At 62.5% G+C, this 56,762-nt stretch carries 56 protein-coding genes (2 of these 56 only partly in view); 22 read left to right on the top strand and 34 right to left on the bottom strand.

Going from position 1 to position 56,762, the window contains the following annotated elements; all coding sequences use genetic code 11:
- Together IB267_RS19650 and IB267_RS19645 are read left to right on the top strand one after the other, a co-directional pair.
- A protein-coding gene (locus tag IB267_RS19650) for a DUF2127 domain-containing protein (RefSeq protein ID WP_246810715.1) crosses the window boundary here: on the top strand, positions 1–411 show its 3' portion. It extends 114 nt beyond the left edge of the window; the window shows 411 of its 525 coding nt (coding positions 115–525); its start codon lies off the left edge, out of view; it ends in the stop codon at positions 409–411.
- Between the two features lie 443 nt (positions 412–854).
- The gene (locus IB267_RS19645; protein ID WP_192449093.1) at positions 855–1,937 is read left to right on the top strand and encodes a fatty acid desaturase; all 1,083 of its coding nucleotides are present in this window, start codon (positions 855–857) and stop codon (positions 1,935–1,937) included.
- Positions 1,938–2,240: 303 nt separating this feature from the next.
- On the opposite strand, the gene IB267_RS19640 is transcribed toward IB267_RS19645, so the two are convergent.
- The 4 genes from IB267_RS19640 to IB267_RS19625 form a co-directional block, all read right to left on the bottom strand.
- Positions 2,241–3,128, bottom strand: coding sequence for a branched-chain amino acid ABC transporter permease (locus IB267_RS19640; RefSeq protein WP_192449092.1), 888 nt, complete (start codon positions 3,126–3,128; stop codon positions 2,241–2,243).
- A gap of 24 nt (positions 3,129–3,152) precedes the next feature.
- Positions 3,153–3,890 carry an ABC transporter ATP-binding protein gene (locus IB267_RS19635; protein WP_246810714.1) on the bottom strand — a complete coding sequence of 246 codons (738 nt, stop codon included), beginning with the start codon at positions 3,888–3,890 and terminating at the stop codon, positions 3,153–3,155.
- A 90-nt stretch (positions 3,891–3,980) separates the two neighbouring features.
- Positions 3,981–5,144 (bottom strand): ABC transporter substrate-binding protein, encoded by a 1,164-nt coding sequence (locus tag IB267_RS19630; RefSeq protein ID WP_192449091.1) that lies wholly within the window; start codon positions 5,142–5,144, stop codon positions 3,981–3,983.
- Between the two features lie 22 nt (positions 5,145–5,166).
- Positions 5,167–7,047 (bottom strand): ATP-binding cassette domain-containing protein, encoded by a 1,881-nt coding sequence (locus IB267_RS19625; RefSeq protein ID WP_192449090.1) that lies wholly within the window; start codon positions 7,045–7,047, stop codon positions 5,167–5,169.
- Positions 7,048–7,226: 179 nt separating this feature from the next.
- Here IB267_RS19625 and IB267_RS19620 point away from each other — a divergent pair, with 179 nt between their 5' ends.
- From IB267_RS19620 to IB267_RS19600, 5 genes are read left to right on the top strand one after another with little or no spacing between them, the layout of a single operon-like run.
- On the top strand, positions 7,227–8,108 hold the full coding sequence (locus IB267_RS19620) for a MurR/RpiR family transcriptional regulator (protein WP_192449089.1): 882 nt from the start codon (positions 7,227–7,229) through the stop codon (positions 8,106–8,108).
- 47 nt (positions 8,109–8,155) lie between these two features.
- Positions 8,156–8,818 (top strand): isochorismatase family cysteine hydrolase, encoded by a 663-nt coding sequence (locus tag IB267_RS19615; RefSeq protein ID WP_192449088.1) that lies wholly within the window; start codon positions 8,156–8,158, stop codon positions 8,816–8,818.
- A gap of 32 nt (positions 8,819–8,850) precedes the next feature.
- Positions 8,851–10,191 carry a glutamine synthetase family protein gene (locus tag IB267_RS19610; RefSeq protein ID WP_192449087.1) on the top strand — a complete coding sequence of 447 codons (1,341 nt, stop codon included), beginning with the start codon at positions 8,851–8,853 and terminating at the stop codon, positions 10,189–10,191.
- Positions 10,192–10,209: 18 nt separating this feature from the next.
- On the top strand, positions 10,210–11,028 hold the full coding sequence (locus IB267_RS19605) for an N-formylglutamate amidohydrolase (protein ID WP_192449086.1): 819 nt from the start codon (positions 10,210–10,212) through the stop codon (positions 11,026–11,028).
- Complete coding sequence (locus IB267_RS19600) at positions 11,025–12,329, top strand: aspartate aminotransferase family protein (RefSeq protein ID WP_192449085.1); 1,305 nt, start codon at positions 11,025–11,027, stop codon at positions 12,327–12,329. Before IB267_RS19605 ends, IB267_RS19600 begins: the two co-directional genes overlap by 4 nt.
- A 111-nt stretch (positions 12,330–12,440) precedes the next feature.
- On the opposite strand, the gene IB267_RS19595 is transcribed toward IB267_RS19600, so the two are convergent.
- On the bottom strand, positions 12,441–12,824 hold the full coding sequence (locus IB267_RS19595; RefSeq protein WP_043621807.1) for a MerR family transcriptional regulator: 384 nt from the start codon (positions 12,822–12,824) through the stop codon (positions 12,441–12,443).
- A 76-nt stretch (positions 12,825–12,900) separates the two neighbouring features.
- Between IB267_RS19595 and IB267_RS19590 the strand changes: the two genes are divergently transcribed.
- Complete coding sequence (locus tag IB267_RS19590; RefSeq protein ID WP_192449084.1) at positions 12,901–13,689, top strand: glutaredoxin family protein; 789 nt, start codon at positions 12,901–12,903, stop codon at positions 13,687–13,689.
- A 155-nt stretch (positions 13,690–13,844) separates the two neighbouring features.
- Here the strand turns inward: IB267_RS19590 and IB267_RS19585 are convergent, their stop codons facing one another.
- The 9 genes from IB267_RS19585 to IB267_RS19545 all read right to left on the bottom strand — a co-directional run bounded on the left by IB267_RS19585 (position 13,845) and on the right by IB267_RS19545 (position 23,131).
- Entirely contained in the window at positions 13,845–14,378 is a 534-nt protein-coding gene (locus IB267_RS19585; RefSeq protein WP_192449083.1) for a 2,4'-dihydroxyacetophenone dioxygenase family protein, read from the bottom strand.
- Between the two features lie 26 nt (positions 14,379–14,404).
- Positions 14,405–16,087 carry a thiamine pyrophosphate-requiring protein gene (locus IB267_RS19580; protein WP_192449296.1) on the bottom strand — a complete coding sequence of 561 codons (1,683 nt, stop codon included), beginning with the start codon at positions 16,085–16,087 and terminating at the stop codon, positions 14,405–14,407.
- A gap of 55 nt (positions 16,088–16,142) precedes the next feature.
- Positions 16,143–16,901, bottom strand: coding sequence for an SDR family NAD(P)-dependent oxidoreductase (locus IB267_RS19575; protein ID WP_192449082.1), 759 nt, complete (start codon positions 16,899–16,901; stop codon positions 16,143–16,145).
- A gap of 92 nt (positions 16,902–16,993) precedes the next feature.
- Entirely contained in the window at positions 16,994–18,445 is a 1,452-nt protein-coding gene (locus IB267_RS19570) for an aldehyde dehydrogenase (RefSeq protein WP_192449081.1), read from the bottom strand.
- A gap of 21 nt (positions 18,446–18,466) precedes the next feature.
- Complete coding sequence (locus tag IB267_RS19565) at positions 18,467–19,180, bottom strand: ABC transporter ATP-binding protein (protein ID WP_192449080.1); 714 nt, start codon at positions 19,178–19,180, stop codon at positions 18,467–18,469.
- Positions 19,173–19,901: an ABC transporter ATP-binding protein gene (locus IB267_RS19560; protein ID WP_192449079.1), complete on the bottom strand. Its 729-nt coding sequence runs from the start codon at positions 19,899–19,901 to the stop codon at positions 19,173–19,175. The genes IB267_RS19565 and IB267_RS19560 overlap by 8 nt, the downstream gene beginning before the upstream one ends.
- Positions 19,898–20,851, bottom strand: a complete 954-nt coding sequence (locus IB267_RS19555; RefSeq protein ID WP_192449078.1) for a branched-chain amino acid ABC transporter permease — start codon at positions 20,849–20,851, stop codon at positions 19,898–19,900. The genes IB267_RS19560 and IB267_RS19555 overlap by 4 nt, the downstream gene beginning before the upstream one ends.
- Positions 20,848–21,720 (bottom strand): branched-chain amino acid ABC transporter permease, encoded by an 873-nt coding sequence (locus IB267_RS19550; RefSeq protein ID WP_192449077.1) that lies wholly within the window; start codon positions 21,718–21,720, stop codon positions 20,848–20,850. The genes IB267_RS19555 and IB267_RS19550 overlap by 4 nt, the downstream gene beginning before the upstream one ends.
- 187 nt (positions 21,721–21,907) lie before the next feature.
- Complete coding sequence (locus tag IB267_RS19545) at positions 21,908–23,131, bottom strand: amino acid ABC transporter substrate-binding protein (RefSeq protein WP_192449076.1); 1,224 nt, start codon at positions 23,129–23,131, stop codon at positions 21,908–21,910.
- A 256-nt stretch (positions 23,132–23,387) separates the two neighbouring features.
- On the opposite strand from IB267_RS19545, the gene IB267_RS19540 reads away from it, so the two are divergent.
- Positions 23,388–24,212 (top strand): helix-turn-helix domain-containing protein, encoded by an 825-nt coding sequence (locus IB267_RS19540; RefSeq protein WP_052201977.1) that lies wholly within the window; start codon positions 23,388–23,390, stop codon positions 24,210–24,212.
- Between the two features lie 57 nt (positions 24,213–24,269).
- Positions 24,270–25,445, top strand: a complete 1,176-nt coding sequence (locus tag IB267_RS19535) for an ROK family protein (RefSeq protein WP_371742570.1) — start codon at positions 24,270–24,272, stop codon at positions 25,443–25,445.
- A gap of 44 nt (positions 25,446–25,489) precedes the next feature.
- Here the strand turns inward: IB267_RS19535 and IB267_RS19530 are convergent, their stop codons facing one another.
- Genes IB267_RS19530 through IB267_RS19520 form a run of 3 tightly spaced genes read right to left on the bottom strand, consistent with a single transcriptional unit; the run spans position 25,490 to position 27,660 of the window.
- Complete coding sequence (locus tag IB267_RS19530) at positions 25,490–26,707, bottom strand: NAD(P)/FAD-dependent oxidoreductase (protein WP_371742597.1); 1,218 nt, start codon at positions 26,705–26,707, stop codon at positions 25,490–25,492.
- Between the two features lie 55 nt (positions 26,708–26,762).
- Positions 26,763–27,083 carry a 2Fe-2S iron-sulfur cluster-binding protein gene (locus IB267_RS19525; protein WP_192449073.1) on the bottom strand — a complete coding sequence of 107 codons (321 nt, stop codon included), beginning with the start codon at positions 27,081–27,083 and terminating at the stop codon, positions 26,763–26,765.
- 7 nt (positions 27,084–27,090) lie between these two features.
- Entirely contained in the window at positions 27,091–27,660 is a 570-nt protein-coding gene (locus IB267_RS19520; protein WP_246810764.1) for an MSMEG_1061 family FMN-dependent PPOX-type flavoprotein, read from the bottom strand.
- Here IB267_RS19520 and IB267_RS19515 point away from each other — a divergent pair.
- Positions 27,626–28,936, top strand: a complete 1,311-nt coding sequence (locus IB267_RS19515) for a hypothetical protein (protein ID WP_192449320.1) — start codon at positions 27,626–27,628, stop codon at positions 28,934–28,936. The two genes, IB267_RS19520 and IB267_RS19515, sit on opposite strands and share 35 nt — an antisense overlap.
- A 3-nt stretch (positions 28,937–28,939) precedes the next feature.
- On the opposite strand, the gene IB267_RS33470 is transcribed toward IB267_RS19515, so the two are convergent.
- Both IB267_RS33470 and IB267_RS19505 read right to left on the bottom strand, forming a co-directional pair.
- Positions 28,940–29,548 carry a hypothetical protein gene (locus IB267_RS33470; protein WP_246810712.1) on the bottom strand — a complete coding sequence of 203 codons (609 nt, stop codon included), beginning with the start codon at positions 29,546–29,548 and terminating at the stop codon, positions 28,940–28,942.
- A 402-nt stretch (positions 29,549–29,950) separates the two neighbouring features.
- Positions 29,951–30,088, bottom strand: coding sequence for a hypothetical protein (locus IB267_RS19505; protein WP_246810711.1), 138 nt, complete (start codon positions 30,086–30,088; stop codon positions 29,951–29,953).
- Between the two features lie 326 nt (positions 30,089–30,414).
- On the opposite strand from IB267_RS19505, the gene IB267_RS19500 reads away from it, so the two are divergent.
- The 10 genes from IB267_RS19500 (at position 30,415) to IB267_RS19455 (ending at position 39,936) form a co-directional block, all read left to right on the top strand.
- Positions 30,415–31,200 carry a L,D-transpeptidase gene (locus IB267_RS19500; protein WP_192449071.1) on the top strand — a complete coding sequence of 262 codons (786 nt, stop codon included), beginning with the start codon at positions 30,415–30,417 and terminating at the stop codon, positions 31,198–31,200.
- Between the two features lie 291 nt (positions 31,201–31,491).
- Positions 31,492–31,938 carry a GNAT family N-acetyltransferase gene (locus IB267_RS19495; RefSeq protein ID WP_246810710.1) on the top strand — a complete coding sequence of 149 codons (447 nt, stop codon included), beginning with the start codon at positions 31,492–31,494 and terminating at the stop codon, positions 31,936–31,938.
- A gap of 295 nt (positions 31,939–32,233) precedes the next feature.
- The gene (locus IB267_RS19490) at positions 32,234–33,280 is read left to right on the top strand and encodes a glutathione synthetase (RefSeq protein ID WP_192449069.1); all 1,047 of its coding nucleotides are present in this window, start codon (positions 32,234–32,236) and stop codon (positions 33,278–33,280) included.
- Between the two features lie 195 nt (positions 33,281–33,475).
- Positions 33,476–33,724: a hypothetical protein gene (locus IB267_RS19485; RefSeq protein WP_192449068.1), complete on the top strand. Its 249-nt coding sequence runs from the start codon at positions 33,476–33,478 to the stop codon at positions 33,722–33,724.
- Positions 33,725–33,884: 160 nt separating this feature from the next.
- Positions 33,885–34,382 carry a hypothetical protein gene (locus IB267_RS19480; protein WP_192449067.1) on the top strand — a complete coding sequence of 166 codons (498 nt, stop codon included), beginning with the start codon at positions 33,885–33,887 and terminating at the stop codon, positions 34,380–34,382.
- A 243-nt stretch (positions 34,383–34,625) separates the two neighbouring features.
- Complete coding sequence (locus IB267_RS19475; RefSeq protein WP_192449066.1) at positions 34,626–35,969, top strand: extracellular solute-binding protein; 1,344 nt, start codon at positions 34,626–34,628, stop codon at positions 35,967–35,969.
- Between the two features lie 75 nt (positions 35,970–36,044).
- Positions 36,045–36,935: a carbohydrate ABC transporter permease gene (locus IB267_RS19470; RefSeq protein WP_060521199.1), complete on the top strand. Its 891-nt coding sequence runs from the start codon at positions 36,045–36,047 to the stop codon at positions 36,933–36,935.
- Between the two features lie 7 nt (positions 36,936–36,942).
- Positions 36,943–37,830, top strand: coding sequence for an ABC transporter permease subunit (locus IB267_RS19465; protein ID WP_192449065.1), 888 nt, complete (start codon positions 36,943–36,945; stop codon positions 37,828–37,830).
- Positions 37,831–37,872: 42 nt separating this feature from the next.
- Positions 37,873–38,994, top strand: a complete 1,122-nt coding sequence (locus IB267_RS19460) for a sn-glycerol-3-phosphate import ATP-binding protein UgpC (RefSeq protein ID WP_192449064.1) — start codon at positions 37,873–37,875, stop codon at positions 38,992–38,994.
- A 27-nt stretch (positions 38,995–39,021) separates the two neighbouring features.
- A complete protein-coding gene (locus tag IB267_RS19455; protein WP_192449063.1) occupies positions 39,022–39,936 on the top strand; it encodes a TIM barrel protein in 915 nt (304 codons plus the stop codon).
- 322 nt (positions 39,937–40,258) lie between these two features.
- On the opposite strand, the gene IB267_RS19450 is transcribed toward IB267_RS19455, so the two are convergent.
- Both IB267_RS19450 and IB267_RS19445 read right to left on the bottom strand, forming a co-directional pair.
- Positions 40,259–40,480, bottom strand: coding sequence for a hypothetical protein (locus tag IB267_RS19450; protein WP_192449062.1), 222 nt, complete (start codon positions 40,478–40,480; stop codon positions 40,259–40,261).
- Between the two features lie 194 nt (positions 40,481–40,674).
- A complete protein-coding gene (locus tag IB267_RS19445; protein WP_192449061.1) occupies positions 40,675–41,205 on the bottom strand; it encodes an NUDIX hydrolase in 531 nt (176 codons plus the stop codon).
- A gap of 292 nt (positions 41,206–41,497) precedes the next feature.
- Between IB267_RS19445 and IB267_RS19440 the strand changes: the two genes are divergently transcribed.
- A complete protein-coding gene (locus tag IB267_RS19440) occupies positions 41,498–41,788 on the top strand; it encodes a hypothetical protein (protein WP_192449060.1) in 291 nt (96 codons plus the stop codon).
- Here the strand turns inward: IB267_RS19440 and IB267_RS19435 are convergent.
- The 13 genes from IB267_RS19435 to IB267_RS19375 form a co-directional block, all read right to left on the bottom strand.
- A complete protein-coding gene (locus IB267_RS19435; protein ID WP_192449059.1) occupies positions 41,774–43,120 on the bottom strand; it encodes an aspartate aminotransferase family protein in 1,347 nt (448 codons plus the stop codon). The two genes, IB267_RS19440 and IB267_RS19435, sit on opposite strands and share 15 nt — an antisense overlap.
- A 21-nt stretch (positions 43,121–43,141) precedes the next feature.
- Positions 43,142–43,585 (bottom strand): GNAT family N-acetyltransferase, encoded by a 444-nt coding sequence (locus IB267_RS19430; RefSeq protein WP_192449058.1) that lies wholly within the window; start codon positions 43,583–43,585, stop codon positions 43,142–43,144.
- Positions 43,586–43,639: 54 nt separating this feature from the next.
- Positions 43,640–45,595, bottom strand: a complete 1,956-nt coding sequence (locus IB267_RS19425; RefSeq protein WP_192449057.1) for a hydantoinase B/oxoprolinase family protein — start codon at positions 45,593–45,595, stop codon at positions 43,640–43,642.
- Positions 45,588–47,627, bottom strand: a complete 2,040-nt coding sequence (locus IB267_RS19420; protein WP_192449056.1) for a hydantoinase/oxoprolinase family protein — start codon at positions 47,625–47,627, stop codon at positions 45,588–45,590. The genes IB267_RS19425 and IB267_RS19420 overlap by 8 nt, the downstream gene beginning before the upstream one ends.
- A 97-nt stretch (positions 47,628–47,724) precedes the next feature.
- Positions 47,725–48,696 carry a helix-turn-helix domain-containing protein gene (locus IB267_RS19415; protein ID WP_192449055.1) on the bottom strand — a complete coding sequence of 324 codons (972 nt, stop codon included), beginning with the start codon at positions 48,694–48,696 and terminating at the stop codon, positions 47,725–47,727.
- Positions 48,697–48,991: 295 nt separating this feature from the next.
- Positions 48,992–50,359, bottom strand: a complete 1,368-nt coding sequence (locus tag IB267_RS19410) for an amidase (protein WP_192449054.1) — start codon at positions 50,357–50,359, stop codon at positions 48,992–48,994.
- A gap of 9 nt (positions 50,360–50,368) precedes the next feature.
- On the bottom strand, positions 50,369–51,589 hold the full coding sequence (locus tag IB267_RS19405; RefSeq protein ID WP_192449053.1) for a PotD/PotF family extracellular solute-binding protein: 1,221 nt from the start codon (positions 51,587–51,589) through the stop codon (positions 50,369–50,371).
- The gene (locus tag IB267_RS19400) at positions 51,586–52,665 is read right to left on the bottom strand and encodes a GTP-binding protein (RefSeq protein WP_192449052.1); all 1,080 of its coding nucleotides are present in this window, start codon (positions 52,663–52,665) and stop codon (positions 51,586–51,588) included. The genes IB267_RS19405 and IB267_RS19400 overlap by 4 nt, the downstream gene beginning before the upstream one ends.
- Entirely contained in the window at positions 52,665–52,988 is a 324-nt protein-coding gene (locus tag IB267_RS19395; RefSeq protein ID WP_192449051.1) for a hypothetical protein, read from the bottom strand. Before IB267_RS19395 ends, IB267_RS19400 begins: the two co-directional genes overlap by 1 nt.
- A gap of 52 nt (positions 52,989–53,040) precedes the next feature.
- Positions 53,041–53,922 carry a polysaccharide deacetylase gene (locus tag IB267_RS19390; protein ID WP_192449050.1) on the bottom strand — a complete coding sequence of 294 codons (882 nt, stop codon included), beginning with the start codon at positions 53,920–53,922 and terminating at the stop codon, positions 53,041–53,043.
- A gap of 34 nt (positions 53,923–53,956) precedes the next feature.
- Positions 53,957–55,063 carry an ABC transporter ATP-binding protein gene (locus tag IB267_RS19385; protein ID WP_192449049.1) on the bottom strand — a complete coding sequence of 369 codons (1,107 nt, stop codon included), beginning with the start codon at positions 55,061–55,063 and terminating at the stop codon, positions 53,957–53,959.
- 150 nt (positions 55,064–55,213) lie between these two features.
- Positions 55,214–56,446, bottom strand: a complete 1,233-nt coding sequence (locus tag IB267_RS19380; RefSeq protein ID WP_192449048.1) for a PotD/PotF family extracellular solute-binding protein — start codon at positions 56,444–56,446, stop codon at positions 55,214–55,216.
- A gap of 138 nt (positions 56,447–56,584) precedes the next feature.
- Positions 56,585–56,762, bottom strand: partial view of an SDR family NAD(P)-dependent oxidoreductase gene (locus tag IB267_RS19375; RefSeq protein WP_192449047.1) — the 3' end only. Its footprint extends 596 nt past the window's final position; 178 of the gene's 774 nt are visible here — the last part of the coding sequence; its start codon lies beyond the right edge, outside the window; its stop codon occupies positions 56,585–56,587.

Genomic DNA, 56,762 nt, shown 5'->3' with positions numbered 1-56,762 from the left:
GCAGAATGTGTCGGCGGTGTCGCGCTGTGGCTGGTCTCGAACGACGCCATCACCAGGCTTGCAAGGTCGATCACGCATCTGGAACTGATCGAGGACCCGAGGGATTTTCTCGCCACGCATCTCCTGACCTTTGCGCAGAACTTCTCGGTCGAAACGCGACATTTCTACACCTTCTACCTGGTCAGTCATGGCGTCGTGAAGCTGTTCCTTGTCGCAGCCCTCCTGCGAAACAAACTATGGGCCTACCCATCGTCACTGGTGGTAATGGCACTGTTCATTGTCTACCAGCTTTACCGCTTTAGCTACACGCACAGCTGGGGCCTGATCGCGCTGACAGTGTTTGATGTCATCGTCATTTGGCTCATCTGGCATGAGTACAAACTGGTCATGCGCCGACGTCCGGCGACTTGAGGCGTCGAGAACGGCGGAAAAGGCCGTCTTTTCCCAACGAGCGAACAACCGATTGACGCCGAACTGAAGATATCGATAGAACGCCCTATCGAATTTGCTCGCGAGCTTTGGTTATTGCGCAGTTGGCTTCGCGCTCTGAACGAACCTTCCTTTCAAAATCGCTATCGGGCCCCAAGCTTCGCGCGGAGCCTCCCAGTTTACTACGGAAGGGCTCGTCATGCCGGCACAGTCAAATGCTCCCGATAAGGGCCTGGCTTCATCCAACCTGACAACGGCGGCGCGCCTGCCCTTGTTTCCGCCAGCGAGCGCCCTGCTTTGAGCGATCTCGTCGAAGGCCGAAAGATGAACTCGAGCGAGATCTCGGCCCAAATTCCCGGTTTGCCTGATGTGTCCACAGCAATGACTCAAGGCGATCATGTCACACAACCAACTAGGAAGACGCCTTGAAGAATACCAGAGTCAGCCCGCTTTCCGACCACGGCGCCGCAGCAACCGTCGATCGTGAAAAAGCCTGGCTGAAGATCCTGTCCACCTATCGACAGCCGCATATCGGCCGCAGCACGTTCGAGCTGGCGGTGACCTTTGTGCCATTCGTTCTGCTGTGGGTAGCGGCTTGGGCCTGCATGCACTTCGGGTACTGGCTCGGCGTGGTGCTAATCGTCCCTGTTGCGGCGGGTTTCCTCCTGCGCCTGTTCATGCTTCAACATGACTGCGGCCATGGTTCGTTCTTCGGGCGCCGCCGCCTGGATGACTGGACGGGCCGAGTGATCAGCGTGCTAACACTGACACCCTATGACTACTGGCGCCGCGCCCACGCCGTCCACCACGCTTCGGCAGGCAACCTCGACGAACGGGGTGTCGGTGACATTGCCACACTCACCGTTGCCGAATACGAGGCGCTCCCGCGCAGAGGGCGGCTTGTTTACCGCCTCTACCGACATCCGCTCGTTATGTTCGGCATCGGTCCCGCATGGCTCTTTCTGTTCAAGCAGCGCTTACCGTTCGGAATGATGCGCGCAGGCCCCCGGCCGTGGATTTCCACCATGGCAACGAACGTGGCCATCGCCGCACTCGCGGGCATTCTTATCTGGGCAGTGGGTGTCGCACCGTTTCTGCTGATCCATCTGCCGATTGTGCTTCTTGCTGGCGCAGCAGGCGTTTGGCTGTTTTACGTCCAGCACCAGTTCGAAGACACGCACTGGTCGAGGCCCCCCGAATGGACGTTCCAATACGCGGCCATGCATGGCGCCTCGCACTATGATCTGCCGCAGCCATTGCGCTGGATCACCGGCAATATCGGCATGCACCATCTCCACCACCTGTCGAGCCGCGTTCCCTTCTATAGACTTCCTGAGGTCATCCGCGATCATCCCGAGCTGGGAGATATGGGCCGCATCACCATCCGGCAGAGCCTGCGCCTGGTGAAGCTCGTCCTTTGGGACGAAGCCTCGCACCGGCTGGTATCATTTCGAGAAGCAAACGCACGCCAAACTGCAGCAGGATCCGCTGTGCCGACGCCTGCCTGATAGCGCAGTCGACCAATCTGCACCACCAAGGATTGAAATGCAGCCCTACGACCACCGCGACGAAACAGGAGCGGTGGCGTCGCCCCGTGGCGCACCCCATTCCGTCGTCGCGCAAACGCCGGCATCGCGGCGCGCCGGCTTGAGCGACCGTCGATTTGGCAGCCATGACAGCCGCGGGCGCGACCCGTCATCGGCCGGGTCGCTGTTATCGAGGCTTCCGGTTCTAAGCCAAGGCCACCGGCATCGCCGGTCGCACCATGGACTGGGCCGGATCGTGCGCAGTCTCCTGTGCTGCCGCCACTCTCAAAGCTTGACGATGGTCTTTTTCGCAAGTAGCCCCTGCGGGGCGAACAGCAGCACCCCGATGACGAGCAGAATGGTGAAGGCATCACGGTAGCTGAGCAGGCTTTCCGGCAGATAGGCTTGCAAGAAGACTTCGATAAAGCCGAGCAGAAAGCCGCCGGCGACAGCGCCGGAGAGGCTGCCGAGCCCGCCGATAATCGCAGCGATGAAGGCTTTCAGCACCGGCAGGAAACCCATCAGAGGATCGACACTGCCGCGCTGGGCCACCCAGAGGATGCCGGCGACACCGGCAAGCAGGCCTGAGATCGCAAAGGCGGTGGCGACCACCGCATTGGCGCGAATGCCCATCAGCCGAACGATGGCGAAATCTTCGGAAGCCGCGCGCATGGCACGGCCGAGCACGGTCGTGCGAAGGAAGAGGTTGAGACCGACCAGCATGATGATCGTGACGAGGATCGAAGTCCCCTGGATAAGGCCGAGATGCAGGCCGCCGATCTCGATCGTGCCGGAAAAGCTCTCGGGCATCGGTACCGGCTTCGGCCGGGCGGAAATGAAGTTCTGGAAGATCACCCGCAGGATGGCGCTGACGGCGAAACTCGTCAGCAGAAGCGTCGTGCCGCTGGCGCCGCGCACGGGCCTAAACGCGATGCGCTCCATCAGCATGGCGAGCACGATCGCGATCAAAAGGGCAGCGCAGACGGCGAGCGGGAACGGCAGGCCCAGCAACAGCGCAAAGCAGAGGCCGTAGCCGGCCGCCGTCATCAGTTCGCCATGGGCGAAATTGATGAGCCCCATGATCGAGAAGACGACCGCAAGACCAAGCGCCAGAAGCGCATAGGTGCCGCCGAGGCTGAGCGCATTGACGAGCTGCTGCAGGAACATGTCCATGATTTGACCCTCCACGCACTCGGCTCAGGCGCCGAGATAGGCGCCCTGGATTTCGGTTGAATTGCGCAGTTCCGCGGCCGTGCCCGAAAGCACGATCCGGCCATTGGCCATGACGTAGCCCGCGTCGGCGATCTCGAGCGACAGCGAGACGTTCTGCTCGACTAGGAGGATCGTCAGACCCTTTTGTCTCAGCCCGGCGATCAGGTCGAAGATCAGGTCCACCACCTGCGGCGCAAGGCCGAGCGACGGTTCGTCGAGCAACAACAAGTCCGGCGACGACATCATCGAGCGAGCGATCGCCAGCATCTGCTGTTCTCCGCCGGAGAGCGAACCGGCCTTCTGGGTGAGGCGCTCTTTCAGGATCGGGAAACGCGAGAGCATGTCTTCGCGCACCTCCGATATCGCGCCGCGCGCCTTGTGCATGGCGCCGCCGAGAAGCAGGTGTTCGTCGACCGTCAGGCTCGGAAAGATCCGCCGACCCTCAGGCGTCAGCGTCATGCCGAGCCGGACGATCTGTTCAGGAGGCAGGCCCGATATATCCTGGCCATTGAACGTGACGCGTCCGGCCTTCTTTCCCGCAAGGCCGACGAGCGCGTTCAGCGTCGAACTCTTGCCGGCGCCGTTGGCGCCGAGCAGCGTCACGATCTGCCCCTTGCCGACGGTGAGGTCGACGCTCTTCAGCGCCTCGACCGCGCCATAGGCGACCTTGAGACCGCTCACTTCCAAAAGCGGCTTCGGAACGGGAATTTCACTCATCATCATCGGGCAAAGTCCTTGCCGTGGATTGCAAAGCGCCGACGGCGCAGCCAGGAGCGATCCCCGGGAAACCCGGGGACCTCCACAGGTGATTGATCAGGGGGCCGGAACGTCGGCGGCCGCCGGAACACCCTGGCTGATCAGCTGGCGATTGCCGCCTTCGATCTGTACCAGCGATACCGAGCGCATCGGCATGCCTTGCGTGCCGGCATAGCTGATCGGTCCGGTGACGCCCTGGACGTTTTCGAGCGAGGCAATCGCATTGCGGATGGCGACCGGATCGATGCTGTTTGCTTCCGTCACCGCCGCGTCGATCACCTTACCGAGGTCGTAGCCGTTGGCGATATAGACCGTGTCCGGCACCTGGCCATATTTTTCCTTGTACTTCACGTTGAAGTCAGCGAGCGGGCTGCCTTCGCTGGCAAAGCCGGCGGTGGTGAAGACGACGCCGTCGACGGTCGCACCAAGGCCGAAGGTGGTGGGCGAATCGATGCCGTCACTGCCGAGGATCGGCGTGGTCACGCCAGCGCCGCGCAGCTGACGGATGAAGGCCGGGAAATCCGGCTCGTAGGCCGCCGTCATGATAACGTCGGGCGCCGGGTTCATCGCCTTGATCTTGGTGACCTCGGCGCCGAAGTCCTGCTGGCCCATGCTGTAGGTGCCTTCGCCCAGGAGCTCGCCGCCCTTGGCCTTGAAGGCGACCCCGAAATATTCCGGCAGCTTCAGCGTATAGGCGCTGTCGGGCGACTTCAGGATATAGGCCTTCTTGTAGCCCTTCTCGGCCGCATAGGTCGCAAGCACCGAAGCCTGGACGTTGTCGGCGGGATAGTTGCCGAACATGTAGTCGCCAACCGCAAGCGGCATCGTCGGCGTCGTGGCGCAGAAGGAGAAGGCCGGGATCTGGGCGGCCTGGGTCACCTGGCCGGCGGCGATCGACGGATCGGCGTCGCACGGCGTGATCACGATCTTGACGCCTTCGTCGACCAGCTCCTGCGCCACCAGCGCGGTTTGCGCCGCATCCGAGCGCGTATCCTTGGCGACGAGCTTGATCGGGAATTTGCCGGCGGCACCACCGGCCGCGTTGATTTCCTCGACGGCCATTTCCAGGCCCTTCAGCGACGGCTGGTCATAGGGCGCAAGACCGCCGGTCTGGGCGGTCGCAAGGCCGATGACCAGATCTTCTGCAAATGCCGGCAATGCCGACAGGGCAAAACCGCCGAGCATGGTGGTGAGGCACAGGGCCGTGACGTTCTTCTTCATCCGAAAAGCTCCCTCTTTTGATTTATGCGGGTTTATGCAGGCCCGGCGCGCCGGACGGCAGAGCGGGGGTACCGACGGGCTCGCTGCGCGCCTGCGCCGCTGAGCGGCGGCGGCCGATATAGGCCTCGATGACATCGGGGTTCGCCTGGATTTCCGCCGGCGTGCCGATGGCGATCTGCTGGCCCTTGTTGAGGACGACGACGACGTCGCAGAGCCGCATGATCAGCTTCAGGTCGTGCTCGACGACGAGCAGGCCGAGGCGGTATTTCGTGCGGATGCGGTCGAGCACATGCATCAATTCCTCGGTCTCGGCCGGGTTCATGCCGGCGGCCGGCTCGTCGAGCAGCAGGTAACGCGGTTTGAGCGCCAGCGCGCGGGCGATTTCAAGCCGCCGCTGCGCGCCGTAGGAAAGCGTGCCGGCCAGCCGGTCGGCAAATTCCGCAAGGCCCACTTCCGAAAGCACCGTCAAGGCACGGGCCGCCGGATCCTCGCCGCCCGCCTTGAGGGCGCTCGCCGCGACCGTGACGTTTTCGATGACCGTCAGGTTCTTGAAGAGACGGATGTTCTGGAAGGTGCGGGCAAGGCCTGCGGTCGGAACAGCGTGAACGGCAAGCGACGCCACGTCCTGACCGTCGATGAGCACGCGTCCCGTCGACGGCGGCACGACACCGGACACGCTGTTGATCAGCGTCGACTTGCCGGCGCCGTTGGGGCCGATGAGGCCGGTGACGAGACCGGGCTTGATCTCGAAGTTGGCGTTTTCGAGCGCAACGAGCCCTGCAAATTTCTTTCCGAGATTTTCGACCCGAAGCGTGCCTTGGCCGGCCGAAGAGCTAGCGGCGGCAACCGTGCCCTTCAGCGGTAGAGCCTCCTTCGTCGTGGAGCGCTTGAACCAGCCGAAGCGCTCGTCGAGCTCGCGCACACCGAACAGCCCATCCTGCAGGCGGTACATTACGACGAGGATAGCCACGCCGATGCCGATATCGGTGAGGCCGAAGACGGTCGGCAGCTTGAGGAAACCGAGATCGACGCCACCCTCGAGCTTTCGCAGGAGCTCGACGATCAGCATGATCACGGCAGCGCCGCCAACGGCACCGGAAACCGTGGTGATGCCGCCGAGGATCAGCATGGCCAAAAGCATGAAGGTCAGGTTGAAGTAGAAGTCCTTGGGCGAAAAGGCGCCGAGGAAATGGGCCAGCAAGGCACCGGCAGCACCGGCAAGCACCGCACCGAGAACCCAGGCGAAGAAGCGGTGCAGCTTGACATTGACGCCGACGGCGGTCGAGGCGATCTCGTCCTCGCGGGACGCCCGAAGCTTCAGGCCCGCACTCGAATCCCGATAGAGACGCGCGACCACAACGGCGGCGATAGCGAAGGGCACCGCCACCCATAGATTGACCGCGCGCGGAATGCCAAAAAAGGTCTGGCTTCCGCGGGTGAAATCGGTCGAGGCGACGAGCACGACATGCACGATTACAAGGAAACCAAGGGTCGCGATCGAAGCCGATGAGCCGCCCAGGCGCGCAACGGGAATGCCGATCAGCACCGCGACGAGCGCAACCACGACAAGGGCAATCGCAAGTGCAGGAACGAAGGGCATGCCGATCCCCGCCAGCCATTCCGGCAGATGTGGCAGCGCCGTTTTCTGAATGATCGGATTGAGCGTCAACAGGCCCGACGCATAGGCGCCGATCGCCATGAAGCCGACATGGCCGAAGGAAACGATACCGGAATTGCCGGCATAAATGCCGATGCCGAGCACGGCGATCACGTTGATCATGTAGAGCGTCACCAAGCGCTCGCCGCTGCCTGGAAAGAACAACGAGGCGATGGCGGCAGCGGCCAGAAGCGGCAGCGACGTTACCAGGATACCAACGACGGTTTCTCGCCTGACGCGCACCATCCGCATTCCCCCAAATTTCGGCCCGCCTCATATTTTTTGGCTCGGGCCCGTTCCCGACATGAACGTTATCGCAGATCGACCAAATGTCAATCTTGTTTCAAACAACATTCTCTGCTAGCAATTATGTAACAAAAAGTAGAAAGAGGGAATCACGCCATCGTTTTTGGGAGGCAGAAATCGTGGCAATCCGGGACCGACTGACAGACGGCGCCATTACCTTCACGCGCTCTGAACTGAAGATCGTCAGGCAGCTTCTGTCGAATTATCCGGCAGCGGGGCTGAACACGGTTGCGCATCTTGCGGCGGCGGCCGGCGTCAGCAATCCGACCGTCGTGCGCTTTGCCAACACACTGGGCTTCGAGGGTTATCCCGAGTTCCAGAAGGCGCTGCTCAGCGAAGTCCAGGAGCGGATGAGCTCGCCGCTCTCCATGCTCGACGCGCGGCGCCCGTCACTGGAGCAGGAGAACTTCTACCAGTACTTCCTGCGCGCCAGCATCCATGCGCTGGAATCCTCGATGCAGATGCTGCCTTCGGAAGACTTCGAGGCAGCCGCGGACGCGGCCGCCGACATGAGCGCCCGCATCCACTGCCTCGGCGGCCGGTTCAGCGGTTTTCTCGCCGGCCTGCTCTGGTCGCACATGAAGCAGCTGAGGGGTGACACCCGCTGGATCAACGGCAGCCAGGCCGACCAGGTCGACCAGCTCGTCGATCTCGGCAAGCGCGACGTGCTCTTCGTCTATGACTATCGCCGCTACCAGAACGACACGATCCGCTTTGCCCGGCAGGCCGCCGCGCAAGGTGCCCGCATCGTGCTGTTCACCGACCGCTGGCTCTCGCCGATCGCCGAATTCGCGACCGTGACGCTGACCGCCCCCGTCGACACGGTCTCGCCCTACGACACGATGGTGCCGGCATTGGCGCAGACGGAAGCGGTGATCGCAGCGCTCACCGCCCGCCTTGCCACCCAGTCGCGCGGCCGCATCGAGCGCATGGAAGAGCTGCGCCGCGGCTATGCCATCACCGAGGACGCCTTCAATCCGGCCGTCGACGACGACCGCTGAGCCTTTCCGCCGCCCACGGCGAACCAGACAAACCGAGGAGATTTCGAATGAGTGCAGTCACTGTAAGGGTTGGCGACGATCTCTTGAGGCGCGACAGCGCCTATGAGGCGGACCGCACGTCCGTTCTGTTCGTCGACATGCAGCGCATCTGGTGCGAGCCCAACCTCGACCCGACCCACCCGCAGGACGCCGACAGCTATTATCACCAGCGCCTGCGCCAGACCGTGATCCCCAATCAGGTGCGCATTCTGGAGGCGGCGCGCAAGGCCGGCTGCGAAGTGCTGCACACGATCATCGAGAGCCTGACGCTCGACGGCCGCGACCGTTCGCTCGATCACAAGCTCTCCGACATGCACGTGCCGAAGGGATCACCCGAGGGGCAGGTCATTCCGGAACTCGCGCCGATCGACAACGAGATCGTGCTGCCGAAGACCTCGTCGGGCGTCTTCAACTCGACCAACATCGACTACATCCTGCGCAATCTCAACACCCGCTATCTGATCATCGCGGGCGTCATCACCGACCAATGCGTCGACATGGCCGTGCGCGATGCCGCCGACCGCGGCTACCTCGTCACCGTCGTCAGCGACGCCTGCGCCACCTACAGCGAGCAGCGCCATGACGCGGCCCTTCGCGCCTATTCGGGCTACTGCTGGACGACCGACACCGACACCGTCGTCAGCCGCCTGAACGGCCTGCGCCAGGCCTGAGCGTGCAGAAAAACAAGACTGGAGGGGAACCCATGACCGAAACCAACAACGGCAAGGCGGCAGAACTGACCGAACTCGCCACCTTCGTCACGACAGACATCGCCGGCATCACCCGCGGCCGCAGCTTTGCCGCGAGCGAGATCGACAGCTACCTGCGCAAGGGGGTCGGCTGGGTGCCGGCCAATCTGGCGCTGACGCCCTTCAACATGATTGCCGAGAACAATCCCTGGGGCTCGGCCGGCGACCTGCGGCTGATGGCGGATCCAAACAGCAAGGCGCGCGTCACCTGCCTGCCCGACGAAACGCCGCTGCATTTCTACCACTCGGATATCACCGACCTTCAAGGCAATGCCTGGGACTGCTGCGTGCGCAGCTTCCTGAAACAGACGCTGAAGGAATATGAAGAGATCGGCCTCAAGGTCATTTCGGCGGTGGAGCAGGAGTTCCAGCTCCTTGGCGTCGACTGGCCGGATGCGCCGTCCTTCGGCCTGCGCGCCCAGCGCCGTGCCGAACCCTTCGGGTCTCTGCTGATGACCGCTTTGCAGGAAGCCGGCGCCGAGCCGGAAATGTTCCTGCCGGAATACGGCAAGGACCAGTTCGAAATCACCTGCCGTCCCGCCGACACGCTGACCGCCGCCGATCGCGGCGCTACCATCCGTGCAATCACCAAGGAAGTCGCCGCCCTCTTCGGCTGGAATGCGAGTTTTGCCCCGAAGACGGTCTCGAATGGCGTCGGCAACGGCGTGCACCTGCATGTGAGCTTCACCGATCTCGACGGCAATCCGGTGACCTTCGACGCGGCGCGTCCTGGCAGGCTCTCCAAGATCGCCGGTGCCTTTGCCGCCGGCGTCATCAAGCATCTGCCGGCGCTGACCGCCTTTACCGCTCCGTCGGTGCTTTCCTACATGCGGCTCGTGCCGCACCATTGGAGCGCCGCTTACACCTGCCTTGGCGAAAAGAACCGCGAAGCGACGCTGCGGATCTGCCCGACGCTGGACCTGCCCGGCAGCAATCCGGCCAAGCAGTTCAACATGGAGTATCGGGCGGCCGACGCCTGCGCCAGCCCCCACCTTTCGCTGGCTGTCCTCTTGAAGGCCGGGCTCGAAGGCATCAGGGCCGGGCTCGAGCAGCCGCCCCTGATCAATTCGGACCCGTCCGATTTCTCGGCGGCAGAGCAGGAGAAGCTCGGCATCCGTCGCCTGCCCGCAAGCCTGCCGGAAGCGCTGGACACACTCGCCGCCGATACTGTCGTCACCGGCTGGTTCTCGCAAGACTTCCTTGCCTGCTACATGGCGATGAAGCGCAAGGAGATCGACATCGTCGACGGGCTCTCGCCGGACGAACTCTGCGCCCGCTATGCGGCGGTCTATTGATTGATGGATGGGCAGCCCATGACCTCGACAACGGCCATCAAGAGCCCCGAACAGGGCGCGCGACACGACCCAAGCGCGCCGCTGCTTTCGATCGACGAACTGCCGCCCTATGCGGTCTTCAATCCGGACGGCACCTCGCCGATCCTGCTTTTGTGCGAACACGCCTCCAACCGGATGCCGCGCGCGCTCAGCGATATGGGGCTGCCGTTGCACGAGCGCCAGCGCCACATCGCCTGGGATATCGGCGCCATGGCGCTGGCCCAGCATTTGAGCCTCAGCCTCGATGCGCCTTTGTTCTTCACCAACTATTCGCGGCTGGTGATCGACTGCAACCGGCCGCTTTCCGCCCCCTCGATGATCCCCGAAATCAGCGAGACGACGGAAGTTCCCGCCAACCGAAGCTTAAGCGACGAAGAGCGGCAGCAGCGGATAGACACGCTGTTCACGCCTTTTGCCAACGCCGTCAGCCGCCGTCTTGACCGGCTTGAAGGCGAAGGCAAGCGGCCCTTCGTCGTCGGCATCCACAGCTTCACGCCCGTCTATTTCGGCAAGCCACGCCCCTGGCAGGCGGGCATTCTCTATCGCGACGCGGTCGATTTCGCCGGCGCGCTGATCCGTGAACTGGCGAGCGAACGCGAACTGACGATCGGCGACAACGAGCCCTACAACATCCACCCGGACGAGGATTACACCGTGCCGGTCCATGCCGATGCGCGCGGGCTTCCGGGCGTTCTGGTCGAGGTGCGCCACGATCTGATCGACACGCATGCGGGCGTCGCCGCCTGGGGCGAACGCCTGACCCGCTGTCTGAAAGCCAGCATCGGGGAAGTCCGGTGACCGCACTCTACGAGAGAGACCGAGCGGCAATCGCCAACCTGCAGAAGCTGCGCTTCTTCCCGCTTGCCGTGACCGGTGGCCGCGGCGCGCGGGTGATCGAGGAAAGCGGCCGTGAACTGATCGACCTCTCCGGTGCCTGGGGCGCAGCAAGCCTTGGCTATGGCCACCCGGCGCTGGTCGAGGCAGTCTGCGGTGCTGCGGCAAATCCCGCCGGCGCCAGCGTTCTGTCTGCGGCCAACAGACCGGCAACGGCGCTTGCCGAAAAACTGCTCGCGGCCTTTCCCGGGGCGGGCGACAACAAGGTCTGGTTCGGCCATTCCGGATCCGACGCCAACGAGGCGGTCTTCCGCGCCGTCACCAAGGCGACGGGACGATCGGGCGTCATCGCCTTCGTCGGCGCCTATCATGGTTGTACCGTGGGTTCGATGGCCTTTTCCGGGCATAGCGTGCAGTCGGGCGCGGCCAAGGCAGAGGGCCTGCTGTTGCTGCCCTACCCCGATCGCTACCGCCCCTATCGCGACGACCCCACGGGTGGCGCGATCCTCGCTGAATTGCGGGAGCGGCTTGAGGCGGCGCCCGAACATTTCGCCGCCGCCTTCATCGAGCCGATCCAGTCAGATGGCGGCCTGATCGTCCCGCCGCCCGGCTTTTTCAAAACCTTTGCCGCGATCTGCCGTGAATACGGCGTGCTTGTCGTCTGCGACGAAGTGAAGGTCGGGCTTGGCCGCAGCGGTCGGCTGCACTGCTTCGAGCACGAGGAGTTCGTCCCCGACATCCTGACCATCGGCAAGGGCCTCGGCGGCGGGCTGCCGCTTTCTGCCGCGATCGGTCCGGCGCGCATCCTTGATTGCGCCAGCGCCTTTGCCATGCAGACGCTCCACGGCAACCCGATCTCCTGCGCCGCCGGACTTGCCGTTCTCGAAACCATTGAACGCGAAGAACTTGCGCAAGAAGCCGAGCGCAAGGGCAAATTGCTGCGCGACGGCCTGGCAAGGCTTGCCCAACGACATCAACTGATCGGCGATATCCGCGGTCGAGGTCTTGCCTGCGGCGTCGATCTCGTCCTCGATCGGCAAACACGGGCGCCAGCGCGAACGGAAACGGCGAAACTCATCTATCGGGCCTATGAACTCGGCCTCGTCGTCTACTGTGTCGGGATGAACGCAAACGTTCTGGAGATGACCCCGCCACTAACCATCGCGGACACCGATATCCGTCAGGCACTGGGCGTTCTGGAACAGGCTTTTGCCGAAGCAGGTGCCGTTCCCGATGACGTTGTGGCGCAGTTTGCGGGCTGGTGACCACAACAGCCTGCGCCCGCGAGGGCCAGGACCTTGAGGTGGAACCCGTCCCGACTGCCAGCATGAGCGCAACGGCGGCAAGCAGGGCGGCCACCGTCGCCCGGCTCAACGCTACAGATCGAAGGACGCAAGGATCGGGCAAGGACCCGACTTGTCAGTGGCACATTCCCCGACCAGTCGCTGCAAGGCTTTCCGCGCCTGTTGAAGCTCGGCGATCTTGGCATCCAGCGCACCAATGCGGTTTTTCGCAAGGTTTCGCGCTCTCTCCCTGTCTTCTCCAGAATCGAGATCGAGAAGCTCCTTGATCTCCTCGAGCGTGAAGCCGGCCGTTTGGGCCTGCCGGATGAACTGCAGGCGGCGGACGTCTCCATCACCGTAATGGCGGATGCCCTCAAGCCTTCGTGGCGTGTCCAGCAACCCTCGCCGCTGATAGTAGCGGATCGTCTCCACGCCGACGCCGCCGGCTGCTGCAAATTTTCCGATCGTCAGTTCCATGGGCTCTTGACTCCGTACCGTGGTACGGAACGTATGGTCGTGCCAACAGTTTCACAAGAGTAAAAGGAGACGTGAGATGTTGGACAGGACGAACCAAGGACAGGCGCGCAAGAAGGCCGTTCTCTATCGAATGGTCATGGGTGAGCATACCTGCCCCTATGGCTTGAAGGCGAAAGACCTGCTCAAGCGGTCGGGCTACGATGTCGACGACCGCCATTTGACAAGCCGCGAAGAGACCGACGCCTTCAAGGCACAGCACGGCGTGGCGACGACACCCCAGGTGTTCATCGATGAAAACAGGGTCGGAGGATACGACGACCTGAGAAGGTTTCTCGGAAAGCCGGTCACTGACCCCAAGGCGACGAGCTACCGCCCTGTCGTCGTTCTGTTCGCCTTGACCGCCTTGATGGCGATGGCCGCCAGCTACGCGGTCGACGGCAGCCCGTTCACGCTGCGCGCGGGCGAATGGTTCATCGCCTTCTCGATGGTCGTGCTTGCGCTCCTGAAGCTCCAGAACGTCGAAGGTTTTGCGACGATGTTCCTGAACTACGACTTGCTGGCGAAGCGCTGGGTTCCCTACAGCTACATCTATCCCTATGCCGAAGGCCTCGCCGGGGTCCTGATGATAGCGGGAGCGTTGAACTGGCTGTCGGTTCCGGTCGCGCTGTTCATCGGCACGGTGGGAGCCGCATCGGTTTTCAAGGCGGTCTACATCGACAAGCGGGAACTGAAGTGCGCCTGCGTCGGCGGATCCAGCAACGTTCCTCTCGGCTTCATCTCGCTCACGGAAAACCTGATGATGATTGCCATGGCCGTCTGGATGGCCGCTGCCTCGTTCGGCATAGCGGTCGGACACGCCATGTAGCGGGCCTGTTCCGATCGGCGGCAACGCGCCCAATGGGCGGTTGCACCGATCGGACATCACATTCAGCAGAAGCCTCACAGAAAGCAGGCTGGATCACAGCCAGGTTCCGGATCGCAATTACGATGCGCGCCTGCCGCCGCGGGTGAAGCGATCGTCTATCGGAACAGGCGGTCGACGTAGTCGCGACCGAGGCCGACTTTCTCGTAGTGGTCGCGACAAAGCGCGATGTAATTATGCACGTCGAAGAAGCCGTCCGGCTCGCCCTTCTCGTCGAGCCAGATCAGCGGCCCCTTGACCTGGAAGAACACCTTCATCGGCTGTTCGTGTTCATAGGCAACCAGGGTATGGCCCTCTCCCGGCGTCTCATAGACGAAATCGCCGGCCGCTGCCGTCCAGTCGTGTTCCAGGTAGCCCCACTTGCCCGAGATCGTATAGGCGAAGACTTCGTGGGGATGGTAGTGGCGGTTTACCAGCCCCGCCTTCTTCGCCATCAGGATATCGCACCACTTGTTCTGCGTCGGCGAGATCCAGAGCGGCCGTGACGATACGGTTTCGGTAAAGGGCACATAGAAGCGCTCGTCCTCCGTCGCCGCATTTTCCAGGTAGACCTCGGGCAAGGCATCCGGCTGGAACACCTTGGTGATCGGCTTCAGGTCCTTCCAGAATTCCGTTGTCGCAAGCTCAGGCATGATGTCCTCCGGGTTTGGTCCAGTGCTCAGGCGCGCACGTGCACGTTCAGCAACGCAGCGCCCCGTTTGGTATCGATGTGGCCGATGGCGCGCTTCAGCGCTGCTGCCAGTTCCTCCCCGCGGCTGACGGTTTCGGCATGGGCATTGCTGGCCTCGGCGACCTTGGCGAAGTCGGGAACCGGCGACAGCGAGGTGAGCGGCATCCGGTTTGCTTTGGCGGCATAGCCTTCGGGATAGACGCCGAGCACCGACTGGCGCACGGCACCCCACTCCGCATTGTTGAGGATGACGATGAGGATCGGCAGAGCCAGCGCCTCGGCGATCTGGTGGCAGGCGGCCGGATTGGAAAAGATGTAGGAGCCGTCGCCCATCGTCGCGACGATCAGCCTGTCGCGGTCGGCCAGCTGCATACCGAGCGCGGCCGGAAACGCCCAGCCGAGACCGCCGGAATGCGGCTCCTGATACCAGGCGCGCGGGTGATCGAGCCTGATCGGCGCAAGCGGGCAGCCAAGCTCGGAAAGCACGCTCGCCTCGCGGCCGGCAATAGCCTCCGACAGTTTCAGGCTCACCCATTCCTTGGTCATGGGATCGGCCATGCCGGCGACCGCCCTCGCCTCTGTCGCGTCGCGGGCGGCGCGATTGGTTGCGGCCACGAGCCCGCGGCGCGCCTCGACATCGGGCGACACTGGAAATTGCCGCAAGGCATCCTGCAGGGCCAAGAGCCCCGCATCGATGTCGCACGCAATCGTCACGTCGGAACGGAAATAGCGAACGGGGAACCGTTGAAACAGCGGATCCTGCCCGAGCTGGATCACCTTGCAGCCGGGTTTGAGCCGATGGATATCCGGCGACCATGGCGCCAGCGCATCGATGACGAGGATGACGTCGGCGTCCTCCACCAGCACTTTCGGATCGGCGGCGGCCGCCATCGGATGATCGGTGGCAATCGCAAGCTGCACCGCCCAGTACTGGCAGACAGGAATGCCGCGATCGAACGCAAGAGACGACAGGGCCTGAAAACCGGCTTCGGAGCCCGCCCCGCGTTGGGCGACAATGAGCGGGTTTTGAGCCCCGGCGAGCAGTTGGGCCGCGGCGGCGATCGCCTCTGCCGACGGCGCATGCACGGCCGGCTTCATCGACAGCGGCTCGGCAAGCCCGTCGCTCGGACAGGGGCGGCAGAGCACCTCGCGCGGCAGGCTCATATAGACGGGCCCGCGCGGCGTCGAGGTGGCAATGGCATAGGCCCGGTCGACCATTTGAGGCACGTGTTCGGCAAAGCGCAGCTCGTCGTCCCACTTGACCGCCTCGCGCACCAGCGCCGCCTGGTCGCGCATCTCCTGGCCCCAGCCGATCGGCACCGTGCGCGAACCGAGCTGACCGCGCTCGGTGACCGGCGTCTTGCCCGAAAACAACAGGACCGGGATGTGCTCGGTGGCTGCGTTGATCGCGCCGATCGCGCAATTGGCGAGCCCGACATTGGTGTGGGCCATGACCGCCTGCGCTCGTCCGGTCGCCAGATAGTAGCCATGCGCCATGCCCATTGCCGCGCTTTCGTGCGGCATGACGATCGCCTCGGGCAAGGCCACACCCTTGGCTTCAGCCTCAGCCAACCCCTCGATGATCGGCGGGAAGTCCGTTCCGGAATTGGCGAAGATGTAGTCGACGCCGACCGCTTTCAGGCGTGCGAGCAAGGCGCCGCCTGCCGTCATCGTTCTTGTATCGTGTTCGCCGTTCTCACTGGCCAAAGTGCGCTCCCTTGCGTTGTCAGCAGCTCATGCCGCCATCGACCATCAGCATCGTTCCGGTGACGAAGCTCGACTGATCCGAGGTGAGGTAAAGCACCGAACGGGCAATCTCGTTTGGCGTTCCATGCCGCCCGAGCGGGATCATCCGGTTGAAGAATTCGGTTCCGTCTTCGTCGATCGCAGCTCCCAGGCCCTGTTCGACCGCAAGCTGGAAACCGTTGTCGATCGGGCCGGGGTGAATGGTGTTGACCCGGATGCGCCGCGGCGCCAGTTCCTTCGCCAGGCAGCGCATCAGGCCGACCTGCGCATGTTTGGCGGTGATGTATGCGTAGACGCCGGCATCGCCCCGGGTGGCTGCCACCGACGAGGTAATGACGATGCTGCCGCCATCGCGCATTGCCGGAACCGCATGTTTTGCGGCGAGGAACGCGCCCTTCACATGTACGGCCTGGACCGCGTCGAACACATCGTCGGGATAATCGGCGATCGGCGCCACAGTGCCGAAATTTCCGGCATTGGAGACCAGTACGTCGATCGGCCCGAAGCGCGCGACGGTTTCGCCGACATAACGCTGCGTCTCGGCCCTGTCGGAAACGTCAGCCGCGATGAGCAGGATACGATCGCGCGGCAAGCCTTCCGCCGCAGTCTCCAGTGATGCCATGGAGAGATCGACGAGGGTGACGTTGGCGCCTTCGGCCAGAAACAGCCTGGCACAGGCAAGGCCAAGGCTGCCGGCCCCGCCGGTCACGATGCAGGTCTTGCGTTCAAGTGCTGGCACGTGGCGGATCTCCTTTCGAACGCATCTGTTGCCGTCCTTCCGGGAAGCCGCGTCCACCCTCAAGCGACGCGGAGCCGGCGGTCGACGTGCACTTAGATCGGGTAGTGGATCGGACCGTCCTGGATCGTGACCCATCGCAGCTCGGTGAACTCGGCGATGCCGGCCTTGCCGCCGAAGCGGCCGTAGCCGCTTTCCTTGACGCCGCCGAACGGCATCTGCGCCTCGTCGTGCACGGTCGGCCCGTTGATGTGGCAGATGCCGGACTCGATGCGACGCGCGACGGCCATCGCCCGGTTGACGTCGCGACCGAATACGGCCGAGGACAGGCCGTATTCGGTGTCGTTGGCGACCCGGACGGCTTCGTCGACCGACCCGACACGCACCACAGAAACCACCGGCCCGAAGCTTTCCTCGCCATAGATGCGCATGGACGGAACGACACGGTCGAGCAGGATGGCATCGACTATCGTGCCGTTGATGCCGCCGCCGGCAGCAAGGACGGCGCCCTTGGACACGGCGTCGCGAACGAGCGCATCGATGCGCTGCGCGGCGTGGGCGTCGACGACAGAGCCGAGCGGCGTTTCGCCCTTGCGCGGATCGCCTGCCTTGAGCGTCTTGACCTTGGCGGCCAGCGCCTCGACGAAGCGATCGGCAATCGCATCGTCGACGACGATGCGTTCGGTCGACATGCAGATCTGCCCCTGGTTCATGTAGGCGCCGAAGGCCGCCGCAGCGACCGCCTGGTTGAGGTCGGCATCATCGAGCACGACAAAGGGCGCCTTGCCACCGAGTTCGAGCAGCGCCGGCTTCAGGTGGCGCCCCGCCGTTTCGGCGATGATGCGCCCGACGCGCGTCGACCCGGTGAAGTTGACGCGCCGCACGGCCGGATGGGCGATCAGCGCCTCGACGATCGCGCCGGCGTCTTCCGGTGCGTTCGACACGGCATTGAGCACGCCATCGGGCAGGCCCGCCTCGTGCAGCGCGTCAACAATCAAACGGTGGGTTCTGGGGCAGATTTCCGATGTCTTCATCACGACGGTGTTGCCACAGGCAAGCGGCATGGCGATGGAGCGCACGCCGAGAATGACCGGCGCATTCCACGGCGCGATCGAGAGCACCACGCCGGCCGGCTGGCGGACCGCCATGGCAAGGCTGCCCGGCCGGTTGGAGGGGATGATCTCGCCGGAAATCTGGGTCGTCATCGAAGCGGCTTCGCGCAGCATGTCTGCGGCAAGGCCGACATTGAACATCGCCCAACCCGCCGTTGCGCCGGTTTCGGCGGCCATCGCAGCGACGAATTCCTCTGCCTTTGCCTGCAGGCGGTCTGCGGCGGCAAGCAGCAGCTTGCGACGCTCACGGGGACCGGTTGCCGCCCAGGCCGGGAAAGCCTTCGCCGCGGCGTTCACCGCGAGCCGCGCATCGTCGATGCTGGCGGCCGCCACCTTCGAGGCCACCTCGCCCGAGATGGGGTTCAGTCGCTCGAAGAAGCGCCCGTCCGCAGCCTCGATCACGGCGTTGTTGATCTTCAATCCCAGCATGTTCATGGGTTTCTCCTTGTCGAAATTTCAGACGGCGGCGCCGAGGAATGCGCGCTGGACAGCGGCATCGTTCATCAGCGCCTGTGCGGTGCCTTCGCCGGTGATGCGCCCGGCTTCGGCGAGGTAGCCGCGATCGGCGATCGATAGGCTCATCTTGACGTTCTGCTCGACGATCAGCAGCGCAAGCCCCGCCTCGCGGATCCGTCCGAGACTGGCGAAGAGTTCGCCGACGACGACCGGTGCGAGCCCCAGGCTCGGTTCGTCCAGCATCAGAAGGTCCGGCTTGGACATCAGCGCGCGGCCGATCGCCACCATCTGTTGCTCGCCGCCAGACATGGTGTTGACGTATTGGCGCCTTCGGTCGCGCAGTTTCGGGAACAGCTCATAGACAAAGGCCTGACGGTCGCGCGCGCCGTCTCTTGCCCGCCTTGCATAGGCGCCAAGGGCGAGGTTCTCCTCAACCGTCAGATCGCCAAAAACGCCGCGACCCTCCGGTACCAGTGCGATACCGGCTTCGACCACATCATGCGCTGAGGTACCGGTAATATTGCGGCCCTCAAAGGTGATGCGCGCACCGGCGTCCGGCCGAACCAGGCCGGCAATTGCCTTGAGCAACGACGATTTGCCGGCGCCATTGGCGCCGAGGATGACGACCGTTTCGCGTCGGCAGACCTCGAGCGACAGGTCGCGAAGCGCAACATGGCGTCCGTAGTGCAGGCAGAGATTGCTGACTTCAAGCATGGCCATCTCCAAGATAGGCTTTGACGACCTCGGGATCGGTCAGCGTCTCGGCCGTCGGCCCATCGGCGATCTTTCGCCCGGCATTCATGACGACGCAACGGCCGCAAAGGGCCCGGATGGCATCCATCACGTGCTCGACGAGCAGGATGGTGATGCCGCGATCGGCAAGTCCCTGGATCAGGTCGATGCCGGTGCGAAGCTCCGTCGGGTTGAGGCCTGCGAGCCATTCGTCGAGCAGCAACAGTTCGGGCTCGGCCGCCAGCGCGCGGGCAAGCTCCATGCGCTTCTGGTCGATGTAGGTCAATTCCTGCGCGCTCTGGTCGGCCCTTTGCGCAAGGCCGACCTCCGCAAGCCGGGCAAGCGCCTCGCTGCGGGCCTCATCCCCCCAAAGCTTCCGCCGGCCGAAGGCGAGTGCGGCGATAACGTTCTCGGCGACGGTCAGCGATGGCAGTCCACGAACCAGCTGGAAAGTCCGGGCAACCCCCTTCAAGGCGATCCGGTTGGGCGCCAGACCGGAAATGGTCTTACCGTTGAGCGCAATTGTTCCGCCTGACGGCGCGAGGTGCCCCGAAATCATGTTGAGCACGGTGGTCTTGCCGGAGCCATTCGGCCCGAGCAGCCCGACGATTTCGCCTTTGGTCAGTGAGAACGACGCGGCGTTGACCGCGGTCAGCCCGCCAAAACGCTTCGTCAGGCCGGAAATGGTCAGGATCTCGCTCATTGTGCCCCTCCTGCGGCCGGCTTGATGGCCGGTCGGCGCCAGCGGCCCCAATGTTCTTCGGCAAAGGCGAGCACACCGCGCGGCAAGACGAAGACGATGGCGATAAAGAGAAGGCCGAGGATGATCGAATAGTGGTTCGGGAAATTGGCCGAGAGCCACTCGAACAACAGGAAGAGCGGCACCGCCCCGAAGATCGGGCCATAAAGCCGGTTGGCACCACCGAGCAAGGCCATGATCAGCGTCAGGAACGACACCGTCGGGTTGAACGCGATGGAGGGTTCGACATAGGTCCATCGCGGCGCCTGGATCGCTCCGACCAGCGTGATGATCACCGAGCTCAAGGCAAAGAGCGCAAGCTTCAGCCGGGCAATATCGATGCCGCAATGGCGCGCCACGACTTCGTCGTCGCCGATGACCTTCAGCGCCAGCCCGAAGCGGCTGCGGCCGATCGCAAAGGACAAGAGAAAGGTGACGGTGGCAAGCGCCAGCAGCTGCCAGTAGATGCCCTCGGGCGTCACCGGCAGGAAGATGTAGCGGCCGAGCGTTCCCGTCATGTTGACCTCGTACCAAGTGACCAGCTGGCGGACCAGTTCGGCAAGACCGAAGGTGAAGATGACGAAATAGACCCCGGCAAGTCGCAACGTCGACAGACCGACGACGACCGCAACGACAAGGCCGATCGCGGCGGCAACGAGAAGCAGCAGCGGATAGCTGAGGCTCTCGCTGAAGACGGCGACCGTGTAGGCGCCGATGCCGAAGAAAGCGACGGTTGCAAGCGACACATAGCGCGTCGGGCCGGAGAACATCGCCCAGGCGGACGCAAGCGTCACGTAGCCGAGCATGCCGATCATCAGCGTTACGCCGTAAGGACCGACGAGGTAGGGAACGAAGGCCAGACTGCCGATCACCAAGGCGAAAAACAGGGCTGGCAAACGTGGAATACGGCTCATCGCGCAGCCCTCCCGAACAGGCCGGCGGGACGCCACAGCAGCACCACGAGGAAGATGGCATAGGTCGAGGCCAGCGTCTGGCCAGGATCGAGATAGGTGGCGACGAAGGTCTCGACGACGCCGAGGATGAGGCCGGCCGACAGTGCACCGGGAACGTTGCCGACACCGCCCATGATGACGACGATCAGCGCCTTCATGGTGAAGACGACGCCGGAGGTGGCGGTAAACGTCTGGTACATGGAAATCACCACGCCACCGGCCGCGGCAAGCGCGCCGCCGAGCGCAAAGGCCAGGCGGGCCGCACGGTCGACATCGATGCCGACGAGCGGCGCCGAGCCAGGTGCGACCGAGACGGCGCGCAGCGCCGTTCCCCAGAGCGTGCGCGTGAGGACCAGATAGAGAGCACCTGCAAAGACGGTGGCCAGCACGAAGGCGAGCAGCCGGTTGGCGGCGATCGTGGTTCCGAACACATCGACAGCGATATTGAGATAGCTGTAGCTGGTGAAGTTGGCGCCGAAGGCGACGAGCAGCACGCCCTGGATGACGAAGAGCAGGCCGAAGGTCGCCAGGATGGAATCGATCTCGAGGCTCGCCTTGTCTTTCGCCCTCGCCACCAGCGGCCGCATCATCACGGCATAGATCAGATAGCCGAGGGCAAAGCCGGCAGGTGCAGCGACCAACAGGCCGAGCACCGGATTAAGCCCCCAGAAACTGAACAGGCTATAGGCCAGGAAGGCCGCAGCGATGATGATTTCGCCATAGGCGAGATTCATGATCCGCGCGATGCCGTATTGGAGCGTCAGCCCCATCGCGACAAGCGCATAGGTTCCGCCGAGCACGAGCCCGGACAAAAGGGCCGTGGCGAACATCGGCCTCCTCCTCTATTTCATTCTTTGGGACCGTCGCGATCGCGCGCCTGCCCCTTAGGATCGCCCCTCCCCGCGATGGGGATGGGGCTTGTCTCGCTTGACTGACCAGGACGCCGGCACGGCGCGCCGCGGCGGCCTTCCTGCTCGGCTCTACCCTGCGCAGTTTTCCGGCCGATGCGGTCTCAGGCTACTTCCAGGCCTGGCGCGGCAGGACGGGTTTGCTCGCGCCCTCCCGGTCGCCTGGCGCCACGCCGACGAACTGGCCGTTCTGCCATTGTCCCGTCCACCAGAGCTTGCGCAACTGGTTGTCCTCGAACCGGGTTTCGCCGATGACGGTTTCGAACGTGCCGCTCGAAAGTTCGGCAGACACCGCCTCCCGGTCGAGACCCTTGCGCTTGATCGCCTCCTGCAGCATCTGCAGGCTGGCATAGGTGATGACGCTGCCCCAGTAATCTGGCGCGACGCCGGTGACGGCTTCGTGGCGCTTGCGATAGTCGGCATTGGCCGCGTTGTTCGGGTCGATGCCACCAAGGCTCATGATGCCTGTGGCGTTGTCGCCGTTGTTCTTGCCGTAGACCGGAAAGCCGGTGCCAACCCCGAGATAGAGCACCTTGGGATTGAAGCTTGCCACCTGTGCCTGCTGCGTCAGCGCGAAAGTATCCGGCGGATAGGAGAAGGCAACGAAGGCATCGGCGCCGCTTGCCTTCGCCTCATTGATCATCGGCGAGAAGTCGGAGGTGCCGACAGGATAGGTCTTGTCATAGACGACCTCGATGCCGGCTTCCGCGAAGGCCGGTCGGGCGGCCGTGACCAGATCGATGCCGAAGCCGTCGGCAACCGAGACCATCGCCACCTTGGTGTTGATCGTGCCGGCCTTGCTGGTTTCGGCAAGGATCGCGGCGAGCGCCCGCGCATAGTCGTGGCCGCCGCCCAGCATCCAGAAGCTCTTCTTCCAGCGCTGCACGAATTGCGGCGCCTTGTCGGTGACGGCAGAGACGGCGAGCTGCGGATAGCCGTAGCGGTCAAACAGCGGTGCGACGGCCAGGTTGAAGCCCGTGCCCCAGGGCACGAGCATGAAATCGACCTCGTCCTGGGTCGCCAGCCGCTCGACCGCCCGCACGACCTCTTCGGACGAGGAGCGGTCGTCATACTCGATGACTTCGATCGGCAGCTTCGAACCGTCGGGCAGTTCGAGGCCGCCGGCGTCGTTCACGTCCTTTACCCAAAGCTGGTAGTTCGGCAGCGTGGTAATGCCGGCACCGCCCGCGTTCGGCCCGGTCTTCGAGATCGCATAACCGATCTTCACGGACTTGCGGTCCTCAGCCATCGCCGTGCTGGCGACGCCGCTGGCGAGCATGATCACGGCGAGCGCCGTCGTTCGCAGGACTTGCCTGCGTCGAAAGGTTTTCATGATTCTCCTCCCATTTGCCCGCGTGGTGCGAGCCCCGTCGTCATGCCCACCTGGTGCCCGTTCTCCTCCGGCATCCAGAAGCTGTATTCGACCATCTCAGGCTAATACCGGCACTGTCGCTACGGAATAGACTTTTACAAGAGATACTTGTACTTTTCACGGAAACCGGGATCACGATGTGACGCCAGCTTCCAGCACCTCTGCAACGAACCAGCCAACCGCAAGCGCACGCCCCGCCGGCCCCACCGAGGCACGAGTGTTCAAGGCGGCCCTGTCGCAGTCTGAATGGACGTTCCGCGGGACCCGTAACCGGATCTTCGTCGTGCTTTCGGGCGGTGGCCATATCCGCCTCGGTCGGCATGACGTTCCGCTATCCGGCCCGGCGATCGTGTGGGCGCCGGCAGGCGAGACAGGATCCGTCCTGTTCGACGCGGGCGCCGAGGGGGCGTCGCTGGCTATTCCCGATCTCGTGCTCGGTTCGGCGATGCCGACGGGCGCCGTCTTTGCCCAGGTGCGCGAAGCGATCGCTCGCCCGATCCTTGGCGCCCGTATCCCGGTCGCGGCTGCCCGCCAGTTGTCCCAGGCGTTGCAAGCCATAGAACAGGAACTCAGCGCCAACGAGCCCGGCGCACAGGAAGTCATCCGCCATCAACTGGCGCTGGTGCTGATCTCCATCTGGCGGCTGGCAAACCCCGGTCACGACCGGCCGCAACCGTCGCCGCGGGCGATCGTGCGCAGCTTCGTCCATCTCGTGGAACTGCACATTCGCGACCACTGGTCGATCGGCGCCTATGCCGAGGCGCTCGGCGTGACCGCCGACCGGCTGAACACCGCGACCCGGCGAGCGACCGGCCGAACCCCGATGGAACTCATTCACGAGCGGCTGATGACGGAAGCCTCGATCCTGCTCGACAATTCCGGCCTGCAGGTTTCAGAAGTGGCAGAAGCGCTCGGCTTCAAGGACGCCGCTTATTTCAGCCGGTTCTTCAAGCGCATCGCGGGCGTGTCGCCGCGCGCCCATCGCGCCGGCGCCGCCTTGAAGAGGAGCGACGTCAATACGAACTACGCGGCCTGGCCGTGAGCCTCAGGCAGTGTCGGGTGCGCGGTCGTCCGGATCCGGCGCGGTTGCCGATTTGCGGTGGTTTTGCTAGGTGTGCAACCAACGAATATTGAGGCGGATGTGGTAAAGTTTGGAAATTCCGCAGCCCTTACAAGGACCTACAATCGGGCTGTAATCCTCGACGCGCTTCGGCGGACGGAAAGTCTATCGCGGGTCGAGCTTGCAAGGTTGAGCGGCCTGACACCACAGGCCGTAAGGAACATTGTCGAAGACCTGTTGGCCGAAGGCTTCGTCAAACAGATCGGCAGGCGCAAGGGGCTTCGGGGTCAGCCGCAGATCGAGGTCGCCATCAATCCGGACCGCGGCTATTCGCTCGGCTTTCACGTGACCGGGTCCGAATGCCGGTACCTGGGCACCAATCTGGTCGGAGACGTCGTGTTCGAGGGCGGCGCCTTCAAGCTCACGTCGGACGCGGCGGAAATACGCCGTTCCCTGGAACAAATAGAAGCGGCCTGTTCGCAAAGCATGCAAGACAGGGCGCGGCTTGGCGTCGGGATCGCGGTCTCGGCCCCGCTTGCCATGCCACGGCACCGCGAGCCGCATTCGGATTATCTCGAGCAAGTCCGCACGATCCAGCATTTCTTCGGTCCGGACACGTGGATCGAGAATGACGCGAATGCAGCCGCGATGGCGGAAAATCTCTCAGGTACGGCCAAGGAACGAAGCGACTTCCTTTACATCTTCATTGGCGCCGGCGTCGGTGGCGCGATCGTGCGCGACAGCAAGCTGCAACGCGGCTATCGCGGGAACGCCGGCGAATTCGGTCACATCCTCGTGGACCCGAACGGCCCTCAATGCCACTGCGGCAACAGGGGCTGCCTGCACACCTATTTGTCGCTGGCCGAATTCGGCGATCGGATCGATCGCCTGGGTTCCGACGACGGCGAGATCAAAGCCTGGCTTGCAAGGGCGGTCCCCCCCCTCACGCGCGCCATCGTGACGTTGGAGAACGCATTCGACCCCGATCGGATCATTCTGGGCGGAACGGCGCCCGGCTGGTTGCTGGAGTTGCTTCTCGCGGGCGTGCAGGAAATCCTGCCGTCGACTTGCACGGACGAGGCTCATCAAAGGGTCGAGATTAGCAGGTTGGGCACCACGAGCGCGCTTTTGGGCGCATCCGCTCTTCCTCTCTTGAACCTGATGACGCCGCACCCGGGTCTGCTGACGAAGCAATCGCTCGAGGGGATGCGGTAGGCAGGCGGCGCCGTTACCAGCCGACGCGATCACAGCGCTGAAGGTCAGCGCAACAGGGATTGGACATAACCAACCACGTCGATGTCTGGATCTGCAAGGATGTCCCTGGAAGGAGAAATGCCGCGTGCGAGAAGCTTCTTCCCCATCACAAACGATTTGCCATCGTTGATGGCGTCGACGGCGAGAAACCGTTCCTTGTCGAAATACCAGAGCGAGCGCGCGTCGGCAGTCTTTCCAGCGCGCGAAAGGACGTCGGTGTAACCCGTGTTCAGTCCGGCGATCTGCAGCTTCGCATCATATTGATCTGACCAGAACCAGGGCACTGGTACATAGGGTTTCGGGGAGCCCGCAATCGATGCTGCGGCAGCTTCGGCGAGGTCAATCGCGTTCTGTACGCACTCCAATCGGACCGTGCCTTGACCGTACGGGAAAGCGGCGCAATCTCCGACTGCGTAGACGTTTGGATCCGAGGTTCTGCCGAAGGCGTCGACCAGGATACCGTTCATCACGGCGAGCCCGCATCCTTCCGCCAGGCCGATGTTCGGGGTGATCCCAATTCCAACGATTGCAAAATCGATGGGCAGGATGGAGCCGTCGCTCGTTTCGGCTTCGGCGACACGGCCGTTGTTGCCGACGAAACGAACAAGGCCAGTGCTCTCCTTGATGGAGACCCCATGGTGCACGTGAAGTTTTCTTAAAAAGTCTGATGTCGCCGATGATGCAACACGATTGAGAATGCGGGCGTCCGCCTCGATCACCGTCACGTTCAGGCCGAGTTCAGCGCCGACGGCGGCAGCTTCCAGGCCGACATAGCCGCCACCGACGACGAGCATGGTCTTTCCAGGTATCATTTCAGGCATGAGCCGATCGGCATCCGCCTTGTTCCGCGCCACATAGACACCGCCCAGGTTTCCCCCGAGGGTCGCCGGCCACGCCCGTGGAGATCCGCCCGTTGCGAGAACGAGCGTTCCGTAGGCGCGCTCTTCGCCGGTATCGCACGTAACACGTTGCCGATTGCGATCGATGTGGTCGACCCGTGTCCCGGTCAAGATTTCGATGCCGAGGTCGGCGTACCAGCTCGCCGGCCTGAGCAAGATATCGGTGAGAGAAGCACCGCCCAGCAGGTAGCTCTTCGAAAGCGGCGGTCTTTGGTAAGGCAGCACTGCTTCATCGGCAATGATCGTGATCGGCCGCTCGACCTTGAGCGCCCTCAACCGGGAAGCCGCGGCAACGGCAGCCTGGCCGCCACCCACTATCACTATCGCACTCACGGTTCTGCCATCCCTTCTGAGCCAAAAGCTCGACGATCGTTCCTGGTTATCCCTGCACTTCGGGGACACGCACGGTCAGCCCGTCCAGGTCGGGCTTCAACTTGATCTGGCAGGCAAGTCGGCTTTGCGGCGTGAGGTTTTCCGACAATGACAGCATGTCGGCTTCGTCGTCGGCGATCGATGGGAGCCTTGCTATCCAGTGCTCGTCGACGTGGACCTGGCACGTCCCGCAGCCGCATGTTCCACCACAGTCGCCAAGGATGCTCCCGACGTTGTTGGCCAGCGCCAATTGCATGAGGCTGCCCACGGGCTCGGTCAGCACGACGCATTGCTCACCGTTCGATTGGATGAATTTCACTTCGATCATTGGCGCCTCAGTAAAGTGTTCGTTGATCGCCGACGCGGATCTTTTCCACCATCTCTTCCTTGTCGAGACCGGCAATCTGATCCGCAAGGATCTCACCGAGTGGCGGAAAGTCTTCGCGCGTTGCAAAGGTTGCCGGATTCCAGAGTTTCGAGCGGATGACCGCCTTGGAGCAGTGAAAGAACACTTCCCTGACATGCACCCGGATCGCCACGCGCGGCGCCCTGCCCTGAATGGAAAGGGCTTCGAGCGCGTCGCCGACCACGATGTCGGCAATGCCGTTGACGCGAAGGATCTCGCCCAGGCCAGGCACAAGAAACAGGCATCCGACCACGGGATCAGCCAGGATGTTTTCCATGGTGTCGAGCCGGTTGTTGCCAGGGCGGTCGGGGATAAGGAACGTGTTTTCATCCAACACGTGGACGAACCCCCTTGGATCCCCGCGTGGCGATACGTCTCCACCCGCCTGGCTGCGTGTGCCGATCAAGGCGAACGGAGACAGCGAGAGAAATTGAAGACAGTGTTTGTCGAGCCGGGTGAGTTGTTTGCTGACAACCAACGCCTCGGGCGCGGGAAACATCTGTCGCAGTTCAGTTTGGTCAATTGAGCGCATGCCTTGCCCTCCCCTTGAGGGCAAGGAGTGTCAAAAAACCGACGCCTCGTCAATAAAGAAAAACAATTGTTTTATTATTATGCGCTCGATATGGTCGCCGAAGACCAACCCCCGGCCAATGGAGCGGATAATGCATGTCATCGAAACCAACAGCGCGAAGATAACGTTCAACCCGCAGGGCGGTCATCTGGAGGAAGTCGCCTTTGGGAGCGGGGCCGACCGGATACGACCGATGCACCGTGCGCCCTGGCGCACAGGCGAGGACAATGGGGGCCGGCCGGAACGTGTACCCGCAGCCATGGGCCAAAGCCTCGCCAGTCTTTCCGGTGATTTCTTCTGCGCGCCGTTCGGGCACGATGACGTCAGCGGTACCGTCGAACACGGCTTGACCGCCAACGGGGTCTGGCTGGAGGAGAGCTGCCGGACAGATGCCGACGGCACGGTTACAGCGATCTTCCGGCTCGACGGCCAGGTTGCTGGCGCCGCTGTATTCAAGGAGCTGACGCTCAAGCCCGACCAGCCGATTGTCTATCAGCGTCATCGTTTCGTCGGGGGCTTCGGCATGCTTCCCGTCGCACACCATCCAATGGTCCGGATAACGGGAGAAGCATCTCTGAGCTTCTCGCCGAAAGCTTTCGGGGCAACGCCCGAACATGCCGTGGAAACCGACCCGCAACGCGGAAACTCGGCACTTATGTACCCTCAAGAGTTTGTCGATCTGACAAGCGTGCGACTGAAGGGAGGCGGCGCGGTGGACCTGAGCGTTCAGCCGGGTCCCCCCGATTCCGAGGATTTCCTGATCCTCGCGGAGGAGCCGAACTCGACCGTGGGATGGACCGCAGTGTCGGCGCGTGATGACGGATTCTTGTTTTTCTCCGTCAGGAACCCGCGGGCCTTGCCATTCTCGATGCTCTGGATGAGCAACGGGGGACGTCACTACGAGCCCTTCTCGGGCCGGCATCGGGGCGTGCTGGGACTGGAGGAAGGATGCACCTTCTTCGGCTACGGTCGCGAGGCAAGCAGCCGACCGAACTGGCTGAACGAGCGGGGTTACCCGACGGCAATCGAGCTTGTGCCGGACGGGGAAGTCGCCATCGGCTTTGCATTCGGTGCCATCCGCCTGCCCGATGGCTGGCGTGCCGTTTCCGACATCGGCGTTTCGCGCGAAAACCTGAGCATTTCGTCGGACACGGAGGCAACGGTCGAGTTGCCTTTCTGGATGGACGGCGTCTTCTCCCGGTAGGCGTTAGAACAGCAACTCGCCTATGGAGAGCCTGCGAAGCGCCAGGCAGACATTGGCGACCAGCGCCTCCTTTTTGGGGCCACGATCCGGGTAGCGGGTCATGTTGTCGCCATTGTGCATGAAGACATAACCTCCTCGCCCCGTCGTCGTCGGATACTGCCACGGCCAGTCCGCAGGCTTCGGGTCGCCCTCCGGTCCGACATCGGTCAGCCAGATCGCTCCGGGGGGCGGATCGCTCCAACCTCTCGCATATTGCCCGAATATGCCTTCCGAGCCATCGAAGTCGCCACCGAGATCGGCAAAGATGCCGAACCGGTCGTTGCGCACCCGTACCTTGATGTTGGTGAACGGGCGTGGCGAGACCGCATGGAAGGGGGCCATGAACGGCAGCCATGGCTGGCACGGCTCGGCGCAGATGACGAGGTTTCCGCCACGGGCGAGGAACGCAAGGAGATCGTCGGACCGGCTTTTCAGGAAGAACTCGTCGTGGCTGCTCGGAACATAGAGCGTGTCCGTCTTTTCCAGGAGTTCGGGCCCGAGTTCGTAAAGCGGCGAAAACGAGGTCTCAAAACCGGCACGTTCGAGACTTTCTCGATCCAGGCGGGATGCCACTCCGAGGGCACATGCGAGCACTGCAGGTAGGTGAAGCGATTGTTCGACGGGCGCTTAATGCCGAGTTCACGGTTGAGCCAGGGATAGAAGGACTGAAGGAGCGGCAGTTTCCCGGCGTCCATTCAAGGCCAGGAATCTCGAGCCAGTCGGCATGCCCCTGCAGACTGACGACGAGAACGCCGCCACCCTTCAGATAGGCATTCAGCTGCTGTCGGTGCGGGACCGGCACGGCTGCATCCATCGCATCCGGCATGATGACCGCGGCGTAGGTCGAAAGGTCGAACCGAGGCAGGTCGTGGATATAGATGAGGTCGTCGATATAGTGGTTGAAGTCCTGGAAGCTTCGCAGCTGCCAACTGTTGCCCCAGTGGATGTAGGCGATCCGCTTTGCGGCGTTGGGCGTCACGTTGCCGGAAGCATCTCGGCATAGATGCCGCTGGTGAAGTATCGCACCAGCGAATCCTTGTTCATGCCGACGATGCGATCGGCCTTTCCGTCCACGGCACGATAGATGATCGGCGCCGAACGGACGATCGTCACGACACGTTCCGGCGGTTTTGCGAACGTGATCGTCTTGCCGCGATGATTGAGGAAGGCCGGAAGGTCCGGGCCAACTTCGTTTTCATGAGTATGCCAGTCAAGTTATAGCCACATGTCCAGCGCCCTGTAGATTTTTAGGGTTGGCGTCGCCTCGGAAGCGCTCCTCCTGAAATCAGTCAGAGCACTCTCAGCATGCCCCCGAGGCCTTCGTCGATTGACCCAAGATGGCGCGCGACCGGCAGCTCCTTCACGTCTTTTTAACCATGACTCGTGAAACTGAGCCCATCCGGAGGCATGATGCCGACGTTCGTCTGGGGTAAAAGTGCATGCGTAAGCCGCAAGATCAGAAGCTGTCCTCCGGTGCGACCATTTCGGAGCCCGGCTACGTCGTCTCCCGCCGCGCCCTGCTTTCGAACCTCGGTATCATGACGCTGCTGGGTGCGTCCGGGTGCTCGCAGGCCCTCGAACTCCCATCGCTCGAGCCGTCCGGTCGTATGTCGCCTATGGGTGTTGACACCATGTCGACAGGGGCAATTCCACCGATCAGCGTCGACAGCAACATCACCGACAACAGCACGATGTATGCGTCGCTGGCCGACAACGGCTTCGTCATCCCGGCCATTCCGTTCCAGAAGGTCAAACCGGAATTCCGTCGTCAGATCGTTCGCGATCCCACCGGTGAGGCGCCGGGCACAATCGTGGTGCGGCTCAATGAGCGGCATCTCTATTGGGTGCAGGACGGTGGCGAAGCGGTCCGCTACGGTGTCGGCATCGGCAAGGCCGGCTTCGAGTGGAGCGGCCGTGCGGAGATCCAGTACACGAAGGTGTGGCCGACCTGGACGCCGCCCAGGGAGATGATCGCGCGCAAGCCTGAGCTGGTGAAATGGACGAACGGCCAGCCGGGTGGCCTCGACAACCCACTCGGAGCCCGGGCACATTACATCTTCAAGGACGGCCAGGACACCGGCTATCGCGTGCACGGCTCACCGGAATGGTGGACCATCGGCACGCAGGCGTCTTCCGGTTGCGTGCGCATGATGAACCAGGACGTCGTCGATTTGTACAACCGGGTCAAGGCGTCGCCGATTAAAGTCCCGATTGTGGTGGCATAAGGCGATACGCCGCGTGAAACAGGGGCTGAGAGCGACGACGGCTCAAACGCTCGACCTGACGCGCCGGACCACGCCTCCTCGACGGGCTGATCGCGTGCGAAATGGAACGAAAAAGACTCGGCGGGAAAGATACGGCTCCTTCATCGCATCTGCACAGTTGAGCCACGGCGCCCATCATTTAAGATACAAGGTCGGCGGGCCGGTCTGATCGACGTCACGGCGCGACCGACAGCTGGATCATGCCGCGACATGCCGTCACCAATTACGATTAGAGCCGCCCGACAGGATGACATGCCCGTGCTTGGCGCGTTTGGCACGCAACTGACGGCACTCCATCATCAATGGGACCCCACGCGCTTCATCGCGGCGGGAGCCGGCACGAAGGCTTCCTATGGCCGATGGCTGCACAGTCAGCTTGAAGAGCCGGATGTCGTGGTCCTCACAGCCGAGCAGGAAAATGCAATCGTCGGATATGCCTATGCCTCTCGCGAGGGATACGACTACATGGCACTCCGAGGACCGGCCGGCGTCATTCACGACCTTTTCGTGGATCCCGAACGTCGCAACCAAGGCATCGGCCGCATGTTGCTCGACGCGGCCGTTGCAGAGTTGCGAAAGCGAGGGGCCGGCCTGGTCGTGCTTTCCACGGCGCACAGGAACGAGGCAGCGCAAAGGCTGTTCGCAACCGCAGGCTTTCGTCCGACTATGGTCGAGATGGCGCTGGACGATAAGGCTTGATCAGGCGGCATCTGCTCGCGGTTTGGGCAAGCCGACCTCCTCAACTCGACCTCCGAACGACCGAACGTAAAAGGAATGCGAAAGCCCGTTCGCTTGCGGCTGACTGGAAAAAGGGGCGCGCGTCCTGGGCACCAGAACATCGACAGTGAGGAGCGTCGGTCGCTTCGGAACCGATCGCACTGTGCTTCCGTTTCTCCTGCGCATCGACGACGGTTGTCGCTGGCTCCAACGCCTTCAGGGCAAATTCCTGCTGCCAGGCGTGGTCGGCGGCACCCCCTTCCAGGTAGGAGCCCCTATGCGCATCGCCTTCCTTGTCAACGCGATCGAGACCGAAAAGCCTTCCTATACGACAACGTCGTTGGCGCTTGCCGCGCTCGCTCGCGGCCACGACGTGCTCTATGTAACGCCGGGTGATTTCATCCTTGGCCCCGACGACGCATTAATGATCCGCGCAGCAAATCTTGGTGACGCGCGCCCCAAGAAATCCGAAACACTGCTGCGTGCTCTGATCGCTCCCGCACAGCAAAGAAACCTTGTCAATGTCGAGGAGGTGGATGTCCTGTTCTTACGGAACGACCCCTCGCTGGATGCCGATAGTCGCCCCTGGGCAGCGCATGCCGGCGCGAATTTCGGTCGGCTGGCCGCTGAGCGAGGCACGATCGTCGTCAACGACCCCTGTGGTCTGGCCCTGGCGCAAGACAAACTCTATTTCCAGGATTTCCCGGCCATCGTTCGTCCGACCACTTTGATTTCCAAGGACATAGAGGAGATCAGAACGTTTATCGACGACCATTCGGACGGTGTGATCATCAAACCGCTGCAGGGATCCGGCGGAAAGAACGTTTTTCGGGTTGGAAGCAGCACCGAGTCCAATCTCAATCAAATCATCGATGCCGTCGGTGAGGTCGGCTATCTCATTGCGCAGTGTTACCTTCCAAAAGCGTCCGAAGGCGATACCCGATTGTTTCTCATGAACGGACGCCCCTTGCAGCGTGGCGACGTATACGCTGCATTCAGGCGCGTCCCCGCGAAGGGCGACGTGCGTTCCAACATCCACGCGCGCGGGACCCCAAAACGGGCGCAGGTCACAAAGGAAATGTTGGCGATCGCCGAGACCCTGCGCCCCAAGCTTGTCGAAGATGGCATGTTTTTGGTCGGCCTCGACATCGTCGGCGACAAGCTGCTCGAGATAAACGTGTTCACGCCCGGCGGTCTCCAGACCATTCGTGAACTCTACGACGTCGACTTCTGCGAAGACATCCTTGCCTCGCTGGAAAACAAAGTTGCGACCAGGAAGACCTACAGCGGATCTTTGAGCAACCGTATCCTGTCGACCCACTAGGACTTTGCCGAGGAATTCTGGGCGCATGATCCACGCCAAAGCGCAATTGACGGGCTATTTTGCCGGCGGCTAGCTGTGACTGCCCCGGAGGTAGTCGCGACCGGATGGCTGCATTGACCAAAATCGTACCCGGGGCGTCGGAACCGATGGCGCCGTGCTCGGTTTCTCCTTCATACGCCAAAGGAGATGAAAGCGATGGCCAAAGACGACGATCTGAAAGCGGGCTTTACAGGCACACCCGAAGAACCCCTTGCCGGTATGCGCAAAGCTGCACAGACAGCCAGCGACGCAGTGAAGAGGGAAACGACCGCCGTGGCGACCGCCGCGGCACAACATCCTCACACCGCGACCACCCTCAGCTTGCTGATCGGCGCCCTCGCCTTTACCATCGGCTACGTCGTGGGACGATCATCGGTCGACACCGGGCGGGGATACTGGCGATAAACCGGCCAGCCGGCGAGGCTGATGTTTCGCCGGCGCCTCTCAAATCACGATAACTTCCTCCTTACCATGAATTTAGGCGACGCTAATATCCATTGACTACAGCGTGCACTGTGCAAAGCTGAAAGCTCTCGATTGTGCCACGACGCTGCAGGGATCCTTCATGTTTTTGGTCCGCACCGATCTCGATGTCGCCGTCACGCGATGGCGCGAGATCATCTTGACGTCCTTGCCGTGGGACCGACTTGGCGGCTACGTCGCATTGCGCAAACATGATTTGACCATCGAACTTCACGACCTCGATGAGGATAGCGATCTGCTCGTCTTTGCAACCGATGGTGAAGCTCTGGTCAGCCGGTTCCGTTCAGCCTATCCCTTTGTGGTGACATACGGCAGGAATCCCGGCTACCCGCTTGAATATCTGGTCTGGCTTTCATTCCACATGCAAGCGAACTTCGATCGGTTGGGCGCCCTGGAGATGAGCGCGACTTACGAGGACGAAGAGGGCGACATCGAAAGCATGTCTGCCGTGGCCATGGGCTTCTCACGTCAGGCCGACCTTGAAGACTTTATTGCGCGGTTCGACGGCAAGGACCTAAGCCATGACCTGTTGTTCGGCTACGACGCATACCTGTCGGAGGTGGGAGCGAAAGTCGACTGAGGCCGCGCCTCTTTTTCCGCCCCACTTACTCCTATTGCGAACCAAGCTGGTTTTCGGGCCCTTCCGGTCGGCCAGGGCCAAGGGAGATTGGTTGGCCTGCCTGTCTCGCGCCAGTGTTACGAAACTTTCATTTTATCATCATGCAGATTGTCACGGACTGTCACACGCAACTGTTAGCAAGCGCCCCGGCTTCATCGTGCCACCGATCCTGGTGTCCGCCATCCTGCAAGGAGCGTTTTGCAAATGAGAGTCTCCGTGACTACTTCCGTATTCCTCGGCCTGATGGCGAGCGTCGCGTTCGGCACGTCGGCCGCGGCCGCCGAAAAGACGAAATTCGAATTCTGGTACGGCCTTTCGGGCGACCTTGGCGAACGCGTCCAGGATGCCTGCAAGAAGTTCAACGACAGCCAGTCGGAATTCGAGATCGTCTGCACCTCGCAAAACGGTTACGACACGACCCTGCAGAACACGATTGCCGCCTACCGCGCCAAGAAGCAGCCGGCGATCACCCAGATCTATGATGCCGGCACGCTCGACATGATGCTGTCCGGTGCCTTCGTGCCCGCCAAGAAGCTGATGGCCGACAACGGCTATACGATCGACTGGAACAACTATTTCGGCGGCATCGCCAATTACTACGCCACAGCAAAGGGCGAACTGAACTCCTTCCCGTTCAACTCCTCCACCGCGATGTTCTACTACAACGGCGACGCCTTCCAGAAGGCCGGCATCGAATTCAAGCCGGACACCTGGGAGCAGGTCGAGGAAGCGGCCCGCAAGCTGAAGACGGCCGGTTTCGAATGCCCGCTGGCGTTCAACTTCGACACCTGGCCGCTGATGGAGCAGTTCTCGGCCATCCATAACCAGCCGATCGCCACCCAGGCGAATGGTTACAATGGCCTCAACGCCGAGCTTGTCGTCAACAAGACCAAGTTCGTCGACCATGTGAAGTTCTTCAGGAAAATGGCCGACGAGAAGCTCTTCGTCGTCAAGACCAAGCAGCTCGGCATGGACATCGTCCCGGCCTTCACCTCCCAGACCTGCCAGATGATCCAGACCTCGGTCGCCGACCACGGCACCATCGGCAAGACCCTTCCTGAGGGTGTGAAGTGGGAAGTCGCCATGTTGCCGGTGTGGAAGGGCACCGAGCGGCAGAACTCGCTCGTCGGCGGCGCCTCGCTTTGGGTGCTCGCCGGTCGCCCGGAAGCCGAATACAAGGGCGCGGCCGCCTTCCTCAACTACCTTGCGACGCCGGAAATGGCCGAATGGTGGTCGACGGTGACGGGCTACATCCCGGTGACCAAGACCGGTTTCGACGCCATGAAGGCGAATGGCTTCTATGACAAGGCTCCCTACAAGGGCCGCGAACTCGCCATCCAGAGCCTGTCCTTCACCCCGACCTCGGAAAACACCCGCGGCATTCGCCTCGGCGGCTTCACGCAGATCCGCAAGGAATTCGCAACCGCCCTCGAAGCGATCTTCATGCAGAACGCAGACGTACAGGCCGAGCTCGACAAGACGGTCGAACGCGGCAACGCCGTTCTGCGCCGCTTCGAGAAGACCTACGCCGGACAGACGCTGAACTAAGATCCGATCCGCCCGGAGCCTGCCGCGATATCGGCGGGCTCCGATCGCTCTTCTTGCGCATTGGAATTTCGACATATGGACAAGCGCGCGGCCTTTCGCAGCTGGTGGCTACCGAGCCTATTCGCCCTGCCGCAGATCATTTTGATCCTGCTCTTCTTCTACTGGCCAGCGGTCGCCGTGTTGCGATGGGCCTTCACGCTGGAGCCGCCGTTCGGCGGGGCGGCAGAGTTCGTCGGCTTGGCAAACTTCCAGGAAGTGTTTGCCGATCCGCTCTATTGGAACTCGGTCGGCGTCAGCCTGGCATTTGCCCTTTGCGGCACGCTTGCCACCATTTTCATCGGCCTTGTCCTTGCCCTTGCGGTCGACCGGCAACTGCCGGGTTCGGCGCCGTTCCGGTTCCTCTACATTCTGCCCTATGCGATTGCCGGGCCTGCAGCCGGCATGGCCTTCCGCTTCATCCTGTCGCCGGAGCGCGGGCTGATGGCATCGGTCAACGCCGCCTTTCCTGACTTCTGGAACCCGGCCAAATACGGCAGCCACGCCCTCATCCTCGTCATCGTCGTCTTTGCCTGGAAATGGGCGGGCTATACCTTCATCTTCCTGCTAGCCGGCCTGCAGTCGGTTCCGCGTTCGCTGATCGAGGCGGCCGCGATGGACGGCTGCGGCCCGATCCGCCGCGCGGTCGATATCCAGATCCCGTTGTTGGCGCCAACGCTCTTCTTCCTGCTGGTCATCATGATGACCGAGGGTTTCGTCGGCGCCGACACCTACGGCATCGTCGCCCGCACGACCGATGGCGGCCCGAACCACGGCACCGACGTGATGGTCTACCGCATCGTCGAGGAGGCGTTCCGCGGCCTGAACTACTCCGGTGCGTCAGCCCAGAGCCTCGTGCTCATCGGCCTCATCATGATTTTCACCTTCATCCAGTTCCGCTTCATCGAGCGCCAGGTCCATTACAAGTGAGGCTCCCATGATCCAGCGGACACCCTTTGCCAACGCCCTGACCTATGGCGTGATGATCTTCGGCTTCCTGCTCTTGATCGGTCCCTTCATCGTCATCGTGTCGGGCGCCAGCCAGACTTTCCAGCAGGTCAACGCCATACCCTTCAGCTTCGTGCCGCAGGATCGCCTGTTGGAGAACATGGGTGCGGCCTGGTCGCGCGCCAGTCTCGGAACGGCGATGCTGAACAGCTTCGTTATGGCAAGCCTCGTCACGGTCGGCAAAGTGGCGCTGTCGGCGCTAACGGCCTTTGCCATCGTGTTCTTCCGAACACCCTTGAAAGGCTTCTTCTTCTGGATGGTGTTCATCACCCTGATGCTGCCGCTCGAAGTACGTGTGGTGCCGACCTATGCCGTCGCCGCCGACCTGTTCCAGCCGATCCGCTTGCTGATTTCCGCCATCACCGGCTTCGAGGTCTCCGTCGATTGGAACCTTCTCAATTCCTATGCCGGCCTCACTTTGCCGCTGATCGCCACGGCGACCGGAACCTTCCTCTATCGCCAGTTCTACCTGACCCTGCCGGACGAACTGGCGGAGGCTGCGCGCATGGACGGGTCGGGCGCGATCCGTTTCTTCATCGATATGCTGCTTCCGCTCTCGCGCACCAACATGCTGGCACTGACGACGATCATGTTCGTCTACGGCTGGAACCAGTATCTCTGGCCGCTCCTGATGGTGACGGACCCGCAATACAAGACCACGATGATGTCGCTGGTAGCGCTCCTGCCCACCGACAACGGCACGCCGGACTGGAATGTGACGCTCGCCGGATCACTGATCATCATGCTGCCACCGCTCGTCGTCGTCGCCGTCTTACAGCGGTGGTTCGTCCGCGGCCTCGTGGCCACGGAAAAATGACCCCGCTTTCCCCAATCAGAACAGACAAAGAGGTCCGCGCTCATGGCTGACATCGCAATTCGCGCCGTGCGTAAATCCTACGGCAAGAACCCCACCCTGCATGGCATCGACCTCGCTTTCGCATCCGGAGAATTCGTCGTGATCCTCGGCCCGTCCGGCTGCGGGAAATCGACGCTTCTGCGGATGATCGCGGGGCTTGAGGAGATCACCGCGGGTGAGATCGCGATCAACGGAAAAGTTGTGAACAAGCTCGAACCGCGCGAACGCGGCTGCGCCATGGTGTTCCAGAACTACGCCCTCTACCCGCACATGACCGTTGCAGGAAACATCGGCTACGCGCTGAAGGTGGCGGGCGTCGCAAAGGCGGAGCGGCTCCGCCGGATCGAGGAAACGGCCAAGATCGTCGGGCTTTCCGACTATCTCGATCGCAAGCCGGCCGCCCTTTCCGGTGGCCAGCGGCAGCGCGTCGCCATGGCGCGCGCGATCATTCGCGAGCCGAACGTGTTCCTGTTCGACGAGCCGCTGTCGAACCTGGACGCCAAGCTCCGCGTCACCATGCGGGCCGAAATCCGCAAGCTGCATCAGCGTCTCGCAGCAACGTCTGTCTTCGTCACACACGACCAGGTGGAAGCAATGACGCTGGCTGACAAGCTCGTGGTGATGAACAAGGGCGTGGTCGAGCAGGTGGGCCAGCCGCTCGACATCTATCACCGGCCGGCAAGCGTCTTCGTCGCATCCTTCATCGGCTCACCGGCGATGAACCTGTTCGAAGCCACCGTCGATGTTGAAAATGCTTGCCTCACATTCGGCGGCACGAAGATGCCGATCAACAAGGGCCTTGCCACGCGACTGGGCGCAAGACAGATCACCGTCGGCATTCGCCCGGAACAATGCGTCGTTGCGCCGGACGGCGTCTCGATCAAGGTGGATTTCATCGAGGAACTCGGCTCCGGCCGCGTCATTCACTCGGACCTGAACGGCTATCCTTTCGCCGCCGCCGTCGACGAGCATCTGCGCGTGCGGTCGGGTGATCGCGTTACCCTGAAGCTGCCGCTCGCGCACCTCCACCTCTTCGACAAGGAAACCGGTCGCCGGATCGAGATCGATCTGGAGCCGCGCGCCGTGAGCAGTCCCGCCAGCCAACCGACACTCCAAGCAGTCTGAACACTTCCATAGATCAGGAGAACCGTAATGAACGACATCATTTCCGCCGTGGGATTCTGCAACCGGACAGGCAAGGGCGATCTTTCGAGCCTTGACGCCTCGCTCCGTGAAGTTGCCGAGACGGGCGCCGACGCCTGCGAGATCGGGATCTATGGCGAAGAGATCGTCAGCGGCGGTCGTATCATCGAAGACCGTGTCCAGCGCGTCGCCGAGATCACCAAGAAGTACACGTTCAACAAGCTGTCGCTGCACGGCCAGATCGTCTCCAATTTCATGGATCGCCAGCACCACCATCTGCAGAAGAAGGTCGTAAGGACGATGCTTGAACTCTGCGACCGGCTTGGCGCAGGGATCCTCGTCCACCACTCCGGCGCAGCACAGCTTGCCGCCGGCGAGAACGCCGCGGATCTCGACAAGATGGAACGCGACGCTCTTGCGGAGATGGCGGACGTCGCAAAAGGTTACGGCGTTCGCATCGCACTTGAGAACATCTTCACCACGGAAAGCGGCCAATACCGGCAGACGCCGAGCCAGGTTGCCGAAACGGTGCGGGCGATCGGTTCCGACAACGTCGTCGCGCTCATCGACTTCTCGCATGCCTATATCGAGGCCACGCATCGCGGGCTCGATTTCCGCGACGAACTCAGGGCCATGGCCCCGGTGACCGGTCACCTGCATGTGCACGACAGCTTCGGCCTGCCCTATACCATGAACCGCTTTTATCATCCGGCAGAAGCGACTGCGCTCGGCATCGGTGACCTGCATCTGCCGATCGGCTGGGGCGACATTGCCTGGGATGAGATCTTCTCTGAGCTGACCTTCCTTCCGGATACGACGCTGATCTTGGAAATTGGCGCCGAGCGCTTTGCCGATCAGCAGCCGGCGTGCCTGGAGCAAGCCAGGCGTCTGGCGGCGGGCGTAACGCTTCGGCGCGCTGCTTAACGCGCCACCGACTGCCTCACGCAACGACACCGGCAGGATCAAAAATTACCGAGGCGCGCGATCCACAAGATCGTGCGCCTCAACTTGGGCCCCACGCCGTGCTTCTGGTCTACGCCTCTCGGCCGCCCGGCATCGCCAGCGACTGGGTCATATCGATGATGTCGTCTCCTGGCGTTGACGTGAGCGGGGACCGAAGCTTCTTCCTTCGGCTTTTTTGGCGGTCGACCACGCAACCTTTTTCATGCGAGGAACAGAACCGGCGACCAGTGTCTCGATCGCCGGCTCAACCGTCTCACCGGTCGCGCGGTGAACGAGAGGGGGACTAGCGCGTCTTCCTGTCGAGATCCACGCCTTCAAGCTTCGCCACCAGCATGGCGCGATCCTCAACGGACCTGAGGCGGACAGTCAAGGCGGTACTCTTGACCGGAACCTGCGGGGGAAGGGACAAGGCGATCCCTGGGATGTTCTCGGCGGCCCACTGTTTGAATCGGGGCAGCTTGTTTGCGCCGCTGATCGGCAAAGTATGACTGTATCTGAAGCTCATCGCTTGTTCTCTCTGTATGCGGATTTGGCCGGATAGGTCGGCCTTTGAGATCAATGCTCGGGAGGGTCCTGGCGCCGCTCTTGCCGTCGCAGGTAGTGGCGCCAGGCGATTAGCGTGCGCGACTGACCCTATGGTTGCAGACGGACTTGACTGGTCGCCGCCACTTTTCGAGGTGCGAGAACGTCGACACGGGCCTAACGCCTCAACATGAGGATCTCGTCGAGCGAGGATTTCTTCCCGGCGACCCCGGTCGGTGCTTCCAAACATTCAGACGCGGCATCCAGGGTGCGCACGAACTCAGAAAGTTCGCGGTCATCAAGCGTGTCCGCCGCCGCTGCGAGCGAAAACCACCGCCGCTGCCTTTGTGCTTTTTCCCGCCAATCAACCAGCGTCCCGCGCACGTTCAGTCCGAACACCGCCACGCGGCAGACAACGCTTGCGCCGTTGTCCAGTTGTTTCATGTAGCGATAGGTCGTCACCGGCGCCTTGGAGAGGACACCGATGACACCGCCCTCCTCCAATGCTTCCCGCGATGCGGTCTGACGGGGCGCAAGGCCCTTCATTGGCCATCCCTTGGGCACGATCCACCGCCCGCTCCTGCGCGACGTGACGAGCAATATCCTTGCCTCGCCATTCCTGGCGATGCGCCAGGGAAGAGCTCCGACCTGCTGCATCTCTTCCGGTGCGGCCTCCGCAGCGGCGCAAGTGTTCCTGGTGTCCGTCATTTTCCGCTCCCTTTGCCAAACGCGCAGAGAGCCGGCAGACGCGCACTCCGTTCGCGCGCGGCGCACGCGTTGCGGCGGGCGGCGGCGCAGTGCGTCTTGCACCACGGGCAACGGCGAGCAGAAAGGGGAAGATGCCGGTTGCAAACGATGCAAACGGGGCGAGTTGGAGACGCGGGCACGGGTACACTCCGTCAATCATGAACCGCACTGTTGGTCAGTGGATTCCCGGAGCGGCGGGGGCTGTGGCGGCGTTACAGGATCAGGGCAGCCGGCTCCGGGTAAGGGAGCGTGCTTGATCGATGAGCCGCGATATCCTGATGAAAGTTTCCGTATCCATACCCCTCACATCGCCCTTTCCTTCCAGCACATCAATGGGCAATTTTGTCGCGCCGTGAACCTGATGGGCTGGATGTTCGACGACGTCGCCACCATCGTCTTGACGATGAGCAGAAAGGATCTCGTCGCGGGCCGGTTCGATGCCGTCGGGGTCCAGGTTTCCAACCAGAGTGTCATCCCGCCCCAGCCGGAACTGGGCCGAAATAAACGCCTCAGCCTTGGCGTCGGCGCGCTACAGTCCCGATAGCTCCTTGAGGCTTTTCTCGACGATATCGAACATCTCGTCGACCTGCGCCTTGGTGATGATCATGGGCGGGCAGAAGGCGATCGCGTCGCCGATGTTGCGGGAGATCAATCCGTTCTTCTGCAACAGAGCTGCGGCCCGAGCGCCCATCGTCCCCGTCGGCGCGCCGTCGGCGGCCTCCAGCTCCAGGGCTCCGATCAGCCCGACACCGCGCGCTTCGACTGCAAGGGGGTGCCGCTCCAGTGCGTTGAGGCGCTCGAGAAAATGTGGTGCCAGCCGGCGCACGTTTCCGACGAGATCGCGCTCCTCGATGATCGCCAGGTTCTCCAGCGAAACCGCAGCGGCGACGGGATGGCCGCTTGCGGTGTAACCATGGCCGAGTGTGCCGATCCGGTCTGCCTCGGATGCAATAGGCTCGTAGACGCGCGCGTTGATCATCAGCGCCGAGATCGGCTGATAGGACGAGGAGAGCTGCTTGGAGACCGTCATGATATCGGGACGCAGCCCAAAGGTTTCCGAGCCGAACATGTTGCCGGTGCGGCCGAACCCGCAGATCACCTCGTCGGCGATGAGCAGAATATCGTAGCGGTCGAGCACTTCCTGGATGGCCGCCCAGTAGCCTTCCGGCGGTACGATGACGCCTCCCGCCCCCATCACCGGCTCGCCGATGAAGGCGGCAATCGTATCCGGCCCCTCCTCCAGGATCATGGCCTCCAGTTCCTCGGCGCAGCAACGCGAGAAGGCAAGCTCGTCCTGTCCCGGTTCCGCACCCGTGCGATAGTGCGGGCAGGTCGTGTGCAGGATGTTGGGAAACGGCAGATCAAAGGAACGATGATTGTTGGGCAGGCCGGTCAGGCTCGCACTCAGCGCCGTCACGCCGTGATAGCCCTTGATCCGAGAGATGATCTTCTTCTTCTCGGGTTTGCCGAGCGCGTTGGAACGATACCAGACGAGCTTGATCGCCGTGTCGTTCGCCTCCGAACCGGAATTGGCAAAATAGGCCTTGGACATCGGCACTGGCGCAAGAGACACCAGCTTCTCCGCGAGATCGGCGACCGGGCCGTGCGATTTCTGCGAGAAGGTATGGTAGTAGGGCAACTGGCTCAGCTGTTTGCGTGCGGCCTCGACGAGCCGCTTCTCGCCGAAGCCGACGGCGACACTCCACAGCCCCGCCATGCCCTCGATATAGCGCTTGCCGCTGTTGTCGAAAACGTGGATGCCCTCCCCGCGTTCGATCACCATCGGCCCTTCACGCTCCAGACGTCGGGGATTGGTATAGGAATGGAGGTGGTACGCCATGTCCCGCGCTTCGGTGGAATTTGGCTGTGCGGTCATTGGCGTCTCCCTGCTGCAATTTCAAAGCGTGATATCATAAGTAATCCAATCGGTACGCGACGCGACCCGGTCATAGAGCGTTCGTGCACGATAATTGTTGTCGCGCGTGATCCAACGGATTGAGTTCCAGCCGCGTTCGCGCCCGATGTCGGCAACCGCACGGATCAGCGTGGCGGCAGCGCCGCTCCCGCGCGCCTCAGGTGCAACGAACAGATCGTCGAGAAAGCCGCCGCGCGCCGCGAATAACGGCCGAATGTATTCGCGAAAGTGCGTCAGGCCGATCGCGCGGCCAGCGCCGTCGAGCGCAAGGCGGCATTCGAGCCGGCCGTCCTTGATCCAGCCCCACACCCGATCGCGCATCTCGTCGGTCTGTTCGACGCCGTAATAGCTGGCAAACCCCGCATGCAGTTCGTTCCACGCGGACCTGTCGCCCTCAGTTACGGCGACGATCGTGATATCACCCATTGTTACCCCCGACCCCGGGTGGGCGAGCCACCCACCCTCCAGGCATTTTTGACGCTACTGCCAGCCGGCCGCCGAACGCTTGCGATACATCTCCCGGAACTGGGCTGTGGAGACCGGCAGCAGATCGCCGCTGTCCCAGTCGAGGATGACCGCATAGCGGCGCACGGCGTCCAAGGCATCGATCTCGCCGGCCTTGAACCGCCTGGAGACATCCTGCGGGTCAGCCGCCAGCCAATCGTTGCGTTCCGCCCGGATCCGCCGGCGCAAGGCAACGGTCGCATCCTTGTCGATCTCAAAGACGCAGATTTCCGGATCGATCGGTTGAATGACGACGCCATAGTCCTTGGCAGCGCGTTCGACCGAGACATAGTCGTCGATGACATCCTCCAGCACCCGCTTCGGATCGCGCTCCAGCGGATCACCGAAACCACCACCGCCGGCGGTCGGACGAGAGAAGACGTCGCCTGCTTCGATCGCGACGTCCGAGAAGGTTGCGCCGAGCCACTCCTTTTGCCCGGTCGCCTCGCGCGTCAGCGTCAGACCGTGCGGTATCGAGGGCAGGCCGCCCTCGATACCCCAGACGATCGCCCGCTCGCGGTCGCAGATATAGGAAATGACCGTGCTCTCCGCCTCAAGCATGCGCGAGGTCTTCATGACACCGGCCCCCCCGCGCCACTTGCCTGGTCCGGCAGAATCCTTGAGCACCTCGAACTCGGTCGTTAGGATCGGATTTGCGCGCTCCTGCCCCTCGACCGGCTGCGCCATCAGTCCAGTGCCGAAGCAGGCGGTGGTGACATTGCAGCCGTCTTTCCCGTTGCGCCCGCCCCACCCCCCCGGCAGCCAGTCATAAAACATGAAGATCGGCTTTTCTTTCGCCCGGGCATCGCGCCCACCGGTCAGGAGATATTCGAGGTTGAAGGCGCAGGCGATCGCCCGCTCCGGAATGATCTTCGACCAGATCTCATAGATCGCATTCATGATCTTCTCGAAGGGCATCAGGAAGCCGGTGACCGCCACCGGCCATTTCGCATCGACGATGGAACCCTCCGGGGCGATAATCTCGAAGACGCGGTAAAAGCCGCTGTTGAGCGGAAGGTCCGGGAAGAAGGTTTTCATACCGGCGGCAACTGCCGAGAAGGTGGCGCCGAATGCCGAGTTGTAGATCGACCCGATCGTCGGGTGGCTACCGGTGAAATCGTAGATTACCCGATCGCCCTTGATCGTCAGCTTGACCTTGATCGGGATCATGCCCTCGCTGCCGGCCGGATCGCGGTCGATGAAGTCCTGCGTTTCCCAGGTCCCGTCCGGCAGCGCTGCAATGCGCTGGCGCATGGCGCGTTCCACATAGTCTTGCACGGCACCGAGGCCCTGCTTCACGGTGCCTTCCCCGTATTTGCCGACGAGCCGAAGGATTTCGCGCTCGCAGACCTGGGTGGCCTGCGCCTGGGCGTGGATGTCGCCAATGATCGAGGCCGGATCACGCGTGTTCGAAGCGATCAGGTTGGCGACGTCCTTGCAGAACCGGCCGCGGTCGAAGAGCCGGATCGGCGTGATGCGCATGCCCTCCTTGAACATCTCCTTCGCAGCCACGTCGAACGAGCCCGGCACGCTGCCGCCGAGGTCCGACCAGTGGCCGTTGGACTGACTGAAGGCGATGATCCGGCCGTCGACGAAAATCGGGCGGATCAGACGCACGTCGTTGAAATGCGTGCCGCCGGCATAGGGATCGTTGATGGCATAGACGTCGCCCGGATGCATGTCGCCGTCGAAGGCGCGGATGACGTCCTTGCAGGTGAAATGCAGGGTGCCGACATGCACCGCGATGTCCTGGTTTCCTTGAGCGGCCGAATTGCCTTCTGCATCATGCAGCGCGCTCGAGAAATCGCGGTTGTAGATGACGAAGGAATAGCAGGTCCTCAGTATCTGCTCTGCCATCTGGTCGACGCTGGTGATGAAGGAATTCTTCAGCACCTCGAAGGTGACGGGATCAAGGCTCTGCTGTTCAGACATTCTTCTCACCTTCGATGCGGATGATGATGTTGAGGAACTGGTCGACTTCGGCGCGTGTGTCCGGTGGAATGACGACCGTGGAATCGAGCTGTTCGACGATGGCAGGCCCGGAAAGAACGAGCCCGGCCGGCAGGGTTTCGCGCTCGTAGACCGGCGTATCCAGGCCACGTTCTCCATCGAACCAGACGATGCGCCGCGTCTTCGGCTCGGGCACGATGCCCGTCGGCTTATGGCGCGCCAGCGTCGCCTTCGGCACGACGCCGATCGCCTTCAGATTGATGCGGAAGAGGCTCACCGGCGTTTCGTCGCGGCGGAAATTATATTCGCGCTCGTGTTCGCGGTGGAAGGCTTCGACGAGCGGCGCGATCTCGGTCATGGCCGAAGGGGCTGAAACCGCGAGCGAGCGCCATTGGCCGAGATACATCATGTCGATGCTGCGCTGGAGCACCACGTCCTTTTCGGCGACACCCTCGTGTGCAAGCCGTTCTAGCGCCTCTTTTTCGAGGCGGAGGAAGGCTGCCTCGATCGCTGCGGGATCGGCATCGGCTGCCGCCTTGAGGTAGCTTTCCGAGAAGTCGTGCTGCATGTCGACAAGTAGGCAGCCGAGCGCCGAGGTCACGCCGGGATTGGGTGGCACGATCACAGCCGGGATCGAAAGCTCCCGGGCGATCGCCGCCCCGTGCAGCGCGCCGGCACCACCGAATGCGACCAGCGCAAAGTCGCGCGGATCGTAGCCACGGCTGATGGAGATCAAACGTACCGCATCGGACATGTTGGCATTGGCGACGCGGATGATCGCGTCCGCAGCCTCGTGCAGACCGAGGCCGAAGGGCGCGGCGACGCCGTCCTTGACCGCAACTTCTGCCAGTCCCGCATCAAGCGTGATCTTGCCGCCGGCCAGGCTGGTGCCCAGGCGACCGAGGACGACATTGGCGTCGGTGTTGGTCGGCTGTTTGTTGCCCTTGCCGTAACAAGCCGGGCCCGGATTGGCGCCGGCCGATTGTGGGCCGTTGCGCAACGAGCCCGCCTCATCCGTCCAGGCAAGCGATCCGCCACCGGCACCGATCGTCAGCACCTCGATCGAAGAGAAGCGGATCGGGTATCCGAATTCGATGAACCAGTCTTTGGTCACCCGCGATTGCCCGTCATAGGCAAGCGACACGTCGGTCGAGGTGCCGCCCATGTCGAGGCCGATCGAGTTTTTGAAGCCGCAAAGTTCGGCGATGTATTTGCTGGCGATCGCGCCGGCGGCGATACCGGAACCGGCAAGCCGGGCGGCAAAGTCCTCCACGCTCTTCGGCGTCATCACCCCGCCGCCTGTATGAAGCAGCAGCAGGTCGCGCTGATAACCGTCCGCGGCAAGGCGCTTGCCGAGCCTCGAGGTATAGTCGACGACGACCGGGCTCAGTGCCGCATTGGCCACCGTGGTCGAAAACCGCTCGTGTTCGAAGATCTCCGGCAGTACTTCCGACGAGGTCGAGACCGGCACGCCGGGCATCACCTCCATCAGGATCTCTTTCATCCGCCGCTCGTTCTCGCCATTCATGAAGGCGTTCATGAAGCAGACCGCGACGGCCGCGACGTTGCGGCGCTTGAGGATACGGGCGACGTCGCGGGCTTCTTTCTCGTCGAGCGGCGTCACCACTTCGCCCTGGGCATCGACGCGCTCCGAAACGACGAGCCGGTCGCGTCTTGGCACGTAGGGCGGCACGACATCCTTGTAGGTATCCCAGAGGTCTTCCTTGTTGGCGCGCCGGATTTCGATGACGTCGCGGAAGCCTTTCGTCGAGACCATCGCCGTGCGCGGCAGGCGGCGGGTGATCAGGGCGTTGGTGGCAACGGTGGTGCCGTGCGAAAACAGCGCCACCTTTTCGAGATCAATGCCGGCCTTTTCCACGCCCGACATGATGCCATCGATCGGATCGACAGAGGATGATGTCTTTTCGACGCGGATGAGGCCAGTCGTCTCGTCCATGATGCAGATGTCGGTGAAAGTGCCGCCGACATCGACCGCTACGCGAAGGTTCTGCAAGTTCCGTCTCCTGTCTCGAAAGTAGAAATTGGGCAAGGCTTCGCCATCGGCCAAAGCGACCGCTGGAAAGCGTCACGGTAGGGTGGTCGCTGAACGATCAGCCCGATGCGGGCACACGCTCCTTCAGGTATCGCTCGCGCGCTTCGGTCGGGCTGAGGCCGAAATGCGCCTTGTAATGGCGGCTGAGCTGGGCGTGATCGCCAAAACCCAAGGCATAGGCGATCTCCGAAACCAGCTTGCGGCAGAGGGGATCCCGAAGCATTTCGTCGCAGCGCAGCAACCGCTGCAGCCGGATCCACTGGCACGTCGACGTGCCTTGCTGCTTCATGATCTGGTGCAGATAGCGCACCGAGATGCCGCAGGCCTCGGCAATTGTCTGCGGACCGAGATCGCTTCTGGCGAGATTGGCCCGTACGAAGCTCTCGACCCGGTGCAAGTGGCCGAGTTGAACCGATGTCGCATCCGACATCAGCATGCGCTCGTCCGATGTCAGCGACATCGCCAGGATGTCGACGAGGTGCTTTCCGGTCATGTCGCGGGCGGATGCATCCATTTCCACGAGCCGCGGCGCGATCAGGCGGATCATGTCGACGAAGAGAGCACCGGTGCCGCGGGTGGAATCGAAGCTCAGCGAGGCTATCCGCTCAGGCAGTCCGACACGGGGCCGTAACGCGACGATCGGCACTTTCAGCACCCAAAGGGTGTTTTTCGCACTATAGCTGAATTCATAGGGCAGATGGCTGCGTTCGACCAGGAAGGCGCCGGGCTTGCAGGTCACTTCCTTGCCGCTCTGCTCGAAGCTGATCTCGGCCTTCTCCGGCACAGTGATCAGGTAGCTCTCCTCGCGCTCATGCAACAGATGCCGTTTCTGCCGGCGGTAAAGCAAGCCGTCAGATTCCAACCGTGACAGTGAGACGGCGCCAAGATCCCAGACGTTGAGTTCGCCGGAAAACTCCTGCGCGTTCTGGAAGCGCAGATCGAGCGGAAAATAAGTGCTCGACACGGCCTCGTCCCAATAGCGCTTGCGCTCGAACGCAGCGGTGCCTGCCGTGGAATAACTCACGTCCATGCGAAGCTCCCATCAAGTCCGACGGCCCCTCGCCCGGCTGTTCCCTTTGTGCCAAGCGCTGCCGATCTCGGTCATTCTGTGATCCCACCGGCCTTCGTTTCGCGACATCTTTCGTGTCTTGCGCTTGAGGCTTTCGCGGAGGATCTCCTGCAAAGTGCTTCAGCATCCATTGCGCATTTCATAAGACGCAGGGCGCTGTAGGGTCAGTAAACTACGGCTCTTGTGGCCCGGCTAGTCGCAAAGTGCGTTCGCTCTTGTCGGTGGGCGTAGTGCCATAGCCTGCATTTCCACGGTATCAGTCCACACGAACCACGTCTTCCGCAGCCAGTGCCACGGAAAGAAGATGCGTATCGTGATGCGGCAGAGCGGACAGCAGAAGACCGACCGGCATACCCGCTTCGCCGGTGCCACAGGGCAGCGAGACGCCACACCAATCCAGGAAATTGCCGATCAATGTGTTGCGCAGCGTCCGGCCATTCGTCTCCACGAAAAGGGCGTCATCCGCTTCGAGCGGCACCGTTGGGGGCGCGACGTGCGCGACAGTCGGATAGGCGATGATCTCGCTTGGGCCGACCAACGTCGAAACCTCGGCGACCAACCGGTCGCGGGCTTCAAGGATTGCGATATAGTCGGAGAGTGCGATCTTCTCCCCAAGCCGAGCCCGAGACACGACGCGCCTGTCCATCGATGCGGCATCCGCGCCTTCGAGCCTCAAGCGATGCAACGCGTATGCCTCAGCCGTTACGAGGGGACCATGAGCGGCCGTGATCTCGAAGATGCGTTTGAAAGCGGGAAACGCCTGACGCCTGACCCTTGCGCCCGCCCGTTCAAGCCGCGACAGCGCCTCTTCGAAGGCAAAGACCACTCCCTCTTCAGCGCCATCGAACACGACATCGGTCGGCACGACGATCGAAAGTCCCTCCAGGCTCCCCCTGCGCACCTCCGATGCTGGAAGACCGCGCATAGCGGCATCAACCCAGACGGCATCCTCTACCGTGCGGCAAAGAGGGCCAAGGGAATCGAGGCTTTTTGCCAGGGGGAAGACCCCGCGCATCGAATAGCGGCCGCGCGTCGCCTTGTAACCGACGATGCCGTTCAACGCCGCCGGAATGCGGATCGACCCTCCGGTGTCGGTGCCGATCGAGACCGGCACGAGACCTGTGGCGACCGCAACACCGGACCCGGAAGACGAACCGCCAGGAATGCGCCCGACGTCCTTTGAGCATGGGTTGCGCGGCGTGCCGTAGTGCGGATTGAGCCCGAGGCCGGAGAAGGCGAACTCGCTCATATTGACCCGCCCGACACTGACCATGCCGGCATTGGCGAGAGCAGCCACGACGGCCGCGTCCTCTATGGCCGCCGGATCATTCTTCAACACGATCGAGCCGGCGGTCGTCGACAAGCCCTTGATCGCGAAGAGATCCTTCCAGGCGACAGGGATACCGTCGAGGAGCCCAAGCGGACGGCCAGACGAAAACCGCATGTGCGATGCCTCGGCCTCGCGCATCGCCCGCTCCGGCGTAACGACTGTAAAGATCGCCTGGTCGGCATGATCCCTGACACGTCCAAGCGTCCACTCCGTGAGCGCGCGCGGGTCGAGTGCCCCGGATTGCAACAACACCGAGAGCTGTGCAATCGAGCGCCCGCCAATATCCTGCATCATAGACTTCCTTTAGCGTTCGACGAGTTGCATCCAGCGGCGGACCAGATAGTTGTGCTCGTCCATCGTGGTGTTCCAGACCGCAATGCAGTTGGCCCGCTGCCAGTAGGAGCCGCCGCTGCGCACCGAGCCCGCCTTGATACGGATCGTGCCGTCGGGACCCGGCAGATCGGTGGCCGCCGGCAACCCGCCATACCAATAGTCCCACTCCGCCACCGACATGAAGGCGCGGGACCGTTCGGGGGTGGAAATGTAATAACCCTGGCGGGCGACGACCGCACCCGGCCAACCGGCAATCCACCAATTGAGATACTCGTAGGCGACGTCGAGCATGCGGCCGGAAAGATGGCGAGCGAGACACAATCCACCATGCCACGCGCGATAGCCTTCTGCAGGAACGGCCTGCTCGACGGGAACCCCCTGGCCATTGAGAATGTTGATGCCGGTCGACCACATGCTCTGAATATCCGTTTCGCCGCGCAACATCAGGCGAGCAGCATCTTCGGCCGTTCGCCAGAAGGCACGGAAATATCCGTCTTTCTTACGCTCTTCCAACAGCTCGATCAGGCGATCGATCTCATCGACACTCATGCTGCCGATGTTGTCGAAGCTCATGAGGCCAGCGGCTTGAGCCGCGAGCGCTGCATCGAAGATGCCGATTGCCGGCTCGTCGACCAGCGCGGCGCGGCCAGCCCAACGCTCGTCGAGCAACGCCGCCCAACTGTTCATCGCTACCGCGTTCGGCGCCACATCCGTGCGATAGGCAAAACTGTCGAAGTTATGGGTCGTCGGCAACATGGAAACCAACGTCGACGGCGTATCGCCCAATTCGAGATTGGGCTGGACGAAGAGCTTCTTGACGGGCGCATCCCCCTGCCCCAACCGTGCATTTGGACCGATATGCCCGGTCTTCGTCAGATCGTTGATTTCGTCCCAAAGCGCAATGCGCCCGATGCTGATCGGCTGGATCGCCCGCCAGTACCAGACGATGTCCAGGTTATGAAAGCACTGGTCATAGATGTCGTAGCTGTCCGGTTCCTGCGCCGCCTTGTGCTGGGTCGTCAGGAAGTCGTTGTTGTCGAACACCACCTCAATGCCGAGGTCCTCTTCGGCGCGCACCCGAAGTTCCTCAAGCAGGGAAATCGCCGTGCCGAGCACCCGGAGCTTCGGCCGGCCGACCAGATGCAGGGCAGGAGTGGGAACTGTCGTTTGATCAGGCTGCTGCTTGCTCATTGGGACGAAAGCCGTTCCTGTAATACCGGTTCTTCGGAAACATCCGAGGTGAGCACGGGCGTCCGATCGAGCGCGAATGCCTCGAATGACCGTTTGAGCAGTCCGACATCGAGACCGTCAACGATAAAGACGATGCGCGAGCGGCGGTCCTCATCCGGCCAGCGCTCCATATGGACAGGCGTATGCACCAGATGCTGAACGCCGTGGATGGCGACAGGGCGCTCTTCCCCGGCAATATTAAGGATACCCTTGACCCGCAGAACCCGTTCACCGTGGCGATTGAGCAGCATTGTCAGCCAAAGGCCGAAGGCGGTCCAGTCCACCGCCCTTTCGACCGTCATCACGAATGAGGTCACCGCGGAGGCATGCGCCGTACCGTCAGCCGTCGTCAGAACCGTGGGCGCATCGCAATAGAAACCGCTCGCCGACTGCAGGCCGCCCGCGCGCAGCGTCGGCGCCTCGTCGATCAGCGCGGCAAGGTCGATGTCCGGTTCGCCAGCCAGCACCAATGGCGCATCCGGATTGATGATCCGCAGTTTGTCCGACAGTGCCACGACAGTGCCCGCATCGCTCAGATCAGACTTGGTGACGACCAGGCGATCGGCGACGGCCGCCTGGCGGTTGGATTCGACGTAGGTCTCGAGTTGCGTCAGGCCGTTGACCGCGTCGACCGTGGTAATGACGTTCCCCGGCCGGAAATGATGGCGCAATACCGGATCCGCCTTGATCGTTGACAGCACCGGAAAGGGATCGGCGAGCCCGGTACTTTCGACGACAATGCGCCGAAACGGGGGTACGAGCCCACGCTCACGTTTGGAATGCAGGTCCTTGATGGCATCGGCGAGTTCACCGCGCACGGTGCAGCAGAGGCAACCGGACTGCAGAAGCACCATGGTGTCGTCGATACGCTCGACCAGATGGTGGTCGAGACCGACGTCACCGAATTCGTTGATGAGCACCGCGGCGTCGCTGAGCGCCGGGTCGGCAAGCAGCCGCGACAGCAGCGTCGTCTTGCCCGATCCGAGGAAGCCGGTCAAAAGGTTGATGGGCGTGAGCCGCGGTATATCCTCGACCATCACGCTTCCTCCGCCCCGGCAATAAAGGCAGGATCGAGCGGATCGCAGAGCCGGCCGCAGAGCCGTTCGGCGGCCGGCCACAAATGGCCGAGATCCTCGATGATCTCGCTCTTGCCCGTCCGCGTCGACAGCAGGAAGGATGCGCCTTGCCAATCGGCAAGCGTCAGGCCGAAGCGGGCAAGCATTGCGTTGGCGATGCGCACACGGTTCGCCCGTTCACGCCGGCGATCGATCCGCTCGACGTTGCGGGTGAAGACACCGGGGCGCGCCACGGCGTCCGCCCAATGTTCGTTGCCGCCGAGGATGCCGCAAAGGGAACACATGATGCTGTCCGTTCAAAAGGTCCAAGGGGGCGGCAGGCCGCCCCCGGGTTGGTTATTTCTTGCGCGGGAAGCGCTTGGCAAAATCGTCGGCGATCTCGTTCATCGTCACGAACTTCACGCCCGGATGCTTGATCATGTGGGCATAGAGCCGCTCGAGCATCATCAGAACCTGCGGGCGTCCGGCGACATCCGGATGGATGGTAATCGGAAACACCGCATAGTCCAACTCGCGATAGACCCAGTCGAACTGGTCGCGCCAGATCTGTTCGATATCGTGCGGATTGACGAAGCCGTGGCTGTTCGGGGACTTCTTGATGAACATCATCGGCGGCAGATCGTCGAGATACCAGGAGGCCGGGATTTCGATCAGATCGGTTTCCTTGCCGCGCGTGAGCGGCACCATCCAGTCCGATGGCTTCCTCGAATAGTCGATCTTGGTCCATTTGTCGCCGACACGCACATAATAGGGCGTGAAGTCATTGTGCATCAGCGAGTGGTCGTACTTGATGCCGCGTTCGAGCAGCAGCTCGTTGGTGACGTTGGAGAACTCCCACCAGGGAGCGACGTAGCCGGTCGGTCGCTTGCCCGACAGCTTGGTGACGAGTTCGATGCATTTGTCGAGCACTTCGGTTTCCTGCTCGCGCGTCATGGCGATCGGGTTTTCATGGGTATAGCCGTGAATACCGATCTCGTGTCCGGCATCGGCAACCGCCTGCATCTGCTCCGGGAACGTCTCGATCGAGTGCCCGGGGATGAACCAGGTGGTCTTGATGCCGAAGCGCTCGAAGAGCTTCAGCAATCGCGGGCTGCCGACCTCGCCGGCAAAAAGACCGCGCGAGATGTCGTCCGGCGAATCCTCGCCCCCGTAGGATCCGAGCCAGCCGGCGACCGCATCGACGTCGATGCCGAAGCTGCAGAGGATTTCCTTGGCCATGATGTGTGTCTCCTTCGTGTTTTCGTTCAAAAGGTCAGGCTGGGATCACGGTTGCTTCGCCGGGTTGCCAGCTCAAAAGAATGTCGGCGCCGACGGGGAAGGCGTCGGGCTGGTATTTGTCGACATGAGCCTCCAGCGAGACGGTGCGCCCGTCCGGAAGGGCTGCCGTCAAATGCGAGACATGGCCGACGACGTCGAAGCGACTCACGTTGGCGCCGACGACGTTGCCGCCGTAGTTGGCAGCGATCCGGTCACGGTCGACGCGCGCGGCTGCGTGAACCTCGATCGCCTCTGCCGGAATGACGACGTTGACGCGTGACCGTCCGGCGAAGGCGCCGTTGACGCGCCCGGACAATTGGCCGACGGCAGTCGATACCAGAGCCCGCTCGCCGGAGGCGTCGTCGACCTCGCCATGAAAGATTGTGTTGTTGCCGATGAACTGGGCGACGAAGGCCGTGTTCGGCCGCGTATAGAGCTGATGTGGCGGGCTGATCTGCTCGACCCGCCCCTGGTTCATGACAACGATCCGATCCGACAGGGCAAGCGCTTCGGATTGGGCGTGCGTGACAAAGATGAAGGTCACGCCGAGCGTTTTTTGCAGCAGCTTGAGCTCGTTCTGGATCGCCTTGCGCAAATTGGCGTCGAGTGCGCCCAGCGGTTCGTCGAGCAGCAGAATATCAGGCTCGACCACCAGACCACGCGCCAGCGCGATGCGTTGCCGCTGACCGCCCGAGAGCCGGTCGGGCTTCTTGTCGGCAATGTCTTCCAGGCCAAGTGTTGCCAGGATGCGATCGACCTTCGCGTCGCGCTCCGGCTTGGCCATGCCCTTCACCTCCAGACCGTAGCCGACATTGCGGCGCACGGTCATGTGCGGAAAGAGCGCGTAGCTCTGGAAGATCATCGAGGTCGGCCGATGCTCTGGCCTGACGTCGTTCATCCGCTTGCCCTTGATCAGCATGTCGCCGGAGGAGATCGCCTCGAAACCGGCGATCATCCTGAGCGTCGTTGTCTTGCCGCAGCCGGAAGGGCCGAGGAACGCGATGAACTCGCCCTTGGCGACGGACAGGTTGAAGTCGATCACGGCAGGCGTGCCGTTGTCATAGACCTTGCCGACATTGTTGAGTTCGAGGTCGAAGATCATCGTGGCTCTCCGGAGCTTGTCTGAATCACGGCTATCGGGCGGATGGCCCCGGCCATCCCGACCGGTTGGTATGTGAGCCGACCGGGTGGTCGCTCGGGGCCATGCACCATGTCTCAAGAACCGGGCGGCACGGCCGCCCGGCCTGTTCGGTCAAGCGTTCAGGAACTCGTCCCACTTCTGGATCAGGTGATCGTATTCGTCCGGCCACTGGTGCCAGTAGGCGACGTTCTTGGCGCGCTCTTCGAGCGAGCCGCCGTCGCGCAGGTCCCCTTCCTTGATGCCGCGCTCCGCAGCACCGACCCAGGGCTTGCCCTCGTACCAGAAGGCATATTTTTCCGGCGCCATGACGTTCTTGATGTTGGTCGACGGCGAATAGTAGCCCTGTTCCGAAACGGTGATGCCCGGTTCGCCAGAGAGCCAATAGTCGGCATAGGCGATGACGGCTTCCTTGTTCGTCGTGCCAGCGATCATCGCAGGTCCGATCGCCCAGCCGCGATACCCTTCCTTCGGCACGGCATAGCGGCATGGCTTGCCCTGCGCCTTGACCGCCATGACGGCCGGCTGCCAGGCGTCGCAGACCACCATTTCGCCCGACGCCATGAGGTTGACGAGTTCGCCGAAATCGCCCCAGAGCGCGCGGAACTGGCCTTCCTTCTTCTTGGAGATCAGGAACTTCGCAGCTTCGTCGATCTCGGCAGCCGTCGCATTGCCGGGGTTCTTGACGTCGGAAAGTCCGAGCGAGTTCATCGCCATCATCGCCTGGCCGATCGCGATCAGCGGGTCGGTGTTGATGCCGGACTTGCCCTTCCACTTCGGATCAAAGATCGCCGCCCAGCTGTTGGCCTCTTCGGCCGAGAGCACGTCGGGATTGTAGCCGATGGAGTCATAGTTGTAGACGGCCGGTACCATGTTCAGCGAGGACTGGCCGTCGTCGGTCCAGATCTGCCCCACGATCTGGGCGGCCCGGTCCCACTTGTCGCTCGGCGTGGTGAAGGTATCGCGAATATTCGCCCAGTTCTTCAGCGCCGAAGCCGGGATCGGCTCGACATTGTTGGTCATGACGATCGACGGCAGACGCTCGGCGATGATCTCCCAGCAGTCATAGTCTTTGGAGCCGGAAAGGATTTTCGTCTGCGCGTCCGGGAACGTTGCGGCCGTTCCGGATGTCCCGCCGACGCCGGCAGCCGCCTTGAACTGCTCGAGGATGCGCTCCTGCACGGTGACCGAGAGGCCGATGGTGCGAAGCTGCTGACTGGCGAGATCGCTCGCTTGCGCGAAGGCTGCGCGCGAGGAGAGGAACGGTGTTCCGCCTCCGATCGCGAGCGCCATCACACCGGCGGAGCGTTTGAGGAGCGAGCGGCGATTGAGTTCCATATTCGGCATTGTCTCTTCTCCAGTTGTCGTTGTTCCCCGGAGGCCGTTTGCCGGCCTCCTTTCATCATTCACCGCCGTCGCGGCACTCAGTCCGGCGGCCTGGAGCTCTGTCGCTCCCTACGCGGCCGCCGCACGATTTCAGAAACGTCAGTAGCGCCCGACCAGCAGGCCGCCGTCGACGACCAGAACCTGCCCGGTCATGTAGCGGGCGGCGTCGGACGCCAGGAACGCGATCACGTCAGCAATGTCCTCCGGCGTGCCGAGCCGCTGCATCGGGATGAAAGCGGCTGCCGCTTCAGCGCCGACCGGCCCCAGAGAGTTTTCT

Source organism: Ensifer sp. ENS09, assembly GCF_014852425.1.
GTDB lineage: Bacteria > Pseudomonadota > Alphaproteobacteria > Rhizobiales > Rhizobiaceae > Ensifer.
Note: the sequence above shows the minus strand (reverse complement) of the source record. Positions and strands in the feature narration are given on the sequence as shown.

What these genes read in the sequence shown, in the direction of transcription:
- IB267_RS19640 (WP_192449092.1), bottom strand. Translation starts at nt 3,128, where the DNA reads ATGGACATGTTCCTGCAGCAGCTCGTCAATGCGCTCAGCCTCGGCGGC.
- IB267_RS19635 (WP_246810714.1), bottom strand. Translation starts at nt 3,890, where the DNA reads ATGATGATGAGTGAAATTCCCGTTCCGAAGCCGCTTTTGGAAGTGAGC.
- IB267_RS19630 (WP_192449091.1), bottom strand. Translation starts at nt 5,144, where the DNA reads ATGAAGAAGAACGTCACGGCCCTGTGCCTCACCACCATGCTCGGCGGT.
- IB267_RS19625 (WP_192449090.1), bottom strand. Translation starts at nt 7,047, where the DNA reads ATGGTGCGCGTCAGGCGAGAAACCGTCGTTGGTATCCTGGTAACGTCG.
- IB267_RS19615 (WP_192449088.1), top strand. Translation starts at nt 8,156, where the DNA reads ATGAGTGCAGTCACTGTAAGGGTTGGCGACGATCTCTTGAGGCGCGAC.
- IB267_RS19610 (WP_192449087.1), top strand. Translation starts at nt 8,851, where the DNA reads ATGACCGAAACCAACAACGGCAAGGCGGCAGAACTGACCGAACTCGCC.
- IB267_RS19605 (WP_192449086.1), top strand. Translation starts at nt 10,210, where the DNA reads ATGACCTCGACAACGGCCATCAAGAGCCCCGAACAGGGCGCGCGACAC.
- IB267_RS19595 (WP_043621807.1), bottom strand. Translation starts at nt 12,824, where the DNA reads ATGGAACTGACGATCGGAAAATTTGCAGCAGCCGGCGGCGTCGGCGTG.
- IB267_RS19590 (WP_192449084.1), top strand. Translation starts at nt 12,901, where the DNA reads ATGTTGGACAGGACGAACCAAGGACAGGCGCGCAAGAAGGCCGTTCTC.
- IB267_RS19585 (WP_192449083.1), bottom strand. Translation starts at nt 14,378, where the DNA reads ATGCCTGAGCTTGCGACAACGGAATTCTGGAAGGACCTGAAGCCGATC.
- IB267_RS19580 (WP_192449296.1), bottom strand. Translation starts at nt 16,087, where the DNA reads ATGACGGCAGGCGGCGCCTTGCTCGCACGCCTGAAAGCGGTCGGCGTC.
- IB267_RS19570 (WP_192449081.1), bottom strand. Translation starts at nt 18,445, where the DNA reads ATGAACATGCTGGGATTGAAGATCAACAACGCCGTGATCGAGGCTGCG.
- IB267_RS19565 (WP_192449080.1), bottom strand. Translation starts at nt 19,180, where the DNA reads ATGCTTGAAGTCAGCAATCTCTGCCTGCACTACGGACGCCATGTTGCG.
- IB267_RS19560 (WP_192449079.1), bottom strand. Translation starts at nt 19,901, where the DNA reads ATGAGCGAGATCCTGACCATTTCCGGCCTGACGAAGCGTTTTGGCGGG.
- IB267_RS19555 (WP_192449078.1), bottom strand. Translation starts at nt 20,851, where the DNA reads ATGAGCCGTATTCCACGTTTGCCAGCCCTGTTTTTCGCCTTGGTGATC.
- IB267_RS19550 (WP_192449077.1), bottom strand. Translation starts at nt 21,720, where the DNA reads ATGTTCGCCACGGCCCTTTTGTCCGGGCTCGTGCTCGGCGGAACCTAT.
- IB267_RS19545 (WP_192449076.1), bottom strand. Translation starts at nt 23,131, where the DNA reads ATGAAAACCTTTCGACGCAGGCAAGTCCTGCGAACGACGGCGCTCGCC.
- IB267_RS19525 (WP_192449073.1), bottom strand. Translation starts at nt 27,083, where the DNA reads ATGATCGAAGTGAAATTCATCCAATCGAACGGTGAGCAATGCGTCGTG.
- IB267_RS19520 (WP_246810764.1), bottom strand. Translation starts at nt 27,660, where the DNA reads ATGTTTCCCGCGCCCGAGGCGTTGGTTGTCAGCAAACAACTCACCCGG.
- IB267_RS19500 (WP_192449071.1), top strand. Translation starts at nt 30,415, where the DNA reads ATGCGTAAGCCGCAAGATCAGAAGCTGTCCTCCGGTGCGACCATTTCG.
- IB267_RS19495 (WP_246810710.1), top strand. Translation starts at nt 31,492, where the DNA reads ATGCCCGTGCTTGGCGCGTTTGGCACGCAACTGACGGCACTCCATCAT.
- IB267_RS19490 (WP_192449069.1), top strand. Translation starts at nt 32,234, where the DNA reads ATGCGCATCGCCTTCCTTGTCAACGCGATCGAGACCGAAAAGCCTTCC.
- IB267_RS19485 (WP_192449068.1), top strand. Translation starts at nt 33,476, where the DNA reads ATGGCCAAAGACGACGATCTGAAAGCGGGCTTTACAGGCACACCCGAA.
- IB267_RS19480 (WP_192449067.1), top strand. Translation starts at nt 33,885, where the DNA reads ATGTTTTTGGTCCGCACCGATCTCGATGTCGCCGTCACGCGATGGCGC.
- IB267_RS19475 (WP_192449066.1), top strand. Translation starts at nt 34,626, where the DNA reads ATGAGAGTCTCCGTGACTACTTCCGTATTCCTCGGCCTGATGGCGAGC.
- IB267_RS19470 (WP_060521199.1), top strand. Translation starts at nt 36,045, where the DNA reads ATGGACAAGCGCGCGGCCTTTCGCAGCTGGTGGCTACCGAGCCTATTC.
- IB267_RS19465 (WP_192449065.1), top strand. Translation starts at nt 36,943, where the DNA reads ATGATCCAGCGGACACCCTTTGCCAACGCCCTGACCTATGGCGTGATG.
- IB267_RS19460 (WP_192449064.1), top strand. Translation starts at nt 37,873, where the DNA reads ATGGCTGACATCGCAATTCGCGCCGTGCGTAAATCCTACGGCAAGAAC.
- IB267_RS19455 (WP_192449063.1), top strand. Translation starts at nt 39,022, where the DNA reads ATGAACGACATCATTTCCGCCGTGGGATTCTGCAACCGGACAGGCAAG.
- IB267_RS19450 (WP_192449062.1), bottom strand. Translation starts at nt 40,480, where the DNA reads ATGAGCTTCAGATACAGTCATACTTTGCCGATCAGCGGCGCAAACAAG.
- IB267_RS19445 (WP_192449061.1), bottom strand. Translation starts at nt 41,205, where the DNA reads ATGACGGACACCAGGAACACTTGCGCCGCTGCGGAGGCCGCACCGGAA.
- IB267_RS19435 (WP_192449059.1), bottom strand. Translation starts at nt 43,120, where the DNA reads ATGACCGCACAGCCAAATTCCACCGAAGCGCGGGACATGGCGTACCAC.
- IB267_RS19430 (WP_192449058.1), bottom strand. Translation starts at nt 43,585, where the DNA reads ATGGGTGATATCACGATCGTCGCCGTAACTGAGGGCGACAGGTCCGCG.
- IB267_RS19425 (WP_192449057.1), bottom strand. Translation starts at nt 45,595, where the DNA reads ATGTCTGAACAGCAGAGCCTTGATCCCGTCACCTTCGAGGTGCTGAAG.
- IB267_RS19415 (WP_192449055.1), bottom strand. Translation starts at nt 48,696, where the DNA reads ATGGACGTGAGTTATTCCACGGCAGGCACCGCTGCGTTCGAGCGCAAG.
- IB267_RS19410 (WP_192449054.1), bottom strand. Translation starts at nt 50,359, where the DNA reads ATGATGCAGGATATTGGCGGGCGCTCGATTGCACAGCTCTCGGTGTTG.
- IB267_RS19405 (WP_192449053.1), bottom strand. Translation starts at nt 51,589, where the DNA reads ATGAGCAAGCAGCAGCCTGATCAAACGACAGTTCCCACTCCTGCCCTG.
- IB267_RS19400 (WP_192449052.1), bottom strand. Translation starts at nt 52,665, where the DNA reads ATGGTCGAGGATATACCGCGGCTCACGCCCATCAACCTTTTGACCGGC.
- IB267_RS19395 (WP_192449051.1), bottom strand. Translation starts at nt 52,988, where the DNA reads ATGTGTTCCCTTTGCGGCATCCTCGGCGGCAACGAACATTGGGCGGAC.
- IB267_RS19390 (WP_192449050.1), bottom strand. Translation starts at nt 53,922, where the DNA reads ATGGCCAAGGAAATCCTCTGCAGCTTCGGCATCGACGTCGATGCGGTC.
- IB267_RS19385 (WP_192449049.1), bottom strand. Translation starts at nt 55,063, where the DNA reads ATGATCTTCGACCTCGAACTCAACAATGTCGGCAAGGTCTATGACAAC.
- IB267_RS19380 (WP_192449048.1), bottom strand. Translation starts at nt 56,446, where the DNA reads ATGCCGAATATGGAACTCAATCGCCGCTCGCTCCTCAAACGCTCCGCC.